This window comes from Mesorhizobium sp. WSM4815 (assembly GCF_055811575.1).
Window position 1 is genome coordinate 1 of sequence record NZ_JBVVQS010000074.1, and the last position, 55,885, is coordinate 55,885.

A 55,885-nucleotide genomic window follows, 5' to 3' on the forward strand; every position below is an offset into this window, starting at 1 on the left:
CATTCACACTCCTCAAACATCAACGGCAGTCGCGAGACGCTTCGTCGGTCGCAAAGATTGTTATCAATGACAATAGTTCCATCAGACTGCCGGTCCGTATACTGATGTGGCGATGCTCGAACTTCATTTCCAGCTACGTGCCAGAAATGGATGTATCGGTGCCTTCGGGCAAGTAGCCTCTTCGAGCGGAACGGCTACGACGCTTCTCGCACCAGCGAACGTCTGGTCTTCGCGAATCGGTAGTCTTAAGCCGCCTGACTGCTAACGGCCCCGCTCCAGTCATCAACGCGCCGCACAGCGGTCGTGCTGTTCCTTCGAAGCAGCGGCTGCAGAAGGTTCAATACCGGACCTCGCCCGGTCAGGTGCTCATACGAGGCCGGCTTTGCGAAGGCCATCCACGATCAGCTCGAAATCGTTGGGATCCTTGTAGGGCAACACTTTGCGGCGATGTTCCAGTGAATATTGGGGGTTGACGCGAAACACTTCCTGCCACTCGCGACGGGCTTCTTCGAACCGACCCAGATGGCCGTAGCTCGCCGCCAGGAGCACGCGTGAGACGTCGGTGGAAGGGTTACGAACAAGTCGCCGCCTCAGGATCCCAATTGCCTCTTCGTACCTGCGCAACTGGAACATCGCTTGCGCCTGGAAGTGAAGGTACACGTCCGGATAATACGGGTTCAAGGCCATTGCCCTGTCGAAACACCGGAGTGCGTCCTCAGGCTTGCCGGAATAATGCAGTGCGTAACCGAGATTTTCGTGCCCCTCGGCAAGATTTGGCGCAAGAGCGATCAAGCGTTTAGCCGAGCGGATGGCCGCCTCATGCCGTCGCGAATACAATTCGACGATGCCCAGCGCCCAATGTGCGTAAGGATATCGATCGTCGAGCGCCACTGCCCGTGCCGCGAACATTTCCGCTTGTGCCATTGCGTTCGACCACGACGAGCTCCACTGGTTTGCATAGTCCAGTATGTTTGCGAACGCGAGGAACGCGTAGGCGGGAGCGAATTTCGGATCGAATTCGACGGCGCGTTGCAACAGTTCCCGGCCCTTGATGTTTTCCGCTTTCGTGAACCGCCATAGCTGCTCTCGGCCATGAAGAAAGCAGTCATATGCGTCCAGGTTGCCGGTTTGCTCGGTCGCGAGCCGCTGCTGGTCGCCCTTTGTCAGGTTGAGCGCCAGCGCGTCGACAATTTGCTGCGTAACGTCGTCCTGTACGGCAAAGATATCGGTCAGGTTGCGATCGAAGCGCTCCGCCCACAGATGTCCGCCTGTGGTCGCGTCAATAAGCTGCGCGGTGATACGTACCCTGTTGCCGGATTTGCGGACGCTGCCCTCCAGCACGTAATGCACGCCGAGGTTCCGGCCGACCTCCTGAACGTTCACGTTCCTGCCCTTGAAAGTGAAGGACGAATTGCGAGCGATCACAAACAGCTGCGACAGCTTTGAGAGAGCTGTGATGATGTCTTCGGAGATTCCGTCGGCGAAATATTCCTGCTCGGTATCACCGCTCATGTTGGCGAAGGGCAGCACGGCGATCGATAACTGAGGCGGTGCCGCTGTCGAAAGCAGAGCTTCCGAAAGTTCGTGGGTCACAGGCGCCTTTGCGTGAGCCGCGGTGCCGACTCGGAGTGAATAAACCCGGATCGGTTCGGCAATATTCTTGAGCTGGGTGTCGCCGAGATCACTGACCGAAACGTCTAGTCTCGTCTTGACTTGCCGATAGGCGTCTTCGGACAGGCAGATGGTGCCCGGGGCAGCGACACCCTCCAGACGCGAGGCGATGTTGACGCCGTCGCCCATCAGGTCGCCGTCGCTTTCTTCGACCACGTCGCCCAAATGTATCCCAATCCGAAACTCGATGCGGCGGTCCTCGGGCACGCCGGCGTTGCGCTCGACCATGCCATTCTGCACTTCTATGGCGCAGCGCACGGCATCTACCACACTGCGGAATTCAACCAACGCACCATCGCCTGTGCGCTTGACCATACGACCGTTGTACACGGCGATGGTCGGGTCGATCAGGTCGCTTCGAAGTGCCCGCAACCGGGCCAACGTACGATCTTCATCCGTGCTCGCCAGCCGGCTGTACCCGACCACATCAGCGGCAAGGATCGCGGCTAGCTTGCGGCTCTCGCTCACGGGCCAATCTCCTCGTATCCACAATAACACGAAGAGGCAGGGAAACATGAAAGTTCGCTGTCCCCAGAGCGGTATCCTGCACTCGCTAGAATTCTACACCCTACGCCGAAGTAAGGGGTCATCCGGCGCGGCTGCCTGGCAAGGGACGGCACGCCGCCTCATTGCCTCTTGAAATACTGCACCTCGCGTTCGTGCTTCTCCGCAGCCTCGCGGCTGTCAAACGTCCCGAGATTGCGGCGCTTGCCGGTCTTTTCGTCCTTCTTGCGCGAATAGAGGCGGTATTTTCCGTCTTTGAGTTTTCTGATCATCTGTCACTCCCCGAGCCGCTGCTTCCCCTTGAGGTTGCGCGCGGTTTGTTCGATCGCCGCCCGGTCGTTGCCCAGCCTGTCGATCAGTTCCTGCGCCTGTTCGCCCGATATGCCGGTGCGCACCGCCAGGGCCTCCACCGTCAAGACGTCGGAGCTCGCGACCTCGCGGGTTTCCGGCAGGGCATCGCCTGCGGTCAGCGGCAGGGCTGCCTCCCTGTCGATCTCGGCCTCGGCCCGGTGCCAGTGCCGCTCGGGATCGCCATGAATCCCGCCTTCGCGTTCCCAGATCTGGTATGCGCGCTCACGAATCCTGTCTTCCCGGTCGTCGCTCATGCTGATTCCTCCTGTGGGTATTCGGATGAACGCCGCGCCAACCCGAACGATCCAAGAAGTCTGCGTGATCGTTGGACGGGTTGCCCAGGCGCCATGCGCTGCGGCCGCCAGTCCGCCACCTGCCGGCTACTCGCACTGCCGGCGCGGGCCGCCGGAATAGGGCTGGTAGGTGTTGTCTTCCGGCCGATAGGAGCGGTAGCGGCTGAAGCAATATTCTACGTGGTCGGGCGGAAGCCAGGCGCCGCCGCTTTCATCCGACGCAACCTCGCCATCCATTGGCGACATGTCGGTCGTCTCGACATAGCTGGCGCCATCGTCGGGAGCGGCGCGGTCGGCCGCACCGGCATCGAGATAGGGCGAGATGCAGGGACGCTGCTCTCCGCTGTAGGATGTGTAGTGGTCGTCGCTTGGCCTGTAGGAGCGGTAGCGGCTTGCGCACCATTCCACATGGGCGGCGGGCATCGCCTGCTGCTCGTTGGTCGCCGGCGTTGCCGGCTTGATGGAGGCGGTAGCGGTGGTGTCGGGCGCCGGAGCTGCGGCATCCGCAGGCTTCGCGGTGCGATCATCTGGGGCCTGATCAAATGGGGCCTGATCAGCCGGGACCGCTGCAACCTCTGGGACCTCTGGGACCTCTGGGACCTCTGGGACCGCCGGGACCTCTGGTACCTCTGCGACCTCTGGGGCCGCGCGGGCGGGAAGGCGCTCAAGCTGCTGCGAAGCGGGGTTCACCTTCCGCGGCTCCCTCGGCCACAGTTCGGCAACGCTGGAAGTCGGAGCGACCGGCCGCACCGGTTCGGCGAAGAGAATCCAGAGGGCGAAGGCCAATCCGCTGGCGAAAACCGCCAGCGTCAGCACGAAGCCGCCAAGTACCGCCGATAAAGCTTTCACCTTGCGCTCCTTTGCCCCGTCATCTGTTAAAATGCGAGGCATTGGATCCGGTTCCAACCAAGCGCGGCAGCATGAACTTCCGTGCGCAAAGGAAGCCCCCCTCCGTCTCGGCTTCGCCGAGCCACCTCTGCCCGCTTCGCGGGGCGAGGAACCCAGCTTTCTAAGGATCGCCGACAAGCTCGGTATAGGTCCTCAGTTCGCCATCCTGCCCGCGAATCCGCCAGGTATCGCCGTCCTGCGCCTCGACATGGCACAGGCCGAGCGGCACCTTGCCGCCGCCATCCGGCAGATCCAGCACGTAGACGGGGTTGCAGATGCCCGACAGGCGCGCCCGCAAGGCGCTGACCAGCGCCCGTCCCTCGGCAATCGTGGTGCGCCGGTGCGCCATGCCGCGCGCGAGGTCGCCGTGGTGCAGGTAATAGGGTTTTATGCCGAGGCGGTACATCAGCTCGCGGCACAGTTCCTCCAGCACCTCGACCGTGTCGTTGACGCCTTTCAGCAGGACGCTCTGGTTGAGCAGCACGAAGCCGCCCTGCCGCAACGCGCGGCAGGCTTCTTCGGTGGCCGGCGTGATCTCCCGCGCGTGGTTGAAATGGGTGACGACTGTGACCATCAGCCGGCCCTGCAGCGAGCGAACCATTCCTGACGTGACGCGCGAGGGAAGCGCTACGGGCACGCGGGTGTGGATGCGCAAGAGCCGCACATGCGCAACCGCCTCGATGCGGGCGCGGATTTCTGCCAGCGCCTTGTCCGGCAGCGACAGCGGGTCGCCTCCGGTCAGGATCACCTCGCGGATTTCGGGGTGGCCCTCGATATAGGCGAAGGCCGGCTCCAGCGCCTCGCGCGAAAAACCCCGGCCGATCGAGGTCAGCGACTCCTTGCGAAAGCAGAACCGGCAATAGACCGCGCACTGGTAGGTCGCAAACAGCAGAACCCGGTCGGCATGGCGATGCGTCAATCGCGGCACCGGCCTGAAGGCATGGTCGGCGATCGGATCGTCGAGCTCGCCTTCCTGCTCGGCCAGCTCTTCGGGCGACGGGATGACCTGAAGCCGGATCGGATCGGCGGGGTCGCTCCAGTCGATCAGGTCGACATAGGCTTTTGGGATGCGAACCTTGTGGCGCGTGGCCGCGGCTTGAGCCGCCGCGCGCTCGGCTGGCGACAGCGGCAGGGAGTCGAGATCGCGCACCTGCCGCACGCCGGCGCGAACATCGCCCTGCCACGCGGCGTCGTCGTCGGCCGCCATGCCGGCATCGGGGATGTCGAGGTGTGAGGTCATCGCAGGCTCCTTGAATTCGGGGCTGTACAGCATTGGAGCCGAGGTGCGAACCCTTGCCGGGTGCACTCGGCGGCGAAGCTGCCAATCTCCCCCGCGAAGGCAGGGCTATTGCAGGTGGAAAGCCGAGGCTTTCGCTCTACGATGTACCCCCACCCCTAGCCCCTCCCCACAAGGGGGAGGGAGACTTCCGTTTGCGCTGACCTCGGCAAATTGCCATGCCTTTCGGGCGCCAAAGGGGAAGTTAAGGCGCGCGGCAGCGTTCCCTCCCCTTGTGGGGAGGGTTAGGGTGGGGGTCCACCTTCGCAAGAATCCAAATGCGATTGACCGGCCCACAAGGGACCCACAAGGGGGGAGATTGGCAGCTTCAGCGCCCGCCTGATTTCTCAGCACGCCCATCCGGCTTCATGATGATCTCGCGATGCGGATAGGGGATGTCTATGCCGTTTTCCCTAAAAGTGTCCCACAGCGCCAGCAGCACCCTGCCACGCACGTTGGTCAGGCCTTGCTGAGGGTCGTGGATCCAGAAGCGCAGGACGAAATTGAGCGAGGATTCGCCGAAGTCGGTGAGCCAGCAGACCGGCCGCCGGTCCGCTTCGACCCGGCCGACGCTCATGGCGGCCTTGATGGCCAGTTCACTGACCTTATGCGGGTCAGCGTCGTAAGAGACGCCGAAATTCACGTCGAGCCGCACAAGGTTATCGCTGAACGACCAGTTGATGACCCTTTGGGTGATGAAGTCCTCGTTCGGGATCAGGTATTCGCGGCCATCGCGCGTCACCACCGAGACAAACCGCGCCCGCAATTCGCGCACCCAGCCGAAAGTGCCTTCGAGCGAAATGGTGTCGCCCGGCTTGATCGACTTGTCGAGCAGGATGATCATGCCGGAGACGAAATTCGAAACCACCTTCTGCAGCCCGAAAGCCAGGCCGACGCCGACGGCGCCGGAGAATATCGTCAGGGCCGTCAGGTCTAGTCCGACGGAAGACAGGGCGATGGCACCCGCCACCAGCACAAGGCCGACCTTTGCGACCTTGCCGACGAGGACGCGGATCGAGGGCGTCAGCTCTTCGGAGATGCGGACGCGCTCGTCGATATACTTGCCGACGACCACCGCAAGCCAAACCGTGGCGATCAGCAGCAGCGCCGCTTTCAGCACCATGAGCGCCGAAAGGCGCACCGCGCCCAAAGGTATTGCAAGGCCTTCCAGGAACGTCGCGGCGTCGTCATCGATGCCCAGGATGACGAGGGCCGCATAGATCCAGGTCAGCCAGGCGAGAGCCCGCGCGACAAAGCGATTGCGGACGATGCGCGACAGCACCGACGCAAACAGCCACGCAAGCGATAACGAGAGCGCGATATAGATGAAATGGGTCCGGCTTGGCCAGGTGACGGCGCGCATGAGAACGAGCGCGGCAAGCAGGAAGACCGTGAACAGTATCCAGTCGGTGCGCCGCAACAGGGCAACGACGACCCTCAACAGTCCGGGATGCCCCTTGATCTGGCGTGCCCGGTTCTCCACGAGCGGTTCGATGCGCTGCGCCGCGAGCTTCGCGACCAGGAAGAGCACGACGATGATGGCAGCCTGATAGAAAAACCACGGCGTGACGGCGTAGTCGAACCATCGGCTGGCCCAGGCCAGCGATTCATCGATGGCGTTGCGAAAATCCATTCCCACACGACCGTTATGGACTGGCGACCAGCACAATGTCGCCGGCCTGGTGCAGGGTCAAGCCGGCGCTCTTGCGCTTCACCCCGCGCCCCCGACGCCTCTTGGCCGGTGCGCTCAACATGTCGGGTATAGCCGCCGCCATAAGAGTGACGCACGCGGCCAGGCAGCGGCCGCCAGAAACAACAACCGATTGGAAACAACCGCTGGAAAATCGCCAACGCGCAACATTGAATCGCTCTTACATTAGCTTGCTCTTAAATTAGATTTAGCGTATGTATGCAGGTGGCCGGTGATCTACCCCCCAACCGGTTAGGCTCGGCGCCAGTCCCGCCCCCCTCAGGCCAACGACGCCGGGCCGCTCGGCCTTCCTCGCGGCAGCTCAGCTCCGCAATCCAGGCGCCTCCTGCCCGCTCCTCAATTCACGTTGACGATACATCCTTCACTTCGTCACCCCAAGGCGAAGCAAGGAGCGAAGCGACGCGGCGCAGACCCTGGCATCTATGCCGTGACATCAGCCAAAGAAAGCAGCGGCTCAGGATAAATATAGCGATCCTTGGCGCCCCCCTCTGTCCTGCCGGACATCTCCCCCACTTGGAGGGAGATCGGCCGCTTCGCTGACGGCGTCTGTTCATCAACGTTGGACATTGCCGAAAGCCGCAATGACGGCCAATCTCCCCCCTTGTGGGGGAGATGTCCGGCAGGACAGAGGGGGGCGCCTCGCTCCGCCATCAAAGGTTCTGCACAGTCGTGACGCTCTGAGGTAACGGCATGGATCCCAGGGTCTGCGCCGCGTCGCTTCGCTCCTTGCTTCGCCTTGGGGTGACGAAGGCGTGGTGGGATTTGGCCAATCGCCAGCGTTGGATCGGCGGCTGCAGGCCGGCTGGCAGCGACCGACAGTCAAAGAACCAAATCCCCTGTGAAGAAAAACCAGGCGACATGCGCCTATCCTATCGCCGCAGCCCAGGCGCCTCCTGCCCCGTTCGCTCGACATACTCCGTATAGCCGCCGCCGTAGGTATGAATCCCCTCGGGCGTCAGTTCCAGGACCCGGTTCGACAGCGCCGCCAGAAAATGCCGATCATGCGAGACGAACAGCATGGTGCCCTCATACTGCGAAAGTGCCGTGATCAGCATCTCCTTGGTGGAGATGTCGAGGTGGTTGGTCGGCTCGTCCAGCACCAGCAGGTTGGGCGGGTCGAACAGCATCAACGCCATCACCAGCCGCGCCTTCTCGCCGCCCGACAGCACCCGGCATTTCTTTTCGATCTCGTCGCCGGAAAAGCCGAAGCAGCCGGCCAGCGCGCGCAACGGCGCCTGGCCTGCCTGCGGAAACGCATCCTCCAGCGTCTGGAACACGGTGCGTTCGCCCTCCAGCACTTCCATGGCGTGCTGGGCGAAATAGCCCATCTTGACGCTGGGTCCGCGTGCCACCGTGCCATTGTCCGGCGCGGAAGCGCCGGCCACCAGCTTCAGCAGCGTCGACTTGCCGGCGCCGTTGATGCCCATCACGCACCAGCGCTCGCGACGGCGCACCTGGAAATCCAGCCCCTGATAGATCGGGCGGCTGCCATAGCCCTTGTGGACGTTCTTCAGCGTCACCACGTCCTCGCCGCAGCGCGGCGCCGGCTGGAAGTCGAACGACACTTTCTGGCGGCGTTTTGGCGGCTCGACGCGGTCGATCTTCTCCAGCTTCTTCACCCGGCTCTGCACCTGGGCGGCGTGCGAGGCGCGTGCCTTGAAGCGCTCGATGAAGGCGATCTCCTTGGCCAGCATCGCCTGCTGGCGCTCGAACTGCGCCTGCTGCTGCCGGTCGGCGATAGCCCGCTGCTGCTGGTAGAATTCATAGTTGCCGGAGTAAGCGGTCAGCGAGCCGCCATCGATCTCCACCACCTTGTCGACGATGCGGTTCATGAACTCGCGGTCGTGCGAGGTCATCAGCAGGGCGCCGTCATAATTCTTCAGGAACTGCTCCAGCCAGATCAGGCTTTCCAGGTCGAGATGGTTGCTCGGCTCGTCAAGCAGCATGGCGTCGGGCCGCATCAGCAGGATCCTGGCCAGCGCCACGCGCATCTTCCAGCCGCCGGAAAGTTTTCCGACGTCGCCGTCCATCATCTCCTGGCTGAAACCGAGGCCGTCCAGCACCTCACGGGCGCGGCCATCCAGCGCATAGCCGTCGAGTTCCTCGAAACGCGCCTGCAGGTCGCCGTAGCGGGCGATGATGGCGTCCATCTCGTCGGCGCGATCGGGATCGCCCATGGCCGCTTCGAGCGCGCCCATCTCGGCCGCCACTTCGCTCACCGGCCCGGCGCCGTCCATCACTTCGGCGACCGCGCTGCGGCCCGCCATGTCGCCGACATCCTGGCTGAAATAGCCGATGGTGACGCCGCGATCGACCGAGACCTGGCCCTCGTCGGGCTGCTCCTCGCCGTTGATCAGGCGAAACAGCGTCGTCTTGCCGGCGCCGTTGGGGCCGACCAGGCCGACCTTCTCGCCCTTCTGCAGGGAGGCGGAGGCCTCGATGAAGACGATCTGCCGGCCGTTCTGCTTGCTGATGCTTTCCAGTCGAATCATGCTTTTCACGCGCGCCCAAGGGAGTTTCCCCGCGCCAATACGCGATAGGCGGCGCCTGCGGAAGCCCGCAAATCACGGGAATAGGACGCCACATTCGAAGTTCGAACTGAATTGGCGGAACCTCAGATAGTGCCGGCAGTTTAGAAAGGATGACCTCAAACAGCGAAGGAGGACGAGATGAAGACCCTAACCGCTATTTTGCTCGCCACCTCAATGATCGGGCTGACGGCCGGCACGGCAAGCGCTACCTGCCACGACACGACCGCATCGATCGAAGCTCAATCAGGCGTCGCAAAAGACGCAACGCGCGCGCCCCTCGAAACCGACGCGAATACCGGTAACAGGGTAAAGGGCGGCCCGGCCAACAAGACCGGCAACACCATGCCGCTTGCCAACCAGGAAGCCGGTGGCGATAAAAACCTTGCCACCTCGCAGCAGGATGTCGAGGCGCAGCAGGAGGGCGAGAAGACAGCAGCGGCAAAAGCCGACCCCTGCAAGCCGGATTGACGCGAATTGAAAAGCCGATCGCAGACGGCGCGCCGTAGCACAAGGCGAAGCGCGACGGTCAGCCGATCCCGCCGGTCACCATGTAGGCGCCTGCGGCGCGTCCGTCTTCAAGACGCACGATAGCGGTGACGATCGAGCCGTACGAGCCGCGCCAGACGTTGTGGATTCTCTCATGCTCTTTGGCCGGTACGACTGCACGCCCGGTGAAGCGCGCGCCGGTCCGTTGCGTGCGAATGGGCTCGCCGTTGACATGGACGTTCACGCTGGTCTCGATTCCCGTTCCGGCCACATCTAGCGTGACTGTTATCTCGTCCTGATCACCGGCATGGCGCGTCTCGGCGGCAAGCGCCACGGTCAGCGGCGGCGTCTCGCCGCGCATGCTCGCGTTGTGTCGGGCGAAAAAAACATCGTCGGGACGTTCCGGCGTGCGCGGCGGGCGGCTGCGGCGCTGGCCAAAACGCTCGAAGTCGCCGGCCAGCCGCAGCAGCCGGGTGTCGTCATAGGCCTTGCCAGCGAAGGTTAGGCCGACCGGCATGCCGATATCGGCCATCGCGCCCATCGGCACGGTGACGGTCGGAATGCCGAGATGGCGCCACACCAGATTGCCGTTGGCGACCCAGGTGCCATTGCGCCAGGCCAGTGCTGCGGAGGCCTCGTTGACATCCGCATCGGCCGGCCCGACATCGGCGACGGCGGGAAACACCACCGCGTCGAGCCGTTGCGCGGCGAGCCAATCCTCGAAATCGATGCGCCGCGTCGCCTCCAGGCCTTTCAGGCCGGCCTGCAACTCGGGAATGGCCAGGAATGGCGTGACGCCGCGCTTGGCCCGCTCGACATATTCCGCCACATCAAAACTGTCCTCATAACGGTCCGGCAGCGTGCCCGGCGCCTGCGGAAAGATTTTTGCGCCGTCGACCGACGCGAGATCGGGGATGGCAGGGTCGGCATTGGCGCGCAGGAAATCGTCCCAGGCGAAGACGCACAGGTCCCAGATCTCGCGCTCGGCGAATCCTTTGGGAATCAGCCCGCGATCGACCATGTTTTTTGTGCCCGGCCGGTCGCGCTCGTAGTTGGAGACGACAGGAAAATCGACCTCGACCACATCAGCGCCGAGCCGCCGCAGATCGGCCGCCGCCTGCTGCCACAGTTCCAGCACCGAGGCGCGGGTCTGGATCGCAATTTCGGCCTCCGTATCGCGGCCGATATACATGCGGGGCACGCCGAGCCGCATGCCTCGCAGCGCTCCCTCCAGCTCGAGGCCGGTGTAGCGTGGCGGCCGTACATCCGAGCTCTTCGGCAGCGCCACCCAGAGCTGCGCGCGCCAGAAATCGCCCCTTGTGTTCGGGTCGTCGGCGACGATCACGTCGAGCAGTTCGAGCATGTCGGGCACGCTGCGCGTATGCGGCACCACCACGTCCATCGTCGGCACCAGCGGCCAGTTGCCGCGCACCGAAATGACGCCGCGCGACGGCGTGTAGGCGACCAGCGCGTTGTTCGACGCCGGCGCGCGGCCCGACGACCACGTCTCCTCGCCAAGCCCGAAGGCGGCGAAGCTGGCGGCGGTCGCGGTGCCGGAACCATTCGACGAGCCCGACGCGAAGGCGGCGGTCAGGTAATCGGCATTGTAGGGGCTTTCCGCCCGGCCGTAGACGCCGCGCTGCATGCCGCCATTGGCCATTGGCGGCATATTGGTCAGTCCGATCAGCACCGCGCCGCCGGCCCGCAGCCGCCCGATGGTGAAGGCGTCCTCGTTGGCGATGAGATGCTCGAAGGCCGGCGAGCCGGCGGCCACTGTCAGGCCTGATACCTTGTAGCTGTCCTTGGCGGTGTAGGGGATGCCGTCCAGCGGCCCGAGCGCAGCACCTTTCCTGCGGCGCCAGTCGGACGCGGCCGCCTCCTCGAACATTTTGGGATTGAGCACCGGAACGGCGTTGAGGGCGATGCCATGGCGGTCGTACCTGGCGATGCGCCTGAGATACGCGCCGACCAGCTCGACGCTGGTGACGGTGCCGGCCTCCAGCGCCTGCCGCAGCTGTGCGATGGACGCCTCGACGATGTGGAGATCGATCACTTTGGGAAAGCCAAGCGTGTGTTATCCAAAACAGTGTCGAATATGATCTTCGCCTATAGTGTCTTGGTGTCCAACAGACCATCTTCCTTCATCATATCCAGATAAATCTGGACAGCGGGATCGCCATGGGAAGAGGCCCTGAGCAGCCACTTGGAGGCTTCCTTGTAATTCGGTTGTCCATCGATACCGCGATAGTACAGCATCCCAAGGCTGGCTTCGGCATCGACATTTCCCGTTTTCGCGGCAGCCAGCCACCAAGACTCGGCGGACTTGTCGTCTCTGGCGATGCCTTCACCATTGGCATAGGCGTATGCCACGTGGAGCTGAGCCTGGATATCTCCCTGCTTTGCGGCCTTGAGCCACCACGAAACCGCGTCCGCCTTGCTTTGGCTAACACCGGCGCCTTTCGAATAGGCGCCCCCCAGGTTCAGTTGCGAACTGACGTCTCCCTGATTGGCCGCCTTGAGCCACCAAGACGCCGCGTCCGCATCGCTTTGGGGAACACCATTGCCGATTGAGTACGCATAGCCAAGCGCGGCTTGTGCCTGGGGGTTGGCCTGTTCGGACGCTTTACGCCACCAGACCGCAGCCAGACCATGATCATGTTGTACCCCCCAACCCTGTGAATAGGCTTGGCCAACAGCGAATTGAGCGTTGGGATATCCCTGATCGGCCGCCTTACTGAACCAGGAAAATGCCTGTGCTTCATCCTTGCCCACGCCTTTTCCCAACGCATACGCAGTTCCAACGGCATATTGCGCATCGGCGAGGTCGCTGGCCGCGGCTTTCATCCACCATTCGAACGCCTGGCGGTCGTCCTTCGCCACCGCTCGACCTTCTGAATAGAGAACGCCAAGGAAGTGTTGACCATTTGCGTGCCCATTGTCCGCAGCCTTCCGCGCCCACATTAAGGCCAACCGATCGTCCTTTCCGACACCTCTGCCATCATAATAAGCTTGGCTGAGGCCGGACGCACCATCTAGGTTTCCTGCCTCTGCGGACTGGCGCCACAAGTTCACTGCCAGTGCGTCATTCTGCGCAACGCCCTGGCCTGACCAATACATCAGGCCAATATTGTTCTGCGCAACGGGGTTGCCGGCGTCGGCCACTATCTTCCACTGGCGGAATGCCTCGGCGTAGTCCTTGGCGAGGAATGCCGCTTGCGCCTTCTGGATGGCCGACCACTGAGCGTAATAATTGCGAGCTGGCCAAAACAGCACGACAGCAGCCAACACAAGCAAGACGATGGGAAAGAGTCTTCGGCGATGTGGCACGGGCAAAATGGACACAGTTCTGTTCGCCTCAAGCGGCCAATCTTCACTGCTCATGTTCGCCAATCCATTTGTCGATAGCGGTAATCATTAGCGCACGCCGCCTCTTCCCGAAACATCCGCACCTTGAAAATCTAATCAATCTGGCGCTCCGGCGAAAAACACCACCCCGTCTCCGCCGCCTGCCGGCCAGTCTCGGATGGTGCGGTCGTAGCCGCCGGTCAGCACTGTGCCGTCGGCGGCGAACGCCACGGCGTAGACCGGTCCGGACCGGCTGTCGAACAGCGCGGTCTCGCTGCCGGTTTCCATGTCCCACAGCCGTGCCGTGCCGTCGAGCGAGCCGGACAGCAGCCGCTTGTTGTCGGTCGACAGCGCCAGCGCATAGACCGTGCCCGAATGGCCCTCGAGGCGGCGGACTTCGCGGCCGCTGTCGAGATCCCAGAGCTTGATCGTATAATCGCCGCTGCCGGTGATCAGATGGCGCCCGTCGGCCGTGAACACCACGCCATAGGGGCCGCGCTCATGCCCGTGCCAGCTGCGCAGCTGCTTGCCAGTGTCGATGTCCCATAGTTTTAGTGTGCCCTCGATACTGCCGCTGATCGCGCGTGTGCCGTCGGGCGAGACGGCGACCCCGCTGATCGACCAGTCGTGCCCTGGCATCACATGCAGCACCGAGCCTTTCTCGATATCCCAGACGATGACCTGCCGGTGTCGTGCCCGCTGACTGCACGTTTGCCATCGGGGCTGATCGCCAGCTTGTTGACGCCGCCGTTCTGGCCTGACGAGAAGACGTGCAGCACCGCGCCATCGGCGAGCTGGCGCAGCACGATCTCGCCATCGTCGCCCGCCGTCAGCGCCCGCGCCCCATCGGGCAGGAAAAGCGCGGTACGCGCCATGTCCTTGTGGATGCCGAGGGTGCGGATCAGGCGCTTGCCGTCGATATCCCAGAGCTTGATCGTGCGGTCGGTACTGGCGCTCATGATCGAGTGACCGTCGGACGCCACCGCCAGCCAGACGACGGGTTCGCGGTGGCCATCGGGCTGCGTCGGCTGCGGCGGCGGAGCCTGAGGCAGCGGCGCGACGGTCTGCGGTGGCGCAGCCGGGGCTGGAGCAGGCTCCGGCGGTGAGACAGGTGGGGCAAGCGCGACCTCGGATGGCGAGGCAGGAGCCGCTTCCGGTTCCGGGGCCGGTGCGCTGGTGACCTCTTGGCTTTCCGGCGCGCTCGGCACGGTTTGCTCGGCGATCAGGCTTTTGCCGGCGTCCTGTGGCTGCCGCGACCACGGGCCGAGTTGGTCGGCCACCAGAGCGAGCACGGCGAGGAACGGAACGACGGCAAGGAGCCGCCGCAGGCGTGGTCTTCCGGCGGGTTGCAGTTCGGCGCCCCTGCCGAACAGAGGCGCCTTCGGATCGTGCGTCGACCGGCTCGGCAACAGGCCGGCCCAGAACAGCAGGGCTGCAAGGGCTGAGACAACGCCCGCTGTCCCGAAGAAAGCCAGGCGCACCGACGCGAAAGCGTCGCCGACATCCCCGCCGCCCAGCGCGAAATACACGCGTGTGAAGCAGAGCATGCCGATCGCCAGCAGCAGCGCCGCGAGCAGCCTGTCGACAAACCTGTTCATCGGGGCACCCCTCGCGCCGTTGTTCGCTTCGCCCGCAATGATGCAGGTCGGCGTCGGGCTTGTCGATGCCCGGTCAATTCCGAAGAGCGAAACAGCGAGCGCAAAACGCGCGCCTACGCCAAAGCGCTCGATATGGCCTGGCGACACTCTTGGTCGCCGCAATGTTGCCCGGTCGCGCGCTAGAATCGCCTGCCAGGGAACTCAGCACCGAGGCCAAGTGATGGATGATTGGAAACTACCCTGGGACGGCGGCTGCCTGTGCGGCGGGATACGCTTTCGCATAAGTGCGCCGCCCTTGCTGACAATGGCCTGTCATTGCACCGGCTGTCAGAAGCTGAGCGCGAGTGCTTATTCCCTGACTATGGCGGTGCCAAGCAGCGGCTTCACCGTTACGCAAGGCGAGCCGGTGGTCGGCGGCATGCACGGCCCGCACCGGCAACTCTACTGCCCGCACTGCAAGAACTGGATGTTCACGCATCCGCACGGCCTGGACTTCTTCGTCAATGTTCGCGCTACCATGCTCGACGAGCACAATTGGTACGTGCCCTTCGTCGAGGTTTTCACGTCGGAAAGGCTGCCCTGGGCAACGACCGCCGCCAGCCACAGCTTCGCCACCCAACCCGACCTTAAGGGGTACACACCTTTGATCGAGGCCTTCGCGCGCGAAGGCGCGCGACCGGGCTAAGGTTTCGCTCTACGATGGACCCCCACCCCTAACCCTCCCCACAAGGGGGAGGGAGACTTCGTTGGCGCCGAACTCGGCAAATTGCCTGCCTTTCGGCGCCAAAGGGGAAGTTAAAAAGCGCGCGGCAGCGTTCCCTCCCCCTTGTGGGGAGGGTTAGGGTGGGGGTCCACCTTCGCAAGAATCCAAATGCGATTACCTTGCCCACAAGGGGGGAGATTGGCTCCCACCCCTCACCGCAACTCAACCCACACCGGGGCGTGGTCGCTGGCGCCGGGCTCGCCGCGAACGTCGCGGTCGATGCCTGCCCCGGCCAGCCGGCGCGTCAGTTTCTTGGACAGCAAGATATGGTCGAGCCGCAGGCCGGCGTCGCGCTGCCAGCGGTTGCGGCGATAATCCCAGAATGTGTAGAGCGTCTCCTTCGGGTGTTTTTTGCGCAGCGCGTCGGTCCAGCCCTGGTCGAGCAGCGCTGCGAAGGATTCCCGGCTCTCCGGCTGCACCAGCGCATTGTCGTCATAGGAGCGGGTCGGATAGATGTCGCGCGGCTCGGGCACGATGTTGTAGTCGCCGGCCAGCACCACCGGCAGGCCGGTGTCGAACAGTTCTTCCGCATGCGCGTTCAGGCGTTGGTGCCAGGCAAGTTTGTACTGGAATTTCGGGCCGGGCTGCGGGTTGCCGTTCGGCGCATAGAGGCAGGCGACGACGATGCCGCTGACCGCCGCCTCGATGTAGCGGGCCTGGTTATCGCCGTCGTCGCCGGGCAGCGCCTCGCGGGTCAGAACCGGTTCTGAACCCCGCGCCAGTATGGCGACGCCGTTCCACGTCGGCTGTCCCACCCAAACCGCGCCATAGCCGGCCGCGGCGAGTGCTGTGCGCGGAAACTGCGTCTGCCTCGCCTTCAGTTCCTGCAGGCAGACGATGTCGGGCTTGGCGACAGTCAACCAGGCGAGCAGGTTCTGCAGCCGGCCGTTGATGTTGTTGACGTTGAAGGTGGCGATCTTCATCGGCCTGCTTCAGCGCACGATGCGCTCGGTCCACGCCTTCACCGCATCGGCGAGAGTCTTCAGATGATCGGCAGTGGAGAAGCCGGAGATGCTCTTGCGCGGTTTAAGATCGTGGTCGCCGTCTTCCAGCCACCGCATTTCGATGGCGTCGGAAAGATCGTAGGTCGCGACCTCGTCCCTGGTGCCGAATTCGTCGCGTGTGCCCTGGAAGATCAACGTCGGCGTCTTGAGATCGGCGAGGTGTTTTGTCCGAAGCTGCGTCGGTTTGCCCGGCGGATGGAAGGGATAACCGAGGCAAAGCAGCCCTGAAATCTCGTCCTTCGAAAACATCTCGTCGGCGATCATCGAAGCGACGCGGCCGCCCATCGACTTGCCGCCGATGATGAGCGGCCCGTTCGCGCCCTTCGCCCTGAGGTCGGCGATCGCCTTGATGTATTCCGGGTTCACCGTCTCGGCGCGCGGCGGCGGCTTGCGGTGGCCGTAGCGGCGGGCCGCCATGTAGTGGAATTCAAAGCGCGCAACGCGGAACCCGGCTTCGGCCAGCGCTTTTGCCGTGGCATTCATCGAGGCAGAATCCATCGGCGCGCCGGCGCCATGGGCGAGCAGGATGGTGATGGGAGCGGTTTCTGGGCCGTCGAGGAGGAAGGTGGTCATGGGGCGGCCCACTTTTGAAGGCCGCGTTCCTTCGCGCCCCCCTCTGGCCTGCCGGCCATCTCCCCCTCAAGGGGGGAGATTAGCAGCTTCGTCTCCCCGCCTACTCCTGCGACGGTGAAAATTGGCGAAAGCCGCATTGCACACAATCTCCCCCCTTGAGGGGGAGATGCCAAGTGGTGGCAAAGAGGGCAGGCCAGAGGGGGGTGTTCAAGCGCGACCAAACGAGCCCTCACCCCGACATCCGCGCCAGCTGCAAATCGATGAACTGAATACCCTTGGCCGCCATGCGCGCCCATTCGGAGCTGGCGTCGAGCTCGAGATAGCGCGCCCAGTTCCGCCGCGCCTCGGCGAGGTTGCCGGCGTCGAACTCCAGCCTTGCCAGGTTGAACACGGCGTCGGCATAATTGGCATCGAGTGCGATCGCCTTCTGCAGATGCCGTCGCGCCGAACCGTCGCGGCCCTCATCGCTCATCAGCCCGGCCAGATTGAACCAGGCCTCGACAAAGCCGGGGTCACACTTGATGGCGCGGGCATAGTCGTGCGCCGCCTCGGCCGCGCGTCCGGCGGCGCGCAGACAGTTGGCGCGGTTGAAGGCGGCGATGGCGTCGGTCGGATCGATGGCCAGGCAGCGCTGGTAGAGTGCCGCCGCCTGCTCGTGGTCTTCAGCCTGTTCCGCGGCTTCGGCATCGGCGAACAGTTCTTCCAGCGTGTTGTCATCCGGCGAGCCCAAATCGAACAGCAACTGGCCGTCGAGTTCGCTCTGGCCGCCTTCGAGGTAGATCTGATCGGCGCGCCCATGCTGCGAGCCGACATTCAGCGACTTGGCGGTCAGCGAGGCGATCGGACCGCAGCGGTGCACCGAGCGCGCGATCGCTCCCCACGAGGCGCCGCCGGCAACAAGCCCGGCATATTTGCGGGCCAGGATCAGGTCGCGAAACGAATAGGGTTCGCCATCATGCTCGAAAGCGTCGAACAGCGACAACAGGTCGAGGTCGGCGGCGGCAAGCCGCGACTGGTCAATGAGCGACTGTCTAGGCAGCGCCGAAGCCTCCGGCGCCTTCATCAGCCCGAGCAAACGCAAAAAACCGTTTTCGCTGATCAGCTTGCGCCCGGCCGCACGCTCGGCGGCGACGCGGCGCTCGATCTCGGCATCCCCGGCCTTGGCCAGAAGCGTGCGGCCGAACACGACATGGCTGGTGCGCCTGTTGACGCCGCGTCGCAACTGGCCCTGCCGGCGCTCGACTTCACGCGCCGCCAGCCTCAGCGGGAACGCGGCCAACGCGCCGATGGCGCCGAAGACGCTGCCGGAAATTATACCGGTGGGCGCTGTCACCCTTTGCTCTTGCCGACGGCCTTGAGCAGATTGGCCTTGAGCGGATTTTCCTTGGCCGCGCCGGCGCCGCCCCTGGCGGATTTCGTTGCCGGTTTCGCCGCTTCATCGGCCTTGCTCTTGCTCTTGGCCGGCGGCTTGGCCGATTGCGACAGGCTGGCCTTCAGCGCATCCATCAGATTGATCACATTGCCGCGCTCGGGCGCTGCCGCGATGATCGGCTTGTGACCCTTGAGCTTCTCGCGGATCATCGCCATCAGCGCAATCTCGTAGCGATCCTCATAGTTCTTCGGATCGAAGGTGGTTTCCTTCTGCTTGATCAGCGCTTCGGCAAGCTGCAGCATTTCCGGGTCGGGCTTGCCGGCCGGGATGTTGCCGAAATATTCAGCCGTGCCGCGCACCTCGTTCGGGTTCCTCAAGGTGCAGACGAACATGCCGTTCTCGCGCGCGCCGATCGTCACCACGCGCTCGCGGCTGGACAGCACCAGCCGGGCGATCGCCAGCTTGCCGGACTTGCGCATCGCTTCGCGCAGCACGGCAAAGGTTTCCTCCGCCATCGCGCCATCCGGCGCCAGGTAGTAGGGCGCGTCCTGATAGATGACGTCGACCGAATGCTCATCGACAAAGGCTTCGATATTCATCGTGTGGTTGGATTCGATGCGCACCGCCTCGAGGTCGGCATCTTCGATGATGATGTACTGCTTGTCCTCGTATTCGTAGCCCTTGACCAGATCCGAGCGCTCGACCAGCCCGAGCTCGGGATCGACCGGCTTCATGTTGATGCGGTTGTGGGTGTCCTTGTGCAGCTGGTTGAAACTGATGCGCTCGCTGGCACTCGTCGCCGGATACAGCCGAACCGGACAGCTGACGAGACTGAGCTTGAGGTAACCTTTCCAACTTGCCCTGGGCGCCATGAAACTCTCCTACGCGGCCGTGCACCGTCGAACATTTCGCAGCGCTTCGTCCAAAGGACGAACGACGCTGCGCAAAACCTACATCGCCCTCACAATACCGGCAAATCCCTAGCGAAATCTTCCATGTCGGCCCAGGGATCGCCGGAGGTGGCCAGAAGCCCCGGCAGTGAAGAATAATTCAAATCTTCCGGAGCGTCGATGGATTCCAGATCGGACCAGCTCACCGGCGTCGAGGCCGGCAGGTTTGTGCGGGCGCGCAGCGAATAGGGTGCCGCCGAAGTGTGGCCGCGCGCGTTGCGATGAAAGTCGATGAAGATGCGCCGCTTGCGGTTGTCCTTGCCCATGGTGGTGGTGAAGGTGTCGGGCGCCGTGGCGGCCAATGCCGAGGAGATGGCGCTGGTCGCCTGGTGCAGTTTTTTCCAGTTCTGTTTTTGCGTCACCGGCACTGAGATGTGGATGCCCTTGCCGCCCGAGGTTTTGGCAAACGGCACCAGCCCCATCGCCTCCAGTTCGACGCGGATATGCACCGCCGCCTCGACCACCTCGCGCCAGCTAACCCCCTCGCCCGGATCGAGGTCGAAGACGATCAGGTCGGGTTTGTCGAGCCGCGTGCGATGGGTGCCCCAGGTGTGGAACTCGACGACGCCGAACTGCGCCAGCGCCAGATAGCCCTTGGCATCCTCGACCGACAGGTAGGATTTGGTCTCGCCCTCGGAATTGGTCGCCTCAAAAGTCGCCACCGATTTCGGCATGCCGGTGAAGGCATGGCGCTGGAAGAAGCAGTCCTGCGGCTTGCCGGTCGGGCAGCGCACCAGCGACACCGGGCGGCCCAAAATGTGCGGCAGCATGAAGTCGCCGACCAGCGCGTAGTAGACGGCGATATCGAGCTTGGTCGGTCCGGTTCTGCCGAACAGCCGCCGCGTCGGGTTGGTCACCCAGATCGTGGCGAGGTCGGCCTCGGCGATCAGCCGCTTGCGCCTGGCCGATACAGGCGTCGACAGGCCGACGTCGCGCAGCCCGCGGAACACGGCATGGCGCAGCGCATTATCGGTGGTCCGGTTGGCATAGTGGATATGCGCCGAAAGCAGCGGCCGCACCCAGTTCATCTCGCGCATGATTTCGCGTGGAACCCCTTCGGGTGCAGACGCGCCGGCGCGCAGCGGCTCCAGCCGGGCCAGCAACGCGGTGGCGGTGGCGGCGTCGAAGCCGGTGCCGACCTTGCCGCGATAGTGCAGCTCGCCATCCTCGAATTCGCCGAGCCCGAGCGCGGCCAGCCCCTCGGCTGCAGCGGAGGTGGTGTAGCCGGCGATGACGAAATCGCCGGTCTTCAGCGCCTTGGTCTTGGTCCAGGTCTTGGTGCGGCCGCTCTGGTAGATCGCCGTGGCGCGCTTGGAGACGATGCCTTCCAGCCCCATCTCGGAGGCCTGGTCGTAGAGCGCCTGGCCATCGCCTTCGACGTGGTCGGAGAACTGGATGGCGGAGTTGGCGCCCAGGCCGGACAGCAATTGCGACAGCAGCGCCTTGCGCCGGCCGAGCGGCGCTTTTTTCAGGTCCCAGCCGTCGAGATACAACAGGTCGAAGGCATAGTAGTGGAGCTTGTTGCCGGCGCCCTCGGCCAGCGCCTCCTGCAAAAGGGCAAAGCGGCTGATGCCCCTGGCGTCGAGCACGACGACCTCGCCGTCGATGATTGCATCGCGGCAGGGCAGCCTGGCAAAGGCGAGCGGCAGGTCGCCATAGCGCCTGGTCCAGTCGAGGCCGGCGCGGGTGATCAATTTGACCGCGCCGTCGGCCAGATGCGCCATGGTGCGGTAGCCGTCGAATTTTATTTCGTGCAGCCAGATTTCGCCCGTTTTTTCGCCAGGGCCTTCGCCGCCCGGCGGCTTCGGAACCTGCGTGGCCAGCTGCGGCTGGATCCGGGAAGGCAGCGGCGCCTTGACCGCGCCCGGCAGCGCACCGGGTTTCAATGCCACCGGTTTCGCAGGCCTTGCGGCAGGCTTTGCCACCAGCTCCTCGATGCTGCGGCCGGATTTGACGCTTTCCGGCCGGGCTTCCAGTATGTCGAGCCCCGCGTCGGCGGCGAGGTCTCGCTCCTTGAACAGCAGCCAGTTCTTTTTGCCCTCATCCTCGCCGGGCTTCGGTTTCAGCCTGGTCAGCATCCAGCCGCCATTCAGCTTCTCGCCGGCGAGACGAAATTTGAAGGAACCGGTGCGCAGGCTCTTTTCGACATCGTCCATCGGCGCCCAGACGCCGGTGTCCCAGACGATCATCGGCCCGCCGCCATATTCGCCCTCGGGAATGACGCCTTCGAAGTCGATATATTCAAGCGGATGGTCCTCGGTCTCGACCGCCAGCCGCTTGTCGGCCGGATTGAGCGACGGGCCGCGAGGCACCGCCCAGCTCTTCAGCACATCGCCGACCTGCAGGCGAAGATCGTAATGGTCGGCAGTAGCGTGATGCTTGTGCACGACGAAGCGATTGCCTTCTGCGGCAACCGGCCCGCCGGCGGGCTCCGGCGTCTTGCTGAATTCGCGCTTGGCGCGATAGGCCTTGAGTTTGGAAGGAGCTGGCATATCAAAGACCGAAGCGCGCGGCAGTCAGCAACCAGCGTCTCATTCCTTCGCGCCCCCCTCTGTCCTGCCGGACATCTCCCCCACGAGGGGGGAGATTGGCAGCTTCTGCCTTGGCGTCTCTTCTTAGACGTTGGAGATTGGCGAAAGCATTCATGACATCCAATCTCCCCCCCTTGCGGGGGAGATGTCCGGCAGGACAGAGGGGGGCGCTGTCCCGCCAGCGCCCCGAAATATTCCTGGGATGACGAAGGGATGAAGGTCACACGGGCTCAATCGTCGGTGGCCGGCGTCAGTTCGAGCTCGGCCGGCGACAGACCCTGCTGGAGCTGGCTCAGCCGGAATTCGTCGACCCAATAAGCCTCGCCGTCGACGAGGACACGCGCTTTGTAGGCGCCGGCGGAAAAGCTCTGTGCGGTGATGTAGACCTTGTGGCGGCCGAGCGCCCTGCGCACTGCAGCGCGCTTGGAATTCTGGCTGGTGACGGAACTGGCCATGGATTGCTCATACACACGCCGCCGCAGGAGAAGACGGCTGGCATAAGGATGGCCGAGACAGACGGTCGTGTCAATTTTTAAACTCGCCTACGGCAGCTTCGCCAGTTCGGCAGCGTGGCGGATGGCAAGCAAGGCGTCCCGGTTGGTCACCGGATAGCCTGCGATGAAGCGTTCGACCGAAAAGCCTGGAAATTCGGCCCTCAAGCGGGCCGCGGCGCGCGCCGCCTCGCCGGTCTCGCCCATGGCCGCATGCGAAAGTGCCAGGAACATCAGCACGTCCGGCGACTCCGGCGAACTCCTGCGGAGCGCCGCGACAGCTTCGCGATGCCTGCCGGCGGCAAACAGGATGCGGCCTTGCATGCCGAAATACCAGGGCGGGGCCAATGGATTAAGGCGCATGGCACGCTCGATGAGCGGGATCGCCTCGGCTGGATCGCCGGTGACAAGCGCTTTGCTGCCGGCGAGCAGCAGCAGTATGCCGGCGTGGTTGGAGCCGTATTCGAGAGCGCGCCGGTGCGCGCGCTCCGCTCCTTCGAGATCGCCAAGACATGCCCTGACATTGCCAAGGCATGCGTGAGCGCAGCTGTCCGTCGGGTCGAGACGCAAGGCGTTTTCGGCCGTGATCCACCCGTTCTCGATCGACGTCAGCACGTCGTCGCCAAAGCCGTTGCAGGCCTCGATCGAATAGGCGTAGGCGAGTTCGGCCCAGCAGTTGGCGAAGGTAGGATCAAGCTCCAGCGCGCGCGAAAACAAGCGGATCGCCTCGGCATTGCTGGCGCGGCTGAACATGGTGTGCTGTTCGAGGGCAAGCAGATAAAAATCGTAGGCCCGCAAGCTGGCCAGCGGCTTGCGGCGAACCGCATTGCGGCCGACCGTGGCCAGCGTTCCGTAACTGCCGGCGAACACGTTGATGATGCTTTCGGCCAGGCTGTCCTGCAGCGCGAAAATGTCCTCGGCCGGGCGATCGTAGCGCTCCCTCCACAGGTCGACGCCGCTACGGGCATCGGCAAGCTCTATCGTCAATCGAATCCTCTGGTCGTCCGCACGCAACTGGCCCGATACGAAATAGGTGGCGCCGAGCGCCTTGCCGTCCGCCGCGAAATCGGCCGGCTTGCTGCCCAGCGATTTCATCGTGTGGAACGCGATGACAGGCAAGCCAGCGTATCGCGCCAGGTTGATGGTGATGTCTGACGACAGGCCGTCGGCAAAGCGGCGCCAGCGCTCTTCGGAATTCAGGCATTCAATCGGAAATATGGCGAGCACCGGCGGAGCGTCCGACGGGGGTGACTGCCCGCCCGACCGATCGCCGGAAGCGCCGGCAAAATACGCCGCGAGTCCGATCTTGGTGCGCACGCCAAGTTTTTCGTAGATGGCCGCAAGGTGGGTGCGAACAGTGGTCGGGGCAATGAAAAGTGCATTGCCGATTTCGCGATAGGTCATGCCGGTTGCGAATTTTTCCGCGACCGCGCGCTCGCGACCCGACAAGGCATCGAGCGTCTGCGCTTTCCAAGCGTCATTGACCGTCATGGTGGAACCCGTCCCAGGACAGAATACTACAAATGCAGGAGGCCGAATACTGCATCTGCCCGATCCCGTCGCAGGCGCACAAATTGCAAGGTCGTTTGCCGCAAAAAGCGGCATCCGGGGGAGGTTTCCATGCGTCCTGTTTCGATAATGCTGGCATGCACGATCTTGAGTTTTTCCGCCGCCCAGTCGCCGTCGTTCGCTAGAGGATGCAGGCAGGTGCTGGAATCGGATGTGAAAATCACGAGCATGCGCCTCTATGCCGACATCCTGGCCAATGCCGCCCGCAACGGCTGGGACTACACGCCTGAATCGATCGTCAGCGGCTCAAAGCGGCACTTCGAGGAGATGAAGCTGCAGTTGAATGACGCCGGCTATGAGATCATGCCCGTCGGCGTCCGCCTGTATTGCAAGCGGTGGGACAAGCTCGCCGCCCGCTAGCAACCAGCGATCCGCCCTTGCGGCGCAAGCTTTGCCGAGACATCGATATGTCGAAGGTGCAGGCCAACTGTCTGCTTCTGCTTGCCGCTGCCTTTTGGGGCTTCGGCAATGTTGCGCAGAAGACTGTGCTGGATCATCTCGATCCGCTCAGCGCCGTGGGCATGCGCTGCCTGATCGCGGGGCTCATGGCCGCGCCGCTGATGGGGCTCGAATGGGGAACGAAATCCGGGCCAGGCTACTGGATCAGCCTCGCCAAAGTCAGCGCTCTGTTCTCGATATCTATCATCATCCAGCAGGTCTCCTATCTCGAGACGTCGGTTACCAATGCGAGTTTCCTGGTGAGCACCGCAACAGTGATGACACCGCTTGTGGCCTGGTTGCTGATTGGCGAGCGCCCGACTGCTGTCGGCGGGCTTGCGGCTGCCATGACATTGGCCGGTGTCCTGCTGCTGTCCGGAGGCTTGATCACCAGCTTCAGCCAGGGCGATCTCGCTGCGACACTTTCGGCCGCGTGCTACGCGCTGTGGATGGTGGAGCTTGGTCGCCATATGCAGACCCACGGCGCGCCGATCGCAGCGGCTGCCGCGCAATTTCTCGGCGCCGCCGTGATCACGCTGCCGCTCGGCGCCCTTCTGGGTAGTCTGTCGCTGGCCGCCATCAGCGATGCCGCCCCGGAACTCGCCGTGCTCGGCATCTTCTCGACCGGGGCCGCCTTCGGCATGCAGACGATCGCTCAACGCTTCACGTCGGCCAGCCATGCCGCGGTGATCGTCAGCGCAGAGAGCGTGTTCGGAGCGGTTGGCGCCGCCATATTTCTGGGCGAGCGGCTGTCGCCGACCGGAGCAGCCGGTGCTGCGGTCATATTTGGATCAATCACCTTGCTGTCGCTGACAACCGACAAAATCAGCAAGCCGGCGGCGGCAGACTGAGAGATTGTGAGACCAAGCGCTGCGGCTCCGTTCGATTTCAGCACAATATCAGCATCCGTTCAGGACGCGGATGCCATGTCGTGGCGATGCTTCGGGAGACAAACCCGATGAGCGGCCATGACAATCGCCCTGACAGAAGACCTCCTCGCCAAGACCGATCGCAAGATCGAAGACGCCGGCCCGGCGCCTGGACTGCGCAATCTGGAGGATCGCGACTATGTCGGCATTCGCAAGCAACTGCTTGCGGGACGCCCGCGTGACGTCTGGGTTTTCGCCTATGGCTCCCTGCTGTGGAACCCATGCTTCGAATTCGTCGAGGAGCGACCGGCAACCGTGCATGGCTGGCATCGGCGATTTTCGCTGTGGCTGACCCGCTGGCGCGGCACGCGCGAGCGGCCCGGGCTGATGCTTGCGCTCGACCGCGGCGGCAGCTGCCGCGGTGTCATCTATCGCCTCCCCGACCTTGATATCGACGCGGCAATCGACCGGCTGCTGCGCCGGGAGATGAGTGCCAACCCGCCGACCAACATTCCGCGCTGGGTTTCGGTTCGAGGCGCGGCTGGGAATTTGCGGGCCATCGCCTTCGTCGCCGACCGGAGTGGCCCCGCCTATGCAGCAGACCTGCCCGAGCAGACCACAGTGGAAATCCTGTCGCTCGCCGCCGGCCACATCGGAAGTTGCGCCGACTATCTGCGCCGGACCGTCGTTCAGCTTGAAGCCCGCAACATCCGCGACGCCACGCTATGGCGGCTGCAAGGCAAGGTCGCCGCCTACCTCGGATCATTGCAATCCGGCACGCCCTTGCCGGCACCAACCGTGGAGATCGATTATGCATGCGAAGGCTGAAGGACCATTCTCCCCGTCGGTTCTGGCACGGGAAGCCGTGCACCGGATCCTGTCGACGGGCAACGTTGAATTCTGTGGCGGCGAAACGGCCCAGATGCTGCACTATCTCGACCGACTGATGCCGAGTGAGACAGCAAGGATTCCTGCCGAAACGATTCCTGCTGAAACGAGGCCGCGCCTGTGGCAGCGCCTTTCCCGCATCTTTCGGGCTTGACCTTACCGGCTTATGCGGGTCCGATGATCGTTGCGCAATCAGGCGCAGCGGTGGTGCAGGAGCTTGGCACACCAGGTCGGCAGCTCGGTTCTCGATCTCGACCGCGGCACATTGCGGCGTGACGGCGAGATCGTGCCGGTGCGGCCAAAGACCTTCGAGCTGCTGGCCTTCCTGGTGCGCAATCCCGGCCGTGTGCTGAGCAAGGACGAACTGTTCCAAGCGGTCTGGCCCAATACCATCGTGACAGAGGATTCGCTGACGCAATGCATTCGCGATGTGCGCAAATGCATAGGCGACGAGACGCAGTCGCTGGTTCGCACCGTGCCCCGGCGCGGCTACATGTTCCAGGCTGCCGACGATCTGTCCGCTTCGCTGCCGCCGGCCAGCGCGGCGGTTCAGATTGAACGAGCGCCCGAGCCGATGGTCGCCATCCTGCCGTTTCGCGTTAACATTGACGATGCGACGGCAAAGCCGCTCTTCGACGGCGCGGTCGAGGAGATTATCAACGCGCTTTCCTACTTCAAGACCATCGCGGTGCTGGCGCGCCATTCGGCCTTCGCGCTTGCCGAACATTCCGACCAGGACATCTGGGCGACTGCTGAGCGTCTCGGCGCCGACTATGTTGCGGAAGGCAGCGTCGAGGGCGCTGAGGATGGTTACAGCACGCATGTCGTGCTGTCCGAGACATCGTCCGGCCGGCGCATCTGGGCGCAGGCATTTTCGTTCAGGACCAGCGATCTCTTCGTCTTTCAAAGGATGGTGGCGCAACGGATCGCGACCGCGCTGGTCGCCAACATCGAGAGCGCGGCGATGCGGCGCATGTCCCCCGCGCCCGCCGCCAACATCGAGGCCTACGTCCATATCTTGCGCGGCATGGCACTGTTGCGCAGCTATGGCGAGGGCGTCAACCAGCAGGCCCGCCAACATTTGCTGAAGGCGCTCGAACGCGATCCGGACTCGGGGCTCGCTCACGCCTATCTCGCCTTGGCGGAAACGATCATAGGCGGCTATGGCGGTGCGCCCCGCGCCTTGCTCAATCAGGCTCGGGACCGGGCCTTGCACGCCACTGCACTCAGCCCGGACGAGGCACGTTGCCACCGCATCCTGGCGTTGATCCTCATCTACCTGGCCGAATTCGACGCCGCCGCACGCCATTTCGCGCGCACGTTGGATCTGAACCCCTATGATGCCGACACGTTGGCGCAGACGGGCTTCTTCGAGGTCATACGCGGCCATGGCGAGGCCGGCCTGGTGCTGCTGGACCAGGCGATCCAACTCAATCCGATGCATCCCGCCTGGTATTACTACGACCGGGGTGAGGCCCTGCTTGTCGTTGGCCGCTACCCGGAAGCGGCCGCGTCTTTTTCCTGCCTTCCGCGAAAAAGTGCCTGGCAATGGTCGCGGCTGGCGGCTTGTCACGCGCTTGACGGCAATATCGACAAGGCAAGGGCCTGCACCAGGGAGGGCCGTCGCCTAAACCCCGGGCTGACCGTGCAGGAAATCATGGCGGACCTTCATATGATGCGCTCGGAAGATCAGGAGCGGATACGATCCGGTCTCGAGTTGGCCGGATGGGATGAAGCGCAATTGCCGGACGCGCTATTGCCGACAACACCATGAGCAGCATCGGAGCGTCGAGCACATGACGCGGCCCTGTGTCGGATCCGCGCCCGTTCTTGCGCAAATCTCCGGCCTTGGCTAGCATCCGCCCGCCGGCGCCGAGCGGAGGAGAACGTCACGGTGGACCGGCTGGAGCGCCGTCGCGTCCCCCTGGGCGCTCAAAGGACACTCCATTTCTGGATCGACGCAGGAATTTTCGGAAAACCGGAACCGGTTTTCGGGTTCATGCGCTCATGTGGGAGGAGACTAAATTGATCAACAGACGTGAATTCCTGCTGTCGTCCGTGGCGATGGGCACGATGGCGCTGGCCGCTCCGCAACTGGCTTTCGCCCAGGACAAGCTGACCATTCTTGGTTCGGTGCCGAGCCTCGGCTTTCCGTTCTTCGTGCACATGCTGAACCAGATCAAGGCGGAAGCTCAGGCGCAGGGCGTCAATCTTGTCGAAAGCGACGGCCAGAACTCGGCGCCCAAGCAGACCGCCGATATCGAGGCAGCGCTCGTGCAGAAGGTCAACGCCATCGTCATCTCGCCACTCGACGTCAACGCGCTGGCCCCGGCCATCGAGCAAGCGATCCAGGCCGGCGTCCCCGTCGTCACCATCGACCGCCGCGTCGACGGGGTCGAAGGCATCCTCGCCCATGTCGGCGCCGACAACGTCAAGGGCGGCGAGGCCGAAGCGCAGGCCATGGTGGCGGCTTTCCCGAACGGCGCCAAGATCTTCCATCTGCAGGGCCAGCCAGGTGCCGGGCCGGCGATCGACCGCAACAAGGGCGTGCACAACGTCCTCGACCCGATGAAGGACAAGTACCAGATCATCTTCGAGCAGACCGCCAATTTCGCCCGCGCCGAGGCGCTCTCGGTCACCGAGGCCGGCCTTGCCGCCAACGGCAAGCCCGACGCGATCATCTGCGCCAATGATGACATGGCGCTGGGCGCGGTCGAAGCCTGCGCGGCGCGCAACTTCACCGACGTCAAGATCTACGGCTTCGATGCGCTTCCCGAAGCGCTGGTCGCCGTGCGCGACGGCAAGCTGGCCGGCACCGTCGAACAGTTCCCCGGCGAGCAGTCGCGCACCGCGGTGCAGATCGCCGTCGCCTATGCCAGGGACAAGACCGAGCCGAAGGAAAAGCTTGTGCTGCTGACGCCGATCGTCATCGGCAAGGACAATCTCGACAAGGCGGAAAGGCTGGGCGAGACGAAATAGGCGGGTCCAGGGCGCGCGGTGGCGAAAGCAGCGTTCTGTCGCGCCCCCCTCTGCCCTGCCGGGCATCTCCCCCACTTGGGGGGAGATTGGCAGCTTCGACGCCGGCTCTCCCTCTGCAACGTTGGTGATTGGCGAAACCAGTTATCAAGGCGAAATCTCCCCCCTTGTGGGGGAGATGTCCGGCAGGACAGAGGGGGGCGCTGTCCCGCGGCCAATCGCAATCAGGGAGAAACCTTTGCCCACAGCTGAAGCCATCGCGCCATCTCTCCCCCTCCTCGCCGTCGAGGGCGTGACCAAGCGTTTTGCCGGCGTCACCGCGCTGAGCGATGTCTCGCTCGAGGTTCGGCCCGGCGAAATCCTCGGCCTGCTCGGCGAGAACGGCGCCGGCAAGTCGACGCTGCTCAAGATCCTGTCCGGCGTGATGCCACCGTCCAGCGGCCGCATCGTTTTCGACGGCGTCGAATTCAATCCGCACAATCCGCAGGATGCCAAGCGCCTCGGCATCGTCACCATCTACCAGGAACTGAGCCTGATCCCGACGCTGACCGTGGCGGAAAATATTTTTATCGGCCGCGCGCCGCTCGGGCGCTTCGGCCTGGTCAGCTGGCGGAAGATGGAGGTAGACTCGCGCGCGATCATCGCCCGCGTCGGCCTTGACCTCGACCCGGCGACGCCGGTGTCTGCGCTGTCGGTGGCCGAGCAGCAGCTGGTCGAGATCGCCCGCGCGCTGTCGCTGAAGAGCCGGCTCATCATCATGGACGAGCCGACCTCGGCGCTGACCGAAACCGAAGTGCAAAAACTGATGTCGATCATGGGCCGGCTGCGCAAGGACGGCGTCGCCATCATGTTCGTCACCCACCGGCTGGAAGAGGCCTCCGCGATCTGCGACCGCATGACGGTGCTGCGCGACGGCAGGCTGGCCGGCCATCTCGACCGCGATGGCGGGCCGATCAAGCTGCCGAAAATCATCGAGAAAATGGTCGGCCGCGCCGCGTCCGAGCTTTATGCCAGGCCGACGCTGCGCGATGTCGCCGGCGACGTCAGGCTTTCCGTGCGCGGCCTGCGCACGGTGCGCGATCCGCAGGCGCCGCACGCCATCGTGCTCGAAGGCATCGATCTCGACCTCAAGGCGGGCGAGATCCTCGGCGTCGCCGGCCTCGTCGGCTCCGGCCGCACCGAGCTTGCCCGCGCCATCTTCGGCGCCGACCGCATCGCCGCCGGCACCATCACCCTCGACGGCAAGACGATCGCGCCTGAAACACCCGCCGACGCCATCGCCCTCGGCATCGGCCTGGTGCCGGAAGACCGCAAGCATCAGGCGATCTTCGCCGCGCTCGGCATTCTCACCAACTTTTCCGTCGCAGCGCTCGGCCGCTACTCCAACGCTCTCGGCTTCATGGCCGAGCGCCGCGAGCGCCAGGCGCTGGCGAGCTACAGAAAAACGCTGTCGATCCGCATGGCCTCGCCCGAGCAGCCCATCGAGGGGCTGTCCGGCGGCAACCAGCAGAAGGTCATCCTCGCCCGCTGGCTTGCGCGCGACCCCAAGGTGCTGATCGTCGACGAGCCGACGCGAGGCGTCGATGTCGGCGCCAAGGCCGAGGTGCACCAGATCCTGGTGCAGCTCGCCGGGCGCGGCATCGCCATCATGATGATCTCGTCGGAATTGCCCGAAGTGCTTGCGGTGTCGGACAGGATCGTCACCATGCGGCGCGGCCGCATCACCGGCGAGATGCCAGGCATCGAGGCGACCGAGGAAAAACTGATGGAACTGATGGCGCTCGATCGAACGCAGGAAGCGACGCAATGACCAGCACGACCGAACAGAGCCAGCGCGGCGGCATCAATGTCGCGCGCCTGCTGATGAGCTTCGGCCCGCTGATGTTCCTGGCGCTGCTGATCGTCGTCTTCACCGTGCTGAAGCCGAGCTTCATCGACCCGATCAACATCTTCAACATCATGCGGCAGATCTCGATCACCGGGCTGATCGCGCTCGGCATGACCTTCGTCATCCTCACCGCCGGCATCGACCTGTCGGTCGGCTCGCTGCTGGCTTTCTGCGGCATGGTCGCGGCGGTGGTGGCCAAGGGCGGCACCGCCAACACGCTGTCGCTGTCGACGTCCGGCGCGCAAGGCTATGGCTGGTTCGCCGCCCTTCTGGCTGCCGTCGTCGTCGGCGCCCTGGCCGGCGGCGTCCAGGGCTTTGCCATCACCCGGCTGAAAGTGCCGCCCTTCGTCGTCACGCTCGGCGGCCTCACCGTCTTTCGCGGCCTGACGCTGACGATCTCCAATGGCGGCCCGATCTCCGGCTTCGACGCTTCGATGCGCTGGTTCGGCACCGGGCTGATCGGCCCGGTCCCGGTGCCGGCGATCATCTTCGCGGCGGCGGCGGTCCTCTGCCACATCGTCCTGCGCTACACGCGCTACGGCCGCGCCGTCTACGCCGTCGGCGGCAATGCCGAGGCGGCCCGGCTCTCCGGCCTGCGCGTCGACCGCATCCTGATCTCGGTCTACATCATTGTCGGCTTCTTCGCCGGCCTTGCCGCCTTCGTGCTGTCGGCCAGGCTCAATTCCTCGGAAGCCGTCGCCGGCATCGGCTACGAGCTGACGGTGATCTCGGCGGTGGTCATCGGCGGCACCTCGCTGTTCGGCGGCATTGGCTCGGTCGGCGGCACGGTGGTGGGCGCGGCACTGATCGGCGTGCTGCAGAACCGGCTGCAGTTCAACAACGTCTCGTCCTACACGCAAAGCATCGTCATCGGCCTGATCCTGATCCTCGCCGTGGCCTTCGACCGCTGGCTGAAATCGCGGGTAAGGCGGTGAGGGTTGGAAGGCGCGGCGCCGATTTACCTTCTCCCCTTGTAGGAGAAGGTGGATTGGCGCGAAGCGCCAAGCCGGATGAGGGGTGCTGGAAGGAATGAGGCGATTTCAAGCAAATTGCCAAGCTGGAACACCCCTCATCCGGCCGCTTCGCGGCCACCTTCTCCCACAAGGGGAGAAGGAAAGCCGCGTTCACGCCGGTGCGTTGACACGCTGCGAACGCGTTGCCCAATCGATGACCGGTCCACCCGCAACCGTAGAACTCGTCTGCGGCGCGAGAAGATCGTTGCGGCGGGCGAACGCCACGAAGGTCGCCCGTGCCGTCTCGGCGTCGATCTCTCCGTCCATCGCCGCCCGGCAGGCTTTGGCGGCGATGTCGTGCGCGGCCGTCCGGCTCGCCCGCGGCCAGTCGGCAAGCAGCGCATAGGCCTCAGCCGCGCTTTCTATCCTGGTCGGCGTGCCGAGGCCGGTCAGAATGGTGACCGGCTTTTCAAAAGAAGAACGGTCCATGACACTCTCCCTTCCGGTTCAACTGTCTCCAACAGGCGCAGGCATTCGCGCATGCGCGCGGCAATCATTTACGCTCCTCCTGGCCGGCCCCGACGCGTTGGGCCGACAGGAACATCAGCGTATAGGCCGCCTTGCGGCGATCCCAGCCGGCCTGCTCGGCCATGTCCAGCAAGCCGTCGACCAAGGGCGCCAGCGCCGCCCTGCAATCGGTTTCATAGTTGAAATCGTTCTTCGGGCGGGTCGGCGCCGCGATCTTTCCAAAACTGTCCATCACATCCATGGCGCCTGCTCCTCATTGGTCCGGACCGGCAAGACCGTGCCCGCTTTGGCGGACACGGTCCATCTGCCGTTCAGAAGCCTCGCTTTGGAGGCCTGACCTTAGTAGTCCATGCCACCGCCGGGCATTGCCGGTGCGGCAGCTTCCTTCTTCGGCTTCTCGGCCACCATCGCCTCGGTGGTCACCAGCAGGCCGGCGACCGACGCGGCGTCCTGGAGAGCGGCGCGCACCACCTTGGCCGGGTCGATCACGCCCTGCGCGTAGAGATCGCCGAACTCGTTGGTCTGGGCGTTCCAGCCATAGCCGAATTCGGTCTTCTCGCGCAGCTTGCCGACGATGATCGAACCTTCCGCACCGGCATTCTCGGCGATCTGGCGCACCGGCTGCTCGATGGCCCGACGCACGATCTCGACGCCGGTCTTCTGGTCGGGATTGTCGACGGCGACATTGTCGAGCGCCTTCGCCGCCCTGAGCAGCGCCACGCCGCCGCCGGGCAGTATGCCTTCCTCGACCGCAGCGCGGGTGGCGTGCATGGCGTCGTCGACGCGGTCCTTGCGCTCCTTGACCTCGACCTCGGTCGAGCCGCCGACGCGGATGACGGCGACGCCGCCAGCGAGCTTGGCCAGCCGTTCCTGCAGCTTCTCGCGGTCATAGTCGGAGGTGGTCTCCTCGATCTGCGCCTTGATCTGGCTGATGCGCGCCTGGATCTCGTCCTTGCGGCCGGCACCGTCGACGATCGTGGTGTTCTCCTTCTCGATCAGAACCTTCTTGGCGCGGCCGAGCATCTCCAGCGTGACGTTTTCGAGCTTGATGCCGAGATCCTCGCTGATTGCCGTGCCGCCGGTCAGGATGGCAATGTCTTCCAGCATCGCCTTGCGGCGGTCACCAAAACCCGGCGCCTTGACGGCGGCGACCTTCAGTCCACCGCGCAGCTTGTTGACGACCAGCGTCGCCAGCGCCTCGCCTTCGACATCCTCGGCGATGATCAGCAGCGGCTTGCTCGATTGCACAGCGGCTTCGAGCACCGGCAGCATGGCCTGCAGGTTGGACAGCTTCTTCTCGTGGATCAGCACATAGGGCTCTTCGAGCTCGACGCGCATCTTGTCCTGGTTGGTGATGAAATAGGGCGAGAGATAGCCGCGATCGAATTGCATGCCCTCGACCACTTCGAGCTCGGTCTCGGCGGTCTTGGCCTCCTCGACCGTGATGACGCCCTCATTGCCGACCTTTTCCATCGCTTCGGCGAGGAAGCGGCCGATCTCGGCATCGCCATTGGCCGAGATGGCGCCGACCTGGGCGATCTCGTCGTTCCTTGTCACCTTGCGGGCATTGGCCTTGAGTTCGGCGACGATGGCGTCGACCGCCTTGTCGATGCCGCGCTTCAGGTCCATCGGGTTCATGCCGGCGGCAACCGCTTTGGCGCCTTCCTGGACGATCGACTGCGCCAGAACGGTAGCGGTCGTGGTGCCGTCGCCGGCGATGTCGCTGGTCTTCGAGGCGACCTCGCGCACCATCTGCGCACCCATGTTCTCGAACTTGTCCTCAAGCTCGATTTCCTTGGCGACGGTAACGCCGTCCTTGGTGATGCGCGGGGCGCCGAACGACTTGTCGAGGATGACATTGCGGCCCTTGGGACCGAGCGTCACCTTCACCGCGTCGGCGAGGATGTTGACACCGCGCAACATCTTCTCGCGGGCTTCGGTATGGAATTTCACATCCTTGGCAGCCATTGGATAACTCCTTCAAATAGGCAGCTTTTCGTTGACTGATTGCTTGTTCAGGCCCCGCTCAGGCGGCCTTCTGCATCTTGTCGGTCAATTCGATCACGCCCAGCACGTCGCTTTCCTTCATGATGAGCAGGTCCTCGCCGTTGAGCTTGATCTCGGTGCCCGACCATTTGCCGAACAGGATGCGGTCGCCGACCTTGACGTCGAGCGGCTGCAACTGTCCGCTATCGTCGCGCGCGCCGGGGCCGGCGGCGATGACCTCGCCTTCCTGCGGCTTCTCCTTGGCTGTGTCAGGAATGATGATGCCGCCCGCGGTCTTCTCGTCGACCTCGATGCGGCGGACCAGGATACGGTCATGCAATGGACGGAACGCCATGTCGTTCTCCTCATGGGACAAACAGATATTCTTGGACCTCCCTTCGCAGCCGACCAGTGGGTCGGTGCGACGGTGCGCGACCCCTGCTCAGGCATCACGCGCCTATCGAATTAGTCTGCCTATCCAGCCTTTCAAGAGGACGCCGAAAAAATTTTAGCACTCGCCGTTGCCGAGTGCCAACGCACCGTAATAACGCACTGTAATAATGGCGCTATTCCAGGATTTGAAACGACGGATGCGGCTTGAAATCGGGGCGCAACCTTCCGACATCGTCGTCGATCCCGGCACCGTCTGCCTGGCGGCCGGAACCGATGAGGAAGCGAAGGCGTTTTTGCATGCGGAGGATGGATCCGATCGTTCGGAAAGGAGACGGCCATGGTCGGCAATGAGTTCCAGGTCAGTAACGAATTCCAGCTCCAGATGCAGGGTTTTGGCCTGACGACGGCAGAGATCCATTATCGTCTTCCCGACTATCGGGACCTGCTGCAGCTCTTCATCTGGCAGCAATACGACATCGCCCCGGATTTCCCGACGCTGAAGCATTTCCTCGAATTTTGGGAACGTGAGATCGAGGGCCCGCTGCATTCCGTGCGCGTCGCCCATCACCGTCTGATTCAGCCCTCCGAATGGCGGGCGGTGGACGGCGTCATTACGCTGCAGTGAAATAGAAAAAAGGTGGCGCTTTTCATGAAAGGCGCCGCCTCTGCAGCACAGCGCTTCCGCCCCGGCTTCAGGTTCCCCGGCTTCAGGTTCCCCGGCTTCAGGTTCCCCCGCTTCAGGTTCATTGGCGTTCAGGTGGATTGATATTCAGGTGGATTAACGTCCCGTGACCAGCAGTCCGGCGGTGCGTGCCGCCTTGACGAAGGCGGTGCGCGCCTCGCGGGCGGTGCGCCAACCGTCGAGCGCGTCGCGGCAGGCGCGATAGGCTGCGCGCCAGTTGCGGCCGCGCGCCCGGTCCGGCCATTGCTGCATGCATTCGATGGCTTCCCAGCTGCTGGCGACCTTGCGCTCTCCGACGGATTGGAGCTTGAGCGTGATCGGCTCGGAAAATAGGACGTCGTTCATCACTTCCTCCTTTTCTTTTTGAGAATAACCAGGAAGGCGGCCCGATCGGCGCCCGACTGACGAGATGGTTCGTATGGCTGCACGCTTCAAGACCTCCCCCGTCTCCCAGTCTGCTTGCCGAAACCCGGCGCTATATGTCGTCGTCCGGCGGTTCGAGAAGTCCGATCAGCGTCGCCACCCTTGCCGACGGCAGCGGGCGGCCCTCGTTGACCAGCGCCTCATCGGCGCCGACCCAGGCAAAGGCCTCGCGCAACTCTTCGATCGTCGCGCCGGTCGAGGCGATGTCGGCGATCACGGCGTCGTCGACAGGGCCCAGCACCGAAATGATGTCGTCGCGTGTCATGGTCATGATGTCCTCCATGCGGCGTGCCGGCGCGACCCTCAAACGTCGGTTGAAACCGGCATTACCAGTACAATCCGGCAACAAAAATTCTGGCAGCGGGACAGAATCTGGGTCTTGATTTCGGCCTGACAATAACCAGATGAAAATTGCCGGTTGCCGAATGGGACCGGCAGAACCCAGGGAGCGCCAAGCTCTTTGGCGCCCCTCGTACTATGTTGCTCCACGGAGGATGTAGCTATGAGAACCGCATTCGACTTTTCCCCGCTCTATCGGTCGAGCATCGGTTTCGACCGCATCTTCAACCTGCTGGAAAACGCGCCTCAGGCAGTCGAAACCTGGCCGCCCTATGACATCGAGCGAAGCGACGAGAACACCTATCGGGTGAGGATCGCCGTCGCCGGCTTTTCCGAGAACGACCTCGACATCAGCCACGAGCCGAACCTTCTCATCGTCTCGGGCGAGCGCAAGGAACAGGACGAGGTGGAATATCTCCATCGCGGCCTTCCGGTGCGACCGTTCACACGGCGCTTCGAGCTTGCCGATCACATGACGGTCACCGGCGCCTCGCTCAACAACGGCCTGCTGACGATCGACCTCGTTCGCCAAGTGCCCGAAGAGATGAAGCCGCGTCGCATCACGATCGCCAAGCAAGACGGCGCGCCGAAGGCCGGACAGGTCGAGAAGCCGAAGCAGGCCGCCTGAGCGAAGGCGATCTCTGGCGTTCGCCTTTGACACAACCAGTCGAGAAAGGAGAACAGCAATGGCTATTCGTGATCTCATACCCTGGGGCCGGGAGAACAGTCCTGTTCCCAGCTTGTATCGTGACGAGGACCGCGACCCGTTCATGGCGTTGCATCGCGAGATGAACCGCCTGATCGACGACGCCTTCCGCGGCTTCGAAACGCGCATGCCGATGCTCAGCGGATTTTCGTCGGCGCGCGGCAGCTGGCGAGCGTCGAAATCGCCGACGGCGAGAAGGAGATCCGCGTGACCGCGGAAATTCCCGGCATGGACGAAAAGGACGTCGAGGTGATGCTCGATGACGGCGTGCTGACGCTGCGTGGCGAGAAGCGCTCCGAGACCGAAGACAAAGACAGGCAGTTCTCCGAGCGGTTCTACGGCCGCTTCGAGCGCCGCATCCCGCTCGGCTACGAGGTCGAGGAGGACAAGGTGAACGCCGCCTTCCATAACGGCGTGCTCACCGTGACGCTGCCCAAGACGGAGCGCGCACGGACGAAAGCCAAGCGCATCGCCATCAGTGGCAGTGCCGCCAGCCCCGGCAAGAGCAAGCACTGACGACATCGGCAGCCGGACGCGCCAGCCGCGCCCGGCTGCGCAGATCCGCGCTCCCCGCCAAAGGCGCGGGCTTCATTTGTTTGGCCGATGCGCCTGAGGGCGCGAAGGCCGCATAGTGAGTATCTACGGAGCATTGAGTAGCAGCGTCGCTACCGTGGCGTTCCTGGCGCACAGGCTACGGAGCCCGTCATCCCCTTGCCATCCCATGGGGGTGGCGGGCTTTCGTATCAATTGTCGGCTTTATCGGCCTGTGAAAAGTCCTCGCCATCCGCTTCGTGTCACGATCGCGGGCGGAGGCAGCCACCCGTCTCAGATCGCCTCGCGCTGCCGTTCCGGCGTGGCGACCAGCAAGGCCGCGGCGGCGTTGGCGGCAGCAAGTGCGGCCTCGACCCGATGGCCGCGGGCAAGGCCTGCCGCGAACGCGCCGACGAACTCGTCGCCGGCGCCATGGGTGCTGACCACCTTCACCGGAAGGGCGGCCCGCGCGAACGCCTGGCCGTCGCGGCCGCAATAGGCAACGCCCTCCCCGCCGGCCGTGACGATCGCCGCCGGGTAGAAATCGATCAGCATGCGTGCCGCCTCGCCAGCACCCTCGAGCGTATCGACGACCGCAACGCCGGCCAAAAATTCCGCCTCGATGGCGTTGACGATGACGATATCGGTGAGTGCGATCAATTCGCCGGACAGTTTTCGCGCGGGGGCGGCGTTGAGCACGACGCGGCCGCCATGCGCCTTCACCGCCCGCGCTGCGGCAATGTTGGCGGCTTCCGGCACCTCGTTCTGCAGCAGCAGCACCGCCGTTTGCGCAACCATCTCGGTCGCGGCCACGATGTCGTTCTCGCCCAAGGTGAGATTGCTGCCCGAGACGATCACCGCGCCATAATCGCCGCCGGCGTCGAAGATCGCCACGCTCATGCCCGAGCCGGCGCCAGGTGCGACCCGCACGAAGCGGCTGTCGACGCCGCGGCGCGCGAGATTGCCGACAAGCGCGCGGCCGAAATCGTCATCGCCGACGGCGCCGATCATTGCCGAGCGCACGCCGGCCCGCGCCGCCGAGACCGCCTGGTTGCCGCCCTTACCGCCGCATTTCGGCTGCCAGGCATGGCCGGTTACGGTTTCGCCCTTGCGCGGGCGCTCAGGCGCTTCGACCATGATGTCGTAATGCAGGCTGCCGAACACGGTGACCAGCGGAGCCGTCATGTGCCCCGATCTTTCATGAGCCGCCCCAATCTTTCATGAACCGCCCTTGTCCCGGCGTTTCGACATCACCGCCGACATCGTGCGGCCGAGATTGCGCTCCGCCGCCTGGTAGTCGCGCTGTGCCACCGCGACGAACAGCGCGTCGAGAATGTTGAGCTGGGCGATGCGCGCCGCCGCGTTCTCGCCCATCAATGGCGAGCCCTGCGCGGTCGAGCACAGCACGATGTCGGCGACGGCGGCCAGCGGCGAGTTGTCGTAATTGGTGATCGCCAGCGTCCGCGCACCGCTCTTGCGGGCGAGATGGATGGCATCGATGACGGCGCTGGTGTTGCCGGAATGCGAGAAGCCGACCGCGATGTCGTCGGCGCCGAGCAGCGAGGCCGACATCAGCATCATGTGCGAATCGTCGTAGACGGATGCGCGGATGCCGATGCGCAGGAATTTGTGCGAGACGTCGCGCGCGATCTGCGCCGAACCGCCGACGCCATAGAAATCGCGGTTCCTGGCGCGGTACAAAAGATCGGCGGCGCGGTCGAAATCGTCCATGTCGAGGATCGCCAGCGTTTCCTCCAGCGCCTGGATCGAGGTGCGGAACACTTTTTGGACGATCTCGGCCGAGCTGTCGTCGACCGACAGTTCCTGGTGCATTTCGGCGGTCGGCAGGCGGCTGTATTCATAAACCGCGGTGCGGAAGTCGCGATAGCCGGAAAAGCCCAGTTTCTTGGCGATCTTCACCACCATCGCCTCCGACACGCCGGCTTCTTCGGCGATCTGCTTGAGCGGAATGGTCTCGTCGAAGCCGCGCCGTCCGAATACGGTTTCCACCACCTTCGCCTCGAGCGGTGTCAAATGCGGCATCATCATGCGGATCCGCGGTCCTACTGCTTTCAGATCCAGGCTGGTCAAGGTCATCCACGTCCCCTCGTCACGCGATCGATGAGCATCGCGGCGAGGATTATAAGGCCAGTTGCCAAGAGCTGATAGAAGGACTGGACATTCATCAGCGTCAGGCCGTTGCGCATGGTGCCGAGGATGACGGCGCCCAGGATGGTGCCGACGACGCTGCCCTTGCCGCCCATCAGCGAGGCGCCGCCGATGGCCGCCGCGGCAATGGCATCGAGCTCCCAGAGATTGCCGAGAATGGGCTCAGCGGCACCCAGCCGTCCGATCAGGATCTGCGCGGCAAGGGCCGCCAGCAGGCCCGAGATCATGTAGGCGGCGATCTTGGTGCGAGCGATCGGCACGCCGGCTATGTAGGCCGCCTCCTCATTGCCGCCGACGGCGAGCAGATATTCGCCGAAAGGCGTCTTCTTGAGGATGATCCAGGCGATCAGCGCGACCACGGCCACGATGATGACCGCCAGTGGCAATCCGAACAGCGAGCCGTTGAAGATGGCGCGGAAGCCGGCTGGCAGGCCGAGCACCGGATTGCCGCCGGTATAGATCAGCGCCAGCGCCCGGTAGGTGCTGAGCGTTCCCAGTGTGACGATGAAAGGCTGCAGCCCGACATAGGCGACCAGCACGCCATTGAGCAGGCCGCAGACGAGGCCGATGGCGAAGCCGGCGGCGATGGCCAGTGGGAACGGCACGCCGGCAACCAGCATCGAGGCCGAGATGACGGCCGAAAGGGCTGCCGTCGGCCCGACCGACAGATCGATGCCGCCCGAGATGATCACCAGCGTCATGCCCAACGCCAGGCAGGCGTTGATGCTCGACTGCTGCAGGATGTTGATCAAATTGCGCTCGGCAAAGAAGCCCGGGACCAGCGCGCCGAAGACGGCGAGGATCACCACCAGGCCGATCAGCGTGCCGGCGTCGCGCAGCGAAAACCGGTGCAGGAATTCAGCCCGTGGGCGCGCTGCTGTGTGTTCGGTTACATCAGTCATCCGCTCGTCCTGTCCGTTATGCCTTGCCGGCCCGATGGCCTTGCGCCTTGCCGGCCTTGCGTCTCCGATTGGGGTATGGCGTGCGCCGCGATCGCCTGTTCGCTGAGATCAGCCCGGTCGAGCTCGGCGGCGACCGTGCCATCGCGCATGACCAGCACGCGGTCGGCGAGCCGGATCACCTCGGGAAGCTCGGACGACACGACGACGACCGAATGGCCTTCGGCGGCAAGCTCCTCGATCAAATGGTAGATCTCCGCCTTGGCGCCGATATCGATGCCGCGCGTCGGCTCATCGAACAAAAGGATGCGCGTTCCCGCCGCCAGCCAGCGGCCGATGATCGCCTTCTGCTGGTTGCCGCCGCTGAACAGCCGGATCGGCCGGTCGAGCAGGAACGGGCGCAAATTGACCCGCTTCATCTTCTCGGCCGCGACCCGTTTCAGCCTGGTGTGATCGATGACGCCGCGCGGTGCGAACACGCCCATCGAGGCCAGCGCCATATTGCTGGAGATCGACCGCAACGGCACGATGCCTTCGCGCTTGCGCTCCTCCGGCACCAGGCCGATGCCGGCGGCGATGGCGTCGCGCGGATTGGCGAGTTTTATGGCCTTGCCGTCGATCTCGACCCTGCCCGACGAGGCGCGGTCGGCGCCGGCCAGCAGCCGCAGCAGTTCGGTGCGGCCCGAGCCGACCAGGCCGGCAATGCCCAGCACCTCGCCGCGGTACAGGTCGAACGAGACGTCATGGACCTTGGTTGCCGAGGCGAGGCCACGCACGCTCAGTCTGACCTTGCTGGAGGCGTGCGAGCGGTGCTGTTCCTGGGCAAGCTCGCGTCCGACCATCATCGAAACGACGGCTTTTTCCGACATTTGCGCCAGATCGACGGATCCGACCACGACGCCGTCGCGCATGATTGTGGCGCGCTGGCAGATGCCGAACACCTCGTCCAGCTTGTGCGAGACATAGACGACCGCGACGCCGTCGCGCGCCAGCCCGGCAATGACTTCGGCCAGCCGCTCGAACTCGCTCGGCGTCAGGCTCGATGTCGGCTCGTCCATCGCCACGACGCGTGCCCGATCGAGCAGCGCCCGGGCGATCTCGACGATCTGCCGCTGCGCGACCTTCAGGCTGCCGAGCGGGACTGCCGGATCGATGGTCGGATCGAGGGCGGCAAGGGCTTCCGCGGCGCGGCGCTCCTGCTCGCGCCGGGCGACGAAGATGCCGCCGCGCGTCAGCGGATGGCCGAGGAACATGTTCTGGGCGACGCTGAGATGCGGCACCTGCTGCAATTCCTGATGGATCATGGCGACGCCCGCGGCGCGCGCCGCGACCGGATTGTTCAGCGCCACCGGTCTGCCGTCGATCAGCACGCTTCCGGCGGTCGGCCTGTAGACCCCCGACAGGATGCGCAGCAGCGTCGATTTGCCGGCGCCGTTCTCACCGAGCAGGCCATGGATTTCGCCGGCGCCGACGGAAAAGGACACATCGCTCAGCGCTCGCACCGCCGGAAACACCTTGGAAATGCGCTCGAATTGCAGCCGCGGGACAGACATTGGTTCTATTCTCCAGGCAAAGGGCGCCAGCCCGGCCGGCACCCGCAGTCCTGCCCTTAATTGCCCGCTGCCGCGTCCTCGAGCAGCGCCTTGCGCACGGCGTCGCCGGCGCCGGAATAGCGGTCGGCATTGTCCTTGGTGATAAGCGCCTGCGGCGTGGCGACGACGCGCGGCAGCTTCTGCCCGGCCACCAGCCGCAGCGCCGATTCCAGCGCCACCTCGCCGGTCAGCACCGGGAAGCTGTCGACGGTGCCGGTCAGTTCGCCGGCGCGGATCGAGGCATAGGCGTCGGAGATGCCGTCGGTCCCGAAGACGGCGACCTTGTCCTGCAGGCCGGCGGCCTTGACCGCCTCGACGATGCCCAGTGCCATGCCGTCATTGTTGGCATAGAAGCCGATCAGGTCGGGGTGCTGCTGCAGGATGTTGCTGGCAGCGTCGTAGGAGGTCTGGCGATCCCAATTGCCGGGCACGCTGGCGACGACCTCGAACTTGCCGGTCTCGGTGATCGTGGCCTTGAAGCCATCCGTGCGCTGGACTGCGGCATAGACGCCGGCCTGGCCTTCGACGATGGCGACCTTGCCGCCGTCCGGCCGGTTCTTGATGAACCATTTGGCGACGCGCACGCCATTGTCGCGCTGGACATTGCCGACATAGTGCTCGGCCTGCGGGATGACCGCGTCATTGACATTGACCACCGGCACGTTGGCGGCCTTGGCCTGTTCCATGATCGGCTGCAGGTTGGAGTCGGTCTGCGGTGAGACCAGCAGCACGTTGTAGCCTTGCGTGACCAGGCCTTCGGCGATTGTCAGCTGGCCGAGCTGGTCGCCCTCGCTCTGCGCCGCCTGGTAGACGACCGGCACGCCGACGCGATCGCCCAACGACTTGTAGCCCTCACCCAGCGAGCGCCAGTATTCGTTGGTCAGCGTCTTGGAGACGGCGCCCGCCCTGGTGCCGTCGGGCAGCTTGGGCAACGCGCCGAACTTGGCCTCGAGTTGCGACCAGTCGATGCGGTCCTTTTCGGTGTCGGAATTGAGCGGCGCGAGGTCGGAGGAATAGGCGGAGCCGATGGACAACGCCATCAACGCAGCGGTGGCGGTGGCAAGCAGAAATTTCATGGTCTTTCCTCCCTTGTTGAACGATTTTGAGGCCGAGCCTCAGTTCTCCGGCCCGAGCATGGCTTCCTGGATGATGGCTTGCGACGCGACCGCGTCCTGGCGGTCGATGGCGGTGGACAGGCGATTGTCCTTCTCCAGCCGCTCGACGACGCGCAGCATGCGCTTGACGGTGGCGATGTTGACTTCGCATTCGTGGATCGGATCGAGCCCGGTCATGTCGGGAAATGTGTCGAAGTAGATGGCGCCGGCGTAGCCGTCGCGGCGGATCTGCCTAAGCAGCTCGATCGTCTGCAGCGTATGCACCGCGCCGACCATCAGGCCGTCGTCGCGCTTGGCGTAGCCGTCGTTGAGATGCACGCCCAAGAGCTTGCTGTGGCGCGCCACAAGTGCTGCGGCAAAGGCCGGCTGCTCGTCGGCATAGAGCACATGGGCGAAATCGAGCGTCACGCCGAGATTGGGCAGGCCGATCTCGCGGATCGCCAGCAAGGTCGTCGCCGCGTCGGGCATCAGGCTGTAGGAACGCGGCTCGTTGGGCTTGTACTCCAGGCTGATCAGGCAGTCGGGATCATGCGCTGCCACTTCACGAATACCATCAATTTCGTGTTGCCATAGCGTCGCGTAATCGGCCTGGAAAGCATAGTCGAAGCCATCCTGGCCGAGCCACAGCGTCATCAGATTGGCGCCGGCCTCACGCGCGGCGTCGATGCCCGCCTTGGTCAGGTCGATGGCTTCGCGGCGAACTGCCGGATCCGGATTGGTGAAGGCGCCGAGCTTGAAGGCCGGATTGGAGTAGTAGCGCATGGCAAAACCATTGATGGAAAGCCCGATGTCGCCGAGTTTTCGCGCCATTTCCACAGGTTTTTCATCGACATGATCGGGAAAGTTGAGGTCAAGGTCGGTCAGCCCCGCAACTTTCGCCGCACGCGCAGCCATCTGCAGCATGGACGGCTTGCCGACAAGCTCCGGCCATTCGGCCTGCGGCCGCGAGGCAAAGGAATTCAGGCGTGTGGCGAAACGATTGGCTGTCATGGATGACCTTTCTTGGACATAACTTCACATACTATAGTTTATTTGTAAAGTCGGATGTGCCGTTTGATTCAAGACTGGGCGACGGTACAGCGTACATAGAGAGGAGCAGGCGGCCACGAAGAGACGAACTGCTGACGCACGATTTGATCCGCGTTCATGATGCTTTAAGCGCAGTTGTTACCGTTTTCGCAAAAACGGTAACAACTCAATGATGGCCGTGGCAGCGAAGTTGTGTTATTACCCTTTTCGCGAAAACGGTAACAACGCCCATGCAGCAAATACCCCACACATACCAGACGCTCTATTCCGAGTTGGCGCAGCGGTCGCTGGACGCCGCGTTTTCGACGGAATTCAACATCGGCGGCCGCTTTGTCACAGCCGAGGTGAAAGGCCGCCGCTACTGGTATCTCGACCTACCTAGCCCTGACGGCGGCAAAACACGCAGATATGTCGGCCCCGTCGACGATCCTGAAATCACCAGGAGGGTCGAAAACTTCAAAGACCTGAAAGCCGACATCAAAGAGCGGCGAAAGCTGGTTTCGACACTCGTTCGCGAAGCCTACCTGCCACGGCCGGAAAGGAAGACCGGCGACATTGTCCAGGCACTCGCCGAAGCTGGCTTCTTCAGACTTCGTGGCGTCCTGGTCGGTACCGTCGCTTACCAATGCTATCCAGCCGTCCTTGGCGTTCGCCTACCTAGCACGTCAATGGTCACCGGCGATGCCGATTTTGCGCAGTTTCATTCGATCTCGACGGCCGTCGATGACAAAATGCCACCCGTGCTCGATACGCTGAGGCAAGTCGACCCGACATTCCGAGAGATTCCGCACCAGGCTGATGGCCGCTTCACGACGCAATACTCGTCTCGCTCCGGATACAGGGTCGAATTCCTGACTCCGAACACCGGTTCGGCCGACTACGAGGGTCATCCTACAACCATGCCCGCGCTTGGTGGCGCGTCGGCGCAGCCCCTGCGCTTTCTCGATTTCCTGATATACGAACCGATCCGGGCCGTTCTCCTGCACGGCGCCGGCGTGCCGGTGAACGTGCCTTCGCCCGAACGGTACGCGATCCATAAGCTCATCATCGCCAGCCGCCGCCGGACGGACAACGACGGCACCGCCAAGAGCCGCAAGGACAAGATGCAGGCTGCAACCATCATGGAAGCCATGATCGAACAACGGCAGTCGGAAGATCTGGCCGATGCTTTCATGGAGGCATATGGCCGCGGTGCGGCCTGGAAAGAAGCCATACGCCAGACACTGTCCCAGATTGACCACGGCACGCGCGAAACCGTCCTGCCGGCGCTGGCCCGCGCTATTCGAAAGCTGGAAAGAAATCCTAGCGAATTCCACCTTGAAGACGTGGCGGCCGCACCGAAGCCGTAGGGCCTGCGCATAAAGGTTCCGGGCGGGCGCTGCTGATCGTAACCCTGTACAACCGCTGGCCGCCCTTGCGTCTTGCGCGCCAATTGATCATCCTCGCCGCAGTTGCACCGCGGCCGGGGGGGTTCGCACATGCCGACGCTTTATGCGCTGAAACCGGCCTTCCAGGCCAGGCTGCGGCCGCTCGCCGACCGGCTGGCCGCGGCCGGCGTCACCGCCAACCAGATCACGCTGCTGGCTGCCGCCCTGTCGGTTGCCACCGGCGTTGTGGTCGCAGCCCTTGCCGGCCATCGCGCGGTCTTGCTGCTGATGCCGGTGGTGCTGTTTGCGCGCATGGCGCTCAACGCCATCGACGGCATGCTTGCGCGCGAACATGGCCAGGCCTCAAAACTCGGCATGTATCTCAACGAACTCTGCGACGCCGTCTCCGACCTGGCGCTGATCCTGGCCTTTGCCGCTCTCTTCCCTGCCTGGGGGGTCGTCGCCTTTGCCGTCACAGCAATGCTTGTGGAGTTCGCCGGCGTGCTCGGCATCGCGGCAGGCACCGGGCGCAATTATGCCGGGCCGTTCGGCAAGAGCGATCGGGCGCTGGCGCTCGGCATCGTCGCCGTCCTCGTCGCCTGCGGCCTATGGGTGGACGCGATCACGCCGTTCGTGTTTCCGGCAATGGCTACACTCTCGCTGGTGACCGCCATCAACCGGATACGCAGCGGCCTTAACGGGAGCGGCGACTGAAATTCCGGTCGCATCCGCCTGGGGAAAAACATGCTTCACGAACCGACGATTGCTGCTTCCGCAGTTGAGCAGCGGGTGGCGCAGGAGCGCAGCTTCCGCAGCCATGACGGCACCGAGATCTTCTACCGCTACTGGCCGGCGGTCGGGCAACCCGCCAGGAGCGCGATTGTGCTGTTCCACCGCGGCCACGAGCATGGCGGCCGCATGGCGCATCTGGTCGACGAACTCGATATGCCCGGCCATGCCTTCTACGCCTGGGACGCGCGCGGCAATGGCCGCTCGGCCGGCGAGCGCGGCTATGCGCCGTCTTTTGCAGTACTTGTGCGCGACATCGATTGTTTGGTGCGTGAGATCGGCAGAGACGGTTTTTCCCAGCGCGACATCGCGCTGATCGCGCAATCATTCGGCGCGGTGCTCGCCGCCGCCTGGGTGCATGATTATGCACCGCAGATTCGCGCGCTGGTGCTGGCCTCGCCAGCCTTCTCGGTCAAGCTCTACGTGCCTTTCGCCAAGCAAGGCATTGCGCTGTCGCAGAAGATCAAGGGCCGCTTCTTCGTCAATTCCTACGTCAAGGCCAAGTTCCTGACGCATGACCCCGAGCGCATCGCCTCCTTCGAGGCCGACCCGCTGATCACGCGGCCGATCGCTTCCAACATCCTGGTCGAGCTCTACGACCACGCCGCCCGCATCGTCTCGGATGCCCGCGCCATCACCGTGCCGACGCAATTGCTGATCTCCGGCAGCGACTGGGTTGTGCGGCATGGACCGCAGCACGAATTCTTCGTCAATCTCGCCAGCCCGGCCAAGCAGCGGCATGTGCTGCCCGGCTTCTTCCACGACACGCTGGGCGAGCGCGACCGCCGCAAGGCACTCGACCTGATCAAGTCGTTCCTCGAAAGCCAGTTCTCGACGCCACAGAAGTCCGTCGACCTGACCGCGGCCGACCGCGCTGGCTACACACGCGACGAGGTCGACCGGCTGGCCTCGCCGCTCGCTTTGCTGTCACCGAAAGGCCTCTACTGGGCAATGAGCCGCGCCTCGATCCGTGCGGGCGCCTGGCTGTCGTCAGGCATGAAGACCGGGATAGCCACCGGCTTCGATTCCGGCTCGACCCTCGACTATGTCTACGAGAACCAGGCGCGGGGCGCCGGTCCGCTCGGCCGCATGATCGACCGCACCTTTCTCGACGCCATCGGCTGGCGCGGCATCCGCCAGCGCAAGCTGCATCTAGAAGAGCTGATCGGCAGCGCCACCGGGACGCTGAAGGCCGCCGGCCGCACAGTCCATATCGTCGATATCGCTGCCGGCCACGGCCGCTACGTGCTCGACGCCGTCGCCAAATGCACCGAGCCGCCGGCCAGCGTGCGGTTGCAGGATTTTTCCGAGCTCAACGTTTCGCTCGGCTGCAAGCTGATCGCCGAGCGGCACCTGCCGACCAGCGTCTCGTTCCGCCAGGCCGATGCCTTCGACGCCGAGATGCTTGCCGGGCTCGATCCGGCGCCGGACCTGGCCATCGTCTCCGGGCTTTACGAATTGTTTGCCGACAACGCCATGGTCGCCCGCTCGCTCGGCGGGCTGGCCAGGGCGATGCAGCCCGGCGGCCTGCTTGTCTACACCAACCAGCCCTGGCATCCGCAGCTCGAAATGATCGCGCGCAGCCTGACCTCGCATCGCGGCGGCCAGGCCTGGGTGATGCGCCGGCGCACGCAAGGCGAGATGGACCAGCTGGTGGCGGCGGCCGGCTTCGAAAAGCTCGACCAGCGCATCGACCAGTGGGGCATCTTCACCGTATCGGTCGCGCGGCGCGTCTGAGCATGGTCTTGCCTGTCCTTGGTCTTGCCCCTGCCCCTTCCGCCACTGGGCGCGAGCAGTACGCCGCAATCGTGCTGCGCGCGGCGCTGTGGCTCGCATTCCTGGCGCCGTTCTTCTATGCGAGCTACGGCTTCGCCAACTGGCTGGCGTCGCAGCGCGACGATGTCGGCAGCATCGTCTTCACCTGGGAGCGCGACATCCCGTTCATCGCCTGGACGATCGTGCCCTACTGGTCGATCAACCTGTTCTACGGCCTGTCGCTGCTGCTCAACGATACCAAGCGCGGCGTCGATCGTCTCGCCGGCCGCTATCTCACGGCGCAGATCGTCGCCGTCGCCTGTTTCATCCTGTTCCCGCTGACGGCGACCTTCGTGCGGCCGCAGACATCAGGCCTGCCAGGCTTCATGTTCGCGGTGCTCGGCGGCTTCGACAAGCCGTTCAACCAGGCGCCGTCGCTGCACATCGCGCTGCTGGTCATCATCTGGGATCATTGGCGCTATCGGCTGAAAAGCATGGCCGGCGTCGTCTGGCATGCCTGGTGTCTGCTGATCGGCGCCTCGGTGCTGACGACGTGGCAGCACCATGTCATCGATATCCCGACCGGCGCTTTGCTCGGCTTTTTCGCCTTGTGGCTGTTTCCGCGCAACGGCGAATTGCCGTTCGCCGGCTTCCGGCTGACCGCTGACGCCGGCGCGCGGCGGCTGGCGCTGTTCTACGCGCTGGTCGCAGCGCTGGCGCTGGCCGGCGCCGCTGCCGGCGCCTTCGTTTCGGCGCTGTGGCTCATCCTGCTGTGGCCGGCGCTGGCACTGGCCATCGTTGCCTTCGCCTATGCCGGAGCCGGCGCCAAAGTGTTCCAGAAAACGGCCGACGGCAGCGTCTCGCTGGCCAGCCGTGTTTTGCTGCTGCCCCACCGGCTTGGCGCCAGGATCAATGCATGGATATGGACGCGCAAGCTGCCGCCGCATGTCGCCATTGCCGACGGTGTCTTCCTCGGCCGCTTTCCCACCGTCGCCGAGGCCGGCGCCTTCGGCACGGTGATCGACCTTGCCGGCGAGCTGGAGCGGCCGCGCCGCGTCGCCTGCCGCTGGACGGCTGTCGCCATGGTCGATCTTTTGCCGCCCTCGCCCGAGGCGCAGGCGCAGGCGGTGGCGGCGATCGAGGACGCGCGCAGCCACGGCACTGTGCTGGTCTGCTGTGCGCTCGGCTTCCAGCGCAGCGCCGGCGCCGTCGCCGCCTGGCTGGTTGCCACCGGCCGCGCCGACACGCTGGTGCAAGCGCGAAACAAGCTCGCCACCGCGGGCCGACCGGTGCATCTTCACGTGGACCAGCCGGCATGAACAGTTCGAGCAATAGACGAAGCCACTTGCCAAAGTCGGCGCTGCCCCTCACCTGCCTGCCGGCATCCTCTCCCCGTATAGTGGCGGGGAGAGGGGCGCCGTCATCAGCGGTTTCGCCAATCACCAGCGTTTTGGAAATGGCGCCGACACCGCGGCCAGCCCCTTCTCCCCGTCACTATACGGGGAGAAGTGCCCGCCAGGGCGATGAGGGGCGGCGCAAGCGCTTGGAAAAGGGCGGCACCAAACCTGAAGCGATTATTCCGGCATGAGTGCCCATCGAGACAAGGCCGAAGCGTTCGCCGCCGGGCTGATGACGCAGGCGGTGTGGCCGCTGTTTTTGGTGCTGGCCGCGTTGGCGGCCGCGCCGGTCATTGCCGTGGCGGCGCAGCCGCAGGCGACCACGCTGGCGGCAGCGGCCTGGCTGGTCGCGGCAGCGAGCGGCGTGGTCACTCTCGCCGTCTCGGCCCTGCTTGCCTTCGACGCGTTGCTGTTCTGGCTGATGGCCAGCCACATCAGCGAGGCCGCCGGTGGTGCCTCGGTAGACGACGTGCTGGCGCGCATGCGCGTCAAACCGGCCGCTGCCGGCATCCGCTCGCTCGACCGGCGCATCGCGGGCACGCAACGCCTGCTGATGAAGCAGCGCATCGCGCTCGGCCTGTTCGTGGCGGCGTCACTCGTCGCCTTGTCTTTCTGAGCCCGACGATGAGCAAGTTCGGCACAAGGAGCTTCACCCTGCTGCAGACCGTGACCTCGGTCGGCCTGTCGGCGCTGGCCTGGGCGGTGACCGGCGTGCGGCCGATCTGGAACGGCAGCCAGCCGTCGGACCGGCAGCGCATCTACTTCGCCAATCATGCCAGCCACGGCGATTTCATCCTGCTGTCGGCCTGCCTCAGCGAGAAGCAGCGCGCCCGCACCCATGCGGTGGCAGCCGCCGACTATTGGGGAAAATCGCGGCTGCGCCGGTTCATCGCGCAGGACATGCTGTCCTCGGTGCTCATCCACCGGCAGTGGACCGATGAAGCGCAGAATCCGATCTCGATCATGCTGTCGGTGCTCGACGAGGGTCATTCGCTGATCATCTTCCCCGAGGGCACGCGCAACATGACCGACCAGCCGCTGCTGCCGTTCCGCTCCGGCCTCTACAATCTGTCGATGGCGCGGCCCGACGTCGAACTCATCCCGTGCTGGATCGAGAACATGTCCCGGGTGCTGCCCAAGGGCGAGTTCGTGCCGGTGCCGCTGCTCTGCCGCGTCGTCTTCGGCGCGCCGATCGCCATTGCGCCCGGCGAGGAACGCCGCGCCTTTCTCGAGCGCGCCCGCCAAACACTGCTGGCGCTGAACCCCCGCCCGCCAACGCATGATGCGGAAAAGTGGAATCCGGTTTTCCGAAAAACATCATGCGACCAAAACAGCGTCGCGCCCAAACAGCGTAGAGCCCAAAGAGCTGGAGATCGTGCCGGATCCGGTATCCGGCACGATGCTCCCAGACACGATGCTCCCAGGCACGATCCTCACAGCCACGATGCTCCCAGCCACGACGCTCCAAGAGACGACTAGAACAACATGCCAATGCACGAGACCCTTATCATGGTTGTCGGCCTAACTGCGGTGCTGACCACGGCAAGCCTGGTCGCCGGCTTCCTGTCGTGGCGCGCGCCGAAGCCGCTGTCCTCGACGCTGGTCAATCTCAACCAGCGCATCAACGCCTGGTGGGTGATGGTGGTGGCGATCACCGTTGCCTTCTTCTTTGGCCGCGCCGGCATGACCATCCTGTTCGCGCTGATCTCGTTTGCCGCGTTGCGCGAATTCGTGACGCTGACGCACAGCCGCCGCAGCGACCATTGGGTGCTGCTCGGCATGTTCGGCATCATCATCCCGTTCCAGTACTGGCTGGTGTGGACTGCCTGGTACGGGCTGTTCACCATCTTCATCCCGGTCTACTGTTTCCTGCTGATGCCGGCGATCACCGCGCTGCACGGTGACACCGAGCGCTTTCTCGAGCGCATCTCGGCGCAGCAATGGGCGGTCATGATCTCGGTCTACTGCGTCAGCCACGTGCCGGCGCTGCTGACGCTCGACGTGCCCGGCTTCGAAGGCCGCAACTTGTTGCTGGTCGCTTTCCTGATCATCACCGTGCAAGGCAGCGACGTGCTGCAATACATCTTCGGCAAGCTGTTCGGCAGGCACCTGATGTCGCCGAAGGTTTCGCCGTCGAAAACCTGGGAAGGGCTGGTCGGCGGGCTGGCGACGTCGAGCCTGCTTGGCGCGCTGCTGTCGTTTCTGACGCCGTTTTCGCCGCTCCAGGCGGCGGGTGTCGCCCTCATCGCCTGCCTGATGGGCTTCCTCGGCGGGCTGGTCGCCTCCGCCATCAAGCGCGACCAGGGGGTGAAGGACTGGGGCCATCTGATCGAGGGCCATGGCGGCATGATGGACCGCGCCGACAGCCTGGTCTTCGCCGCCCCGGTTTTCTTTCACACGGTGCGTTATTTCTGGACGTGAGAGCGAGCTACGACCTCAGAGGCTGTTTCGAAAGTCGCTCCGGCGAGTCATATGGTGGCGGTTTCGAGAACCGGAGCGCAGCGGACATTAGAGCGCCGCGCGTCCATTGGACGCGCAAAGGACGCTCTAGCACTTTGGTTGGCGCATGATCCTTTCCGGAAACCGCAGGTTTCCGGGGTCATGCGCTGGTCCGTGAGCACCGGAAGCGCAGAAAACGCCATCAGATGGCCGCCGGAGTAGAGTTTCCAAACAGTCTCTCACTTTGCAGCGGCAAGCGGCGCCTTCCTGGCCGGGCGCGGCCGGCGGCGCATGCGGCGCTTGGCAGCGACCTTCAGCGCAACCGGCGGATCGCTCGACAATGCGCCCAGAACGGCTTCGACCATGCCAAACCCCACAAAATCGGCGTTGATGTCGTTGGCCAATTCGACGGCTGCCTCCTTGTCGTCGCCGTCCTTCGACCAGAACACGATGCCTACCCGCAGCGCCGACCTGGCACGTTTCAGCCGACGAACAAGGAAACGGGCGTGCTTGACCGAGTCGCGGTTCAGGAATCCGACCACAACGGTGTCGACCGCGTCGAGCTCGAGCCGGCGAATGCCAGTCGGATCCATATCGGCAAAGCTCGCCTTCGAGACCGTTGCCCCCTGGACTTCGAGCACCTGCGCCAGCATCGCGGCGGCGGCATCGTCGAGTTCGCCGCGGCCGCCGGCACACAGCACCGACATGTCAGTGCCGTCCGGCAGCTCAGTGTCGTCCTCGCCCTCCGCTTGGGCCTGCTTGTCCCTGTCCTTATCCGCCGTGGCAGGCTCGAATGTGGCCGGATCATCGTCCTCCTCTGCTTCCTCCCGTGCGCTGTCGTCGAGGTTCGCCACCAGCATCTGCGCGCTGGCCGCCACCCGCCGTCTTTGCTCATCGCCCATGACGCCGCGCACGCGATCCTGCTCGCCGAGCAGCAGTGCGGGAATGGCGACCTTGTCATAGAATTCGAACAGATATTTTTCCTCCAGCATCTCCTCGGCGTGATCCGTGGCTTCCTCTGGATCGCCGGCCAGCAGCCGTTGGTAGAGCCGGGCGTGGGGTTCGAGCACCGGTTCGTTGCCGAACAGAACGTCGAGGAATTCGAACTGCGGCACGTGCCTGCCGAGCACGACGAGGCAGACCGTGAGCGGCGTCGACAGGACCAGGCCCAGCGGACCCCAGAGCCAGGTCCAGAATATAGCCGCAACGATGATGGCCAATGGCGAAAGCCCCGTTCGTGAACCGTAGAGCCACGGTTCGACGACGTTGCCGGTGATCATTTCCATGGCCACGAACAGTCCGGCGGTCCACAGCACGAGCGACCAGCCGGGCGCCACGGCAAGCGCCAGGAACAGCGGCAGCAGCGCACCAATGATCGGGCCTATATAGGGAACAAAGCGCAGCGCCAGCGCCAGCAAGCCCCACAGCAGCGCATTGGGTATCCCCAGAATCCAAAGCCCTGCTGTAACCGGTATGGCATAGACGATATTCACGACCAACTGCATGAGAAGATACCGGCCGACCCGCTTGCCGGCATCCTGGAGCGCCTCGGTGGTTCGATGAAGATCGCCGTAGCCGACGAGGCGTATGAAACGGTCGCGCAGGTCCTCGCGCTCGAGCAGCATGAATATGACGACGACGACGATCAGGCCTGCCGACGCCAGCGGGCTGATCAGCGGGCCGATCAGATTCTGCAGAACTTGCAGCGGCCTTTCGCGTGCGATGATCTCGACAGGCACCGGATCGCGCCGTGGCTGATCCGCAGCGGGCGGTGAGGTTTCCTGCCTGTCGAGTTCCTGGCCAACGCGTTCGATCGCCTCGCTCAGCCTGGCGATGACGCCGCCGCCGACGCCGGTCTCCTTCAGCGATCGGACTTTGGTCAGGATATTCGACTGGTAAAGCGGGATGTTCTGCGCCAGTTCGCTGACCTGCGTGGCGACAATGAAGGAGAACAGCGCAAGGACGGTGAATGCGCCCAGCACACTGGCGATGACCGCAGGAAGACGGGGAATGCCGACCCGTTTGAGTGCCGAAACCAAGGGTGCAAGCGCAAAGGTCAGCAGCAGAGCGATTGCGATCGGCAGGAAAACCTCGCGCCCGAAATACAGGGCCGCAACCGCCGCCACGACAGTCGCGACGGTGGGCAGCGACATCCGCGGCAGGACCATGGCAGCGGAAACAACGCCCACCAGCCCGGGCTCCGACGGATGCATGCCGTTTCGCCGATTGGCCGCCACTTGATGCCTCCACCCCGCCATCGCCATGATCGGGCATATTGAGCCGGCATGCAACGTCCCCACCTTCGTGGCGGCGAGCCCTGCGCGGGCGACAAGCGGTCTTCGTCTCTCCCTCAGCCCGGGGTCAGACGGCCCAGTGTCAGGCGGAATGGCTCAGCCAATGACGGTCGAACACGTCGACGATGGCGCGGAACTCTGCCGGCGGGATCTGGCTGGCGCCGCCGTCGCTGTCTCCGACGAGGAATTGCGCCAGCTGCCGGTCAACCGCTTCCGTCTGCTCGACGGACAGGCCAAGCGATGCCAGATCGGCGGCGATCGATCCGTCGGGCGGCAGATATCCGCCCCATGCCTGGGGCGCCGGATTGCGCAAGCGGACCATCAGGATCCGGGTCAGCGACGGCTGTGGCTCCGGGCCGATGATGGTGGTGCCGCACAAATAGCCGCCAAGCACGCTTCCCGGCCGCGAGTGCGGAAACAGGCACAAGAAGAATTGCGCTTCGCCGCTGGCTTCCCTCAGATGCGCATAAAGCCCGCGTTTTGCCGACGTCATCTGCCCACCGAGCAGCAGCTGCCCGGTCGGCAGGGCCTCGCGATAGGCGGCGGTCAGGCCGTTCGCCCCCGGCCCGACCTCAATCGACAGGCTGCCCCTGATCAGCTGGCCGCGATAGTAGGGCGACAAGGCGCTCGAATAACAGGCGTAGGTTCCGGCAAGGGCCAATCCAGGGCTCCGCTCTTCATGCCCGGCAGCGGTCTCGATATGCGCATTGGCGCGGCGCTCCAGTTCGGCCCTGTCGATGCCGTGGCGGGCACAGATTGCCGCGGTAAAACCTGGCAGGTCGCTCTCGGCGATCCAGGCGCCGGGCTGCTCCAGCTTGAGCAGCTTCGACCAGTCGTCGTAGACGCTGAGCTCGCGTGGCTGGGAGCGCCCCTGCAGCCATTTATCGGCGCGGCCGAGGTCGAACGCCGTCTTCGGGTTGACGCCCCGGAACGCCGCCGCAAGGTCCTTGCGGGTGACGGTCCCCAGCACGGCCGCGGTCAGCCGCAATTTCTGCGCGATATGCAGTGCCATCCTACCCGCCCCTTTACGCCGCCGCGAGGATAGCACGCGCCGGCTATACTTTTCCACAAGCTAATATTCCAGAAATTCCGGAGAATTCCACGCCCCTCCACGCGCCCGCGCTTTTCGCCCCGCCGGGCGGCGCTAAGGTCGCGCAGGGCAAGGGCAAATTATGAAACTCACGCTATTTAGGCCTGAATACCAACACCCTTCCTCAGTCATTTGAACGACGGCGAAGCCGAGCTCTTGGCACCGGCACAAACCGGCGTAGATGCCGCCTCAACAAGGAAGGAATAATTCGATGTCCTGGATTGCCTCCCCCAAAATCCCTTTCACCGCGGTTGCGGCTGGATCCGCTGCACTGATGCTGCTGACCTTCGGGCCGGATGGACCGTCGCGTGCCGCTGCCGGCTCGCGCGCGGCAGCGACATATGGCAAGGCGGCTCCTGCGGCGCCGGTCATCGATCCGACGCGCATCGAAGTCGACGGCGGCGCGCACGTGATACGCTTTTTCATCGACGGCAAGCAGGTCG

Annotated in this window: 53 protein-coding genes and 2 pseudogenes (1 of these 55 cut by a window edge); 21 read left to right on the forward strand and 34 right to left on the reverse strand. The window is 64.2% G+C overall.

The window, feature by feature from the left end:
• Positions 1-366 precede the first annotated feature (366 nt).
• The 7 genes from AC0L2B_RS03345 to AC0L2B_RS03375 all read right to left on the reverse strand — a co-directional run bounded on the left by AC0L2B_RS03345 (position 367) and on the right by AC0L2B_RS03375 (position 9,186).
• Positions 367-2,139: an adenylate/guanylate cyclase domain-containing protein gene (locus tag AC0L2B_RS03345; RefSeq protein WP_473744166.1), complete on the reverse strand. Its 1,773-nt coding sequence runs from the start codon at positions 2,137-2,139 to the stop codon at positions 367-369.
• Between the two features lie 158 nt (positions 2,140-2,297).
• Positions 2,298-2,447, reverse strand: a complete 150-nt coding sequence (locus tag AC0L2B_RS03350) for a hypothetical protein (RefSeq protein ID WP_473744167.1) — start codon at positions 2,445-2,447, stop codon at positions 2,298-2,300.
• 3 nt (positions 2,448-2,450) lie between these two features.
• Positions 2,451-2,780 (reverse strand): DUF2934 domain-containing protein, encoded by a 330-nt coding sequence (locus tag AC0L2B_RS03355; protein WP_473744168.1) that lies wholly within the window; start codon positions 2,778-2,780, stop codon positions 2,451-2,453.
• A gap of 126 nt (positions 2,781-2,906) precedes the next feature.
• Positions 2,907-3,668, reverse strand: a complete 762-nt coding sequence (locus AC0L2B_RS03360) for a BA14K family protein (RefSeq protein ID WP_473744170.1) — start codon at positions 3,666-3,668, stop codon at positions 2,907-2,909.
• A gap of 160 nt (positions 3,669-3,828) precedes the next feature.
• Positions 3,829-4,947 carry a KamA family radical SAM protein gene (locus AC0L2B_RS03365; RefSeq protein WP_473744171.1) on the reverse strand — a complete coding sequence of 373 codons (1,119 nt, stop codon included), beginning with the start codon at positions 4,945-4,947 and terminating at the stop codon, positions 3,829-3,831.
• Positions 4,948-5,311: 364 nt separating this feature from the next.
• Complete coding sequence (locus tag AC0L2B_RS03370; RefSeq protein WP_473744173.1) at positions 5,312-6,616, reverse strand: mechanosensitive ion channel family protein; 1,305 nt, start codon at positions 6,614-6,616, stop codon at positions 5,312-5,314.
• Positions 6,617-7,563: 947 nt separating this feature from the next.
• The gene (locus AC0L2B_RS03375) at positions 7,564-9,186 is read right to left on the reverse strand and encodes an ABC-F family ATP-binding cassette domain-containing protein (RefSeq protein WP_473744174.1); all 1,623 of its coding nucleotides are present in this window, start codon (positions 9,184-9,186) and stop codon (positions 7,564-7,566) included.
• A gap of 177 nt (positions 9,187-9,363) precedes the next feature.
• Between AC0L2B_RS03375 and AC0L2B_RS03380 the strand changes: the two genes are divergently transcribed.
• Positions 9,364-9,693 (forward strand): hypothetical protein, encoded by a 330-nt coding sequence (locus AC0L2B_RS03380; protein ID WP_023799016.1) that lies wholly within the window; start codon positions 9,364-9,366, stop codon positions 9,691-9,693.
• Between the two features lie 58 nt (positions 9,694-9,751).
• Here the strand turns inward: AC0L2B_RS03380 and AC0L2B_RS03385 are convergent, their stop codons facing one another.
• From AC0L2B_RS03385 to AC0L2B_RS03400, 4 genes are all read right to left on the reverse strand, one after another.
• Positions 9,752-11,764, reverse strand: a complete 2,013-nt coding sequence (locus tag AC0L2B_RS03385) for an amidase (protein WP_473744175.1) — start codon at positions 11,762-11,764, stop codon at positions 9,752-9,754.
• Between the two features lie 53 nt (positions 11,765-11,817).
• Positions 11,818-13,092 (reverse strand): tetratricopeptide repeat protein, encoded by a 1,275-nt coding sequence (locus tag AC0L2B_RS03390; RefSeq protein ID WP_473744177.1) that lies wholly within the window; start codon positions 13,090-13,092, stop codon positions 11,818-11,820.
• A gap of 81 nt (positions 13,093-13,173) precedes the next feature.
• Positions 13,174-13,707 (reverse strand): WD40 repeat domain-containing protein, encoded by a 534-nt coding sequence (locus AC0L2B_RS03395; RefSeq protein WP_473744178.1) that lies wholly within the window; start codon positions 13,705-13,707, stop codon positions 13,174-13,176.
• The gene (locus AC0L2B_RS03400; protein ID WP_473744180.1) at positions 13,695-14,654 is read right to left on the reverse strand and encodes a WD40 repeat domain-containing protein; all 960 of its coding nucleotides are present in this window, start codon (positions 14,652-14,654) and stop codon (positions 13,695-13,697) included. Before AC0L2B_RS03400 ends, AC0L2B_RS03395 begins: the two co-directional genes overlap by 13 nt.
• Before the next feature lie 220 nt (positions 14,655-14,874).
• Here AC0L2B_RS03400 and AC0L2B_RS03405 point away from each other — a divergent pair, with 220 nt between their 5' ends.
• Positions 14,875-15,339, forward strand: coding sequence for a GFA family protein (locus AC0L2B_RS03405; protein ID WP_473744181.1), 465 nt, complete (start codon positions 14,875-14,877; stop codon positions 15,337-15,339).
• A gap of 230 nt (positions 15,340-15,569) precedes the next feature.
• Here AC0L2B_RS03405 and AC0L2B_RS03410 read toward each other — a convergent pair whose 3' ends face one another.
• The 8 genes from AC0L2B_RS03410 to AC0L2B_RS03445 all read right to left on the reverse strand — a co-directional run bounded on the left by AC0L2B_RS03410 (position 15,570) and on the right by AC0L2B_RS03445 (position 24,077).
• On the reverse strand, positions 15,570-16,340 hold the full coding sequence (locus AC0L2B_RS03410; protein WP_473744183.1) for an exodeoxyribonuclease III: 771 nt from the start codon (positions 16,338-16,340) through the stop codon (positions 15,570-15,572).
• A 9-nt stretch (positions 16,341-16,349) separates the two neighbouring features.
• Entirely contained in the window at positions 16,350-16,994 is a 645-nt protein-coding gene (locus AC0L2B_RS03415) for an alpha/beta hydrolase family protein (protein WP_473744185.1), read from the reverse strand.
• Positions 16,995-17,223: 229 nt separating this feature from the next.
• Positions 17,224-18,327, reverse strand: coding sequence for a tetratricopeptide repeat protein (locus tag AC0L2B_RS03420; protein ID WP_473744186.1), 1,104 nt, complete (start codon positions 18,325-18,327; stop codon positions 17,224-17,226).
• Complete coding sequence (ku, locus tag AC0L2B_RS03425; protein ID WP_023799023.1) at positions 18,324-19,238, reverse strand: non-homologous end joining protein Ku; 915 nt, start codon at positions 19,236-19,238, stop codon at positions 18,324-18,326. Before ku ends, AC0L2B_RS03420 begins: the two co-directional genes overlap by 4 nt.
• An 89-nt stretch (positions 19,239-19,327) precedes the next feature.
• Complete coding sequence (ligD, locus tag AC0L2B_RS03430; RefSeq protein ID WP_473744187.1) at positions 19,328-21,808, reverse strand: DNA ligase D; 2,481 nt, start codon at positions 21,806-21,808, stop codon at positions 19,328-19,330.
• A gap of 269 nt (positions 21,809-22,077) precedes the next feature.
• Positions 22,078-22,302 (reverse strand): hypothetical protein, encoded by a 225-nt coding sequence (locus tag AC0L2B_RS03435; protein WP_023799025.1) that lies wholly within the window; start codon positions 22,300-22,302, stop codon positions 22,078-22,080.
• Positions 22,303-22,389: 87 nt separating this feature from the next.
• A complete protein-coding gene (locus AC0L2B_RS03440; RefSeq protein ID WP_473744188.1) occupies positions 22,390-23,829 on the reverse strand; it encodes a LuxR C-terminal-related transcriptional regulator in 1,440 nt (479 codons plus the stop codon).
• Positions 23,830-23,855: 26 nt separating this feature from the next.
• Positions 23,856-24,077: a hypothetical protein gene (locus tag AC0L2B_RS03445; protein WP_473744189.1), complete on the reverse strand. Its 222-nt coding sequence runs from the start codon at positions 24,075-24,077 to the stop codon at positions 23,856-23,858.
• Here AC0L2B_RS03445 and AC0L2B_RS03450 point away from each other — a divergent pair.
• From AC0L2B_RS03450 to AC0L2B_RS03485, 8 genes are all read left to right on the forward strand, one after another.
• Positions 24,061-24,267 carry a hypothetical protein gene (locus tag AC0L2B_RS03450; RefSeq protein ID WP_128171069.1) on the forward strand — a complete coding sequence of 69 codons (207 nt, stop codon included), beginning with the start codon at positions 24,061-24,063 and terminating at the stop codon, positions 24,265-24,267. The two genes, AC0L2B_RS03445 and AC0L2B_RS03450, sit on opposite strands and share 17 nt — an antisense overlap.
• 47 nt (positions 24,268-24,314) lie before the next feature.
• The gene (locus AC0L2B_RS03455; RefSeq protein ID WP_473744190.1) at positions 24,315-25,196 is read left to right on the forward strand and encodes a DMT family transporter; all 882 of its coding nucleotides are present in this window, start codon (positions 24,315-24,317) and stop codon (positions 25,194-25,196) included.
• Between the two features lie 117 nt (positions 25,197-25,313).
• Complete coding sequence (locus AC0L2B_RS03460; protein WP_473744191.1) at positions 25,314-26,042, forward strand: gamma-glutamylcyclotransferase; 729 nt, start codon at positions 25,314-25,316, stop codon at positions 26,040-26,042.
• Positions 26,026-26,256, forward strand: a complete 231-nt coding sequence (locus tag AC0L2B_RS03465) for a hypothetical protein (RefSeq protein ID WP_023799029.1) — start codon at positions 26,026-26,028, stop codon at positions 26,254-26,256. The genes AC0L2B_RS03460 and AC0L2B_RS03465 overlap by 17 nt, the downstream gene beginning before the upstream one ends.
• A 63-nt stretch (positions 26,257-26,319) precedes the next feature.
• Positions 26,320-27,876, forward strand: coding sequence for a winged helix-turn-helix domain-containing protein (locus tag AC0L2B_RS03470; RefSeq protein ID WP_473744192.1), 1,557 nt, complete (start codon positions 26,320-26,322; stop codon positions 27,874-27,876).
• 254 nt (positions 27,877-28,130) lie between these two features.
• Complete coding sequence (locus AC0L2B_RS03475; RefSeq protein ID WP_023799031.1) at positions 28,131-29,081, forward strand: substrate-binding domain-containing protein; 951 nt, start codon at positions 28,131-28,133, stop codon at positions 29,079-29,081.
• A gap of 175 nt (positions 29,082-29,256) precedes the next feature.
• Positions 29,257-30,888, forward strand: coding sequence for a sugar ABC transporter ATP-binding protein (locus AC0L2B_RS03480; protein ID WP_473744193.1), 1,632 nt, complete (start codon positions 29,257-29,259; stop codon positions 30,886-30,888).
• Positions 30,885-31,901, forward strand: a complete 1,017-nt coding sequence (locus AC0L2B_RS03485) for an ABC transporter permease (protein ID WP_473744195.1) — start codon at positions 30,885-30,887, stop codon at positions 31,899-31,901. Before AC0L2B_RS03480 ends, AC0L2B_RS03485 begins: the two co-directional genes overlap by 4 nt.
• A gap of 189 nt (positions 31,902-32,090) precedes the next feature.
• Here the strand turns inward: AC0L2B_RS03485 and AC0L2B_RS03490 are convergent, their stop codons facing one another.
• The 5 genes from AC0L2B_RS03490 to AC0L2B_RS03510 all read right to left on the reverse strand — a co-directional run bounded on the left by AC0L2B_RS03490 (position 32,091) and on the right by AC0L2B_RS03510 (position 35,125).
• A complete protein-coding gene (locus AC0L2B_RS03490; protein ID WP_473744196.1) occupies positions 32,091-32,408 on the reverse strand; it encodes a DUF982 domain-containing protein in 318 nt (105 codons plus the stop codon).
• Between the two features lie 64 nt (positions 32,409-32,472).
• Positions 32,473-32,688: a hypothetical protein gene (locus AC0L2B_RS03495; protein ID WP_091598888.1), complete on the reverse strand. Its 216-nt coding sequence runs from the start codon at positions 32,686-32,688 to the stop codon at positions 32,473-32,475.
• A 98-nt stretch (positions 32,689-32,786) separates the two neighbouring features.
• Complete coding sequence (groL, locus tag AC0L2B_RS03500; protein WP_473744198.1) at positions 32,787-34,415, reverse strand: chaperonin GroEL; 1,629 nt, start codon at positions 34,413-34,415, stop codon at positions 32,787-32,789.
• 58 nt (positions 34,416-34,473) lie between these two features.
• A complete protein-coding gene (locus AC0L2B_RS03505; RefSeq protein ID WP_236377497.1) occupies positions 34,474-34,788 on the reverse strand; it encodes a co-chaperone GroES in 315 nt (104 codons plus the stop codon).
• Between the two features lie 211 nt (positions 34,789-34,999).
• Positions 35,000-35,125: a hypothetical protein gene (locus tag AC0L2B_RS03510; protein ID WP_473744199.1), complete on the reverse strand. Its 126-nt coding sequence runs from the start codon at positions 35,123-35,125 to the stop codon at positions 35,000-35,002.
• Positions 35,126-35,163: 38 nt separating this feature from the next.
• Between AC0L2B_RS03510 and AC0L2B_RS03515 the strand changes: the two genes are divergently transcribed.
• On the forward strand, positions 35,164-35,451 hold the full coding sequence (locus AC0L2B_RS03515) for an usg protein (protein ID WP_287173104.1): 288 nt from the start codon (positions 35,164-35,166) through the stop codon (positions 35,449-35,451).
• A gap of 153 nt (positions 35,452-35,604) precedes the next feature.
• Here AC0L2B_RS03515 and AC0L2B_RS03520 read toward each other — a convergent pair whose 3' ends face one another.
• Both AC0L2B_RS03520 and AC0L2B_RS03525 read right to left on the reverse strand, forming a co-directional pair.
• Positions 35,605-35,853 carry a DUF982 domain-containing protein gene (locus AC0L2B_RS03520; protein ID WP_473744201.1) on the reverse strand — a complete coding sequence of 83 codons (249 nt, stop codon included), beginning with the start codon at positions 35,851-35,853 and terminating at the stop codon, positions 35,605-35,607.
• 130 nt (positions 35,854-35,983) lie between these two features.
• Entirely contained in the window at positions 35,984-36,202 is a 219-nt protein-coding gene (locus AC0L2B_RS03525; protein ID WP_023799042.1) for a hypothetical protein, read from the reverse strand.
• Positions 36,203-36,433: 231 nt separating this feature from the next.
• Here AC0L2B_RS03525 and AC0L2B_RS03530 point away from each other — a divergent pair, with 231 nt between their 5' ends.
• Entirely contained in the window at positions 36,434-36,898 is a 465-nt protein-coding gene (locus tag AC0L2B_RS03530) for an Hsp20 family protein (RefSeq protein WP_091598875.1), read from the forward strand.
• Positions 36,899-36,956: 58 nt separating this feature from the next.
• Positions 36,957-37,492, forward strand: a pseudogene (locus tag AC0L2B_RS03535) (Hsp20/alpha crystallin family protein).
• 309 nt (positions 37,493-37,801) lie between these two features.
• On the opposite strand, the gene AC0L2B_RS03540 reads toward AC0L2B_RS03535, so the two are convergent.
• The 6 genes from AC0L2B_RS03540 to AC0L2B_RS03565 are packed head-to-tail and all read right to left on the reverse strand — an operon-like array spanning position 37,802 to position 44,272.
• Complete coding sequence (locus AC0L2B_RS03540; RefSeq protein WP_473744202.1) at positions 37,802-38,692, reverse strand: ribokinase; 891 nt, start codon at positions 38,690-38,692, stop codon at positions 37,802-37,804.
• A 33-nt stretch (positions 38,693-38,725) separates the two neighbouring features.
• The gene (locus AC0L2B_RS03545; protein WP_473744203.1) at positions 38,726-39,604 is read right to left on the reverse strand and encodes a MurR/RpiR family transcriptional regulator; all 879 of its coding nucleotides are present in this window, start codon (positions 39,602-39,604) and stop codon (positions 38,726-38,728) included.
• Positions 39,601-40,578 (reverse strand): ABC transporter permease, encoded by a 978-nt coding sequence (locus AC0L2B_RS03550; RefSeq protein ID WP_023799047.1) that lies wholly within the window; start codon positions 40,576-40,578, stop codon positions 39,601-39,603. Before AC0L2B_RS03550 ends, AC0L2B_RS03545 begins: the two co-directional genes overlap by 4 nt.
• The gene (locus tag AC0L2B_RS03555) at positions 40,575-42,128 is read right to left on the reverse strand and encodes a sugar ABC transporter ATP-binding protein (RefSeq protein WP_473744204.1); all 1,554 of its coding nucleotides are present in this window, start codon (positions 42,126-42,128) and stop codon (positions 40,575-40,577) included. Before AC0L2B_RS03555 ends, AC0L2B_RS03550 begins: the two co-directional genes overlap by 4 nt.
• Positions 42,129-42,184: 56 nt before the next feature.
• On the reverse strand, positions 42,185-43,243 hold the full coding sequence (locus tag AC0L2B_RS03560) for a sugar ABC transporter substrate-binding protein (protein WP_473744205.1): 1,059 nt from the start codon (positions 43,241-43,243) through the stop codon (positions 42,185-42,187).
• A 39-nt stretch (positions 43,244-43,282) separates the two neighbouring features.
• Positions 43,283-44,272: a TIM barrel protein gene (locus tag AC0L2B_RS03565; protein WP_473744207.1), complete on the reverse strand. Its 990-nt coding sequence runs from the start codon at positions 44,270-44,272 to the stop codon at positions 43,283-43,285.
• 269 nt (positions 44,273-44,541) lie between these two features.
• On the opposite strand from AC0L2B_RS03565, the gene AC0L2B_RS03570 reads away from it, so the two are divergent.
• The 7 genes and pseudogenes from AC0L2B_RS03570 (at position 44,542) to AC0L2B_RS03600 (ending at position 52,040) form a co-directional block, all read left to right on the forward strand.
• Positions 44,542-45,660, forward strand: coding sequence for a nucleotidyltransferase family protein (locus tag AC0L2B_RS03570; protein ID WP_473744209.1), 1,119 nt, complete (start codon positions 44,542-44,544; stop codon positions 45,658-45,660).
• 129 nt (positions 45,661-45,789) lie between these two features.
• Positions 45,790-46,392: a CDP-alcohol phosphatidyltransferase family protein gene (locus tag AC0L2B_RS03575; RefSeq protein WP_473517211.1), complete on the forward strand. Its 603-nt coding sequence runs from the start codon at positions 45,790-45,792 to the stop codon at positions 46,390-46,392.
• A gap of 30 nt (positions 46,393-46,422) precedes the next feature.
• Positions 46,423-48,204, forward strand: a complete 1,782-nt coding sequence (locus AC0L2B_RS03580) for a bifunctional alpha/beta hydrolase/class I SAM-dependent methyltransferase (protein WP_473744210.1) — start codon at positions 46,423-46,425, stop codon at positions 48,202-48,204.
• 2 nt (positions 48,205-48,206) lie between these two features.
• Positions 48,207-49,541, forward strand: a complete 1,335-nt coding sequence (locus AC0L2B_RS03585) for a phosphatase PAP2/dual specificity phosphatase family protein (RefSeq protein ID WP_473744212.1) — start codon at positions 48,207-48,209, stop codon at positions 49,539-49,541.
• Positions 49,542-49,806: 265 nt separating this feature from the next.
• Complete coding sequence (locus AC0L2B_RS03590) at positions 49,807-50,235, forward strand: hypothetical protein (RefSeq protein ID WP_027154291.1); 429 nt, start codon at positions 49,807-49,809, stop codon at positions 50,233-50,235.
• A gap of 8 nt (positions 50,236-50,243) precedes the next feature.
• Positions 50,244-50,903 (forward strand): annotated as a pseudogene (locus tag AC0L2B_RS03595) (lysophospholipid acyltransferase family protein); the annotation flags it as partial.
• A 207-nt stretch (positions 50,904-51,110) separates the two neighbouring features.
• Positions 51,111-52,040, forward strand: coding sequence for a phosphatidate cytidylyltransferase (locus AC0L2B_RS03600; protein WP_473744213.1), 930 nt, complete (start codon positions 51,111-51,113; stop codon positions 52,038-52,040).
• A 257-nt stretch (positions 52,041-52,297) separates the two neighbouring features.
• On the opposite strand, the gene AC0L2B_RS03605 is transcribed toward AC0L2B_RS03600, so the two are convergent.
• Positions 52,298-54,295, reverse strand: a complete 1,998-nt coding sequence (locus AC0L2B_RS03605; RefSeq protein WP_473744214.1) for an AI-2E family transporter — start codon at positions 54,293-54,295, stop codon at positions 52,298-52,300.
• Between the two features lie 139 nt (positions 54,296-54,434).
• Positions 54,435-55,364 carry a hypothetical protein gene (locus AC0L2B_RS03610; protein ID WP_473744216.1) on the reverse strand — a complete coding sequence of 310 codons (930 nt, stop codon included), beginning with the start codon at positions 55,362-55,364 and terminating at the stop codon, positions 54,435-54,437.
• Between the two features lie 289 nt (positions 55,365-55,653).
• On the opposite strand from AC0L2B_RS03610, the gene AC0L2B_RS03615 reads away from it, so the two are divergent.
• Positions 55,654-55,885: the 5' portion of a hypothetical protein gene (locus AC0L2B_RS03615; RefSeq protein ID WP_473744217.1), read on the forward strand. 32 nt of this gene lie beyond the right edge of the window; only the first 232 of its 264 coding nucleotides appear in the window; the start codon lies at positions 55,654-55,656; its stop codon lies off the right edge, out of view.

What these genes read in the sequence shown, in the direction of transcription:
- AC0L2B_RS03415 (WP_473744185.1), bottom strand. Translation starts at nt 16,994, where the DNA reads ATGACCACCTTCCTCCTCGACGGCCCAGAAACCGCTCCCATCACCATC.
- AC0L2B_RS03540 (WP_473744202.1), bottom strand. Translation starts at nt 38,692, where the DNA reads ATGACGGCTCCGCTGGTCACCGTGTTCGGCAGCCTGCATTACGACATC.
- AC0L2B_RS03610 (WP_473744216.1), bottom strand. Translation starts at nt 55,364, where the DNA reads ATGGCACTGCATATCGCGCAGAAATTGCGGCTGACCGCGGCCGTGCTG.
- AC0L2B_RS03445 (WP_473744189.1), bottom strand. Translation starts at nt 24,077, where the DNA reads ATGCTCGTGATTTTCACATCCGATTCCAGCACCTGCCTGCATCCTCTA.
- AC0L2B_RS03490 (WP_473744196.1), bottom strand. Translation starts at nt 32,408, where the DNA reads ATGGACCGTTCTTCTTTTGAAAAGCCGGTCACCATTCTGACCGGCCTC.
- AC0L2B_RS03380 (WP_023799016.1), top strand. Translation starts at nt 9,364, where the DNA reads ATGAAGACCCTAACCGCTATTTTGCTCGCCACCTCAATGATCGGGCTG.
- AC0L2B_RS03390 (WP_473744177.1), bottom strand. Translation starts at nt 13,092, where the DNA reads ATGAGCAGTGAAGATTGGCCGCTTGAGGCGAACAGAACTGTGTCCATT.
- AC0L2B_RS03510 (WP_473744199.1), bottom strand. Translation starts at nt 35,125, where the DNA reads ATGCAAAAACGCCTTCGCTTCCTCATCGGTTCCGGCCGCCAGGCAGAC.
- AC0L2B_RS03570 (WP_473744209.1), top strand. Translation starts at nt 44,542, where the DNA reads ATGCAGCAAATACCCCACACATACCAGACGCTCTATTCCGAGTTGGCG.
- AC0L2B_RS03410 (WP_473744183.1), bottom strand. Translation starts at nt 16,340, where the DNA reads ATGAAGATCGCCACCTTCAACGTCAACAACATCAACGGCCGGCTGCAG.
- AC0L2B_RS03375 (WP_473744174.1), bottom strand. Translation starts at nt 9,186, where the DNA reads ATGATTCGACTGGAAAGCATCAGCAAGCAGAACGGCCGGCAGATCGTC.
- AC0L2B_RS03555 (WP_473744204.1), bottom strand. Translation starts at nt 42,128, where the DNA reads ATGTCTGTCCCGCGGCTGCAATTCGAGCGCATTTCCAAGGTGTTTCCG.
- AC0L2B_RS03565 (WP_473744207.1), bottom strand. Translation starts at nt 44,272, where the DNA reads ATGACAGCCAATCGTTTCGCCACACGCCTGAATTCCTTTGCCTCGCGG.
- AC0L2B_RS03455 (WP_473744190.1), top strand. Translation starts at nt 24,315, where the DNA reads ATGTCGAAGGTGCAGGCCAACTGTCTGCTTCTGCTTGCCGCTGCCTTT.
- AC0L2B_RS03590 (WP_027154291.1), top strand. Translation starts at nt 49,807, where the DNA reads ATGAGTGCCCATCGAGACAAGGCCGAAGCGTTCGCCGCCGGGCTGATG.
- AC0L2B_RS03485 (WP_473744195.1), top strand. Translation starts at nt 30,885, where the DNA reads ATGACCAGCACGACCGAACAGAGCCAGCGCGGCGGCATCAATGTCGCG.
- AC0L2B_RS03400 (WP_473744180.1), bottom strand. Translation starts at nt 14,654, where the DNA reads ATGAACAGGTTTGTCGACAGGCTGCTCGCGGCGCTGCTGCTGGCGATC.
- AC0L2B_RS03465 (WP_023799029.1), top strand. Translation starts at nt 26,026, where the DNA reads ATGCATGCGAAGGCTGAAGGACCATTCTCCCCGTCGGTTCTGGCACGG.
- AC0L2B_RS03440 (WP_473744188.1), bottom strand. Translation starts at nt 23,829, where the DNA reads ATGACGGTCAATGACGCTTGGAAAGCGCAGACGCTCGATGCCTTGTCG.
- ligD (WP_473744187.1), bottom strand. Translation starts at nt 21,808, where the DNA reads ATGCCAGCTCCTTCCAAACTCAAGGCCTATCGCGCCAAGCGCGAATTC.
- AC0L2B_RS03600 (WP_473744213.1), top strand. Translation starts at nt 51,111, where the DNA reads ATGCACGAGACCCTTATCATGGTTGTCGGCCTAACTGCGGTGCTGACC.
- AC0L2B_RS03560 (WP_473744205.1), bottom strand. Translation starts at nt 43,243, where the DNA reads ATGAAATTTCTGCTTGCCACCGCCACCGCTGCGTTGATGGCGTTGTCC.
- AC0L2B_RS03370 (WP_473744173.1), bottom strand. Translation starts at nt 6,616, where the DNA reads ATGGATTTTCGCAACGCCATCGATGAATCGCTGGCCTGGGCCAGCCGA.
- AC0L2B_RS03525 (WP_023799042.1), bottom strand. Translation starts at nt 36,202, where the DNA reads ATGACCATGACACGCGACGACATCATTTCGGTGCTGGGCCCTGTCGAC.
- AC0L2B_RS03405 (WP_473744181.1), top strand. Translation starts at nt 14,875, where the DNA reads ATGGATGATTGGAAACTACCCTGGGACGGCGGCTGCCTGTGCGGCGGG.
- AC0L2B_RS03585 (WP_473744212.1), top strand. Translation starts at nt 48,207, where the DNA reads ATGGTCTTGCCTGTCCTTGGTCTTGCCCCTGCCCCTTCCGCCACTGGG.
- AC0L2B_RS03530 (WP_091598875.1), top strand. Translation starts at nt 36,434, where the DNA reads ATGAGAACCGCATTCGACTTTTCCCCGCTCTATCGGTCGAGCATCGGT.
- AC0L2B_RS03545 (WP_473744203.1), bottom strand. Translation starts at nt 39,604, where the DNA reads ATGACCTTGACCAGCCTGGATCTGAAAGCAGTAGGACCGCGGATCCGC.
- AC0L2B_RS03575 (WP_473517211.1), top strand. Translation starts at nt 45,790, where the DNA reads ATGCCGACGCTTTATGCGCTGAAACCGGCCTTCCAGGCCAGGCTGCGG.
- AC0L2B_RS03495 (WP_091598888.1), bottom strand. Translation starts at nt 32,688, where the DNA reads ATGGATGTGATGGACAGTTTTGGAAAGATCGCGGCGCCGACCCGCCCG.
- AC0L2B_RS03355 (WP_473744168.1), bottom strand. Translation starts at nt 2,780, where the DNA reads ATGAGCGACGACCGGGAAGACAGGATTCGTGAGCGCGCATACCAGATC.
- AC0L2B_RS03550 (WP_023799047.1), bottom strand. Translation starts at nt 40,578, where the DNA reads ATGACTGATGTAACCGAACACACAGCAGCGCGCCCACGGGCTGAATTC.
- AC0L2B_RS03460 (WP_473744191.1), top strand. Translation starts at nt 25,314, where the DNA reads ATGACAATCGCCCTGACAGAAGACCTCCTCGCCAAGACCGATCGCAAG.
- AC0L2B_RS03515 (WP_287173104.1), top strand. Translation starts at nt 35,164, where the DNA reads ATGGTCGGCAATGAGTTCCAGGTCAGTAACGAATTCCAGCTCCAGATG.
- AC0L2B_RS03350 (WP_473744167.1), bottom strand. Translation starts at nt 2,447, where the DNA reads ATGATCAGAAAACTCAAAGACGGAAAATACCGCCTCTATTCGCGCAAG.
- AC0L2B_RS03520 (WP_473744201.1), bottom strand. Translation starts at nt 35,853, where the DNA reads ATGAACGACGTCCTATTTTCCGAGCCGATCACGCTCAAGCTCCAATCC.
- AC0L2B_RS03435 (WP_023799025.1), bottom strand. Translation starts at nt 22,302, where the DNA reads ATGGCCAGTTCCGTCACCAGCCAGAATTCCAAGCGCGCTGCAGTGCGC.
- AC0L2B_RS03580 (WP_473744210.1), top strand. Translation starts at nt 46,423, where the DNA reads ATGCTTCACGAACCGACGATTGCTGCTTCCGCAGTTGAGCAGCGGGTG.
- AC0L2B_RS03480 (WP_473744193.1), top strand. Translation starts at nt 29,257, where the DNA reads ATGTCCGGCAGGACAGAGGGGGGCGCTGTCCCGCGGCCAATCGCAATC.
- ku (WP_023799023.1), bottom strand. Translation starts at nt 19,238, where the DNA reads ATGGCGCCCAGGGCAAGTTGGAAAGGTTACCTCAAGCTCAGTCTCGTC.
- groL (WP_473744198.1), bottom strand. Translation starts at nt 34,415, where the DNA reads ATGGCTGCCAAGGATGTGAAATTCCATACCGAAGCCCGCGAGAAGATG.
- AC0L2B_RS03365 (WP_473744171.1), bottom strand. Translation starts at nt 4,947, where the DNA reads ATGACCTCACACCTCGACATCCCCGATGCCGGCATGGCGGCCGACGAC.
- AC0L2B_RS03505 (WP_236377497.1), bottom strand. Translation starts at nt 34,788, where the DNA reads ATGGCGTTCCGTCCATTGCATGACCGTATCCTGGTCCGCCGCATCGAG.